Below are 48,087 nucleotides of genomic sequence, written 5' to 3'. Positions count from 1 at the left end.
GCTTCGATTCACCCAAAATAGGGTGAAGCAAAAATGCAACCACTTATCTTCTTGCATGTTATAAAAAGAGGATAAATGAAGCGACGAAGTCAGGAGATTGAAAACACAAACATGAATACAAAAAAAAGAGTTGCCTGGGGTCAGGCAACTCTTTTTTTGTATGTATTAAACGTTTCGTTTAGTCTTCGAGTACGGCTTGCGCGGCGGATACGCGTGCGATAGGCACACGGAACGGAGAACAAGACACGTAGTTCAATCCTACCTTATGGCAGAACTTCACAGAAGAGGGTTCGCCTCCGTGCTCACCACAGATACCACACTTCAGATCCGGACGTTGCGCACGTCCCTTTTCAGCTGCCATGCGTACCAACTGGCCTACACCATTCTGGTCGAGCACCTGGAACGGGTCGAACTTCAGGATCTTCTTTTCCAAGTAGATCGGAAGGAAGGAAGCGATATCGTCACGAGAATAACCAAAGGTCATCTGCGTCAAGTCGTTTGTTCCGAAAGAGAAGAACTCAGCGGCCGAAGCGATACGGTCGGCAGTCAATGCCGCGCGAGGAATCTCGATCATGGTTCCCACCTTGAACTCGATCTCGTCGCCCATCTCTTCAAACAGTTTCTTCGCTGTATCACGGATAATCTTTTCCTGTTCCAGGAATTCGTATACGATACCGGTCAGCGGCACCATGATTTCCGGATAGGTCTTCACGCCCTCTTTCTTCAGTTCCAAAGCAGCACCCAGGATAGCACGTGTCTGCATCTCAGTGATCTCCGGATAGGTATTACCCAAACGGCAACCACGGTGACCCAACATCGGGTTGAATTCCACCAAAGATTCTACACGGCGACGGATCACCTCTACCGGTAAGCCCATAGCCTGTGACATCTCAGTCTGTCCTTTTTCATCGTGCGGAACGAACTCATGCAAAGGAGGATCCAACAAACGAACCGTTACCGGACAGTCTTCCATCGCTTTGAAGATGCCTTTGAAGTCTTCTTTCTGGTAAGGAAGCAGTTTTTCGAGCGCTTTCTTGCGGTCTTCTGTAGAATCAGCCAGGATCATTTCGCGCATGGCTCTGATCTTTTCGCCTTCGAAGAACATATGTTCCGTACGGCAAAGACCGATACCACAAGCACCGAACTTACGAGCTACAGCAGCATCATGCGGCGTATCTGCATTGGTACGTACACCCATCTTGGTGTATTTGTCGGCCAGTTTCATCAATTCTTCGAAGTCGCCGGTTACCTCAGCAGCCATCGTCTGGATCTGTCCTTCGTATACATCTCCGGTTGATCCGTTCAATGAGATATAGTCACCCTCTTTAAACAGTTTACCATCGATCTCTATTGTTTTCTTTTTGTAGTCAACCTTGATAGATCCAGCACCCGACACACAGCATTTACCCATACCGCGAGCCACAACCGCCGCATGCGAAGTCATACCGCCGCGAGCCGTCAGAATACCTTCCGCCGCAGCCATACCAGCCAAGTCTTCCGGAGAGGTTTCAATACGAACCAGGATCACTTTCTTGTTGTCTTTATACCATTCGGTAGCGTCTTCCGCGAAGAACACCACCTGACCGGTAGCTGCTCCCGGAGAAGCCGGCAACCCTTTAGCCAATATCTTGCTGTTCTTCAAAGCCTCTTTATCGAATACCGGGTGAAGCAGTTCATCCAGTTTGTTCGGTTCGATACGCAAAAGCGCTGTTTTCTCATCGATCACTCCCTGACGAAGCAGATCCATTGCGATCTTAACCATCGCTGCACCGGTACGTTTTCCGTTACGAGTCTGCAAGAACCAAAGTTTGCCTTCCTGAACCGTAAATTCCATATCCTGCATATCGCGGTAGTGGTCTTCCAGTTTCTGTTGGATCGCATCCAGTTCTTTATAGATCTCCGGCATCGCCTCTTCCATAGAAGGATATTTAGCGACTCTTTCCTCTTCAGCTACTTCAGCCATTTCAGCCCACAACTGAGAGCCCGCCTTGGTGATCTGCTGCGGTGTACGGATACCGGCCACCACGTCTTCACCCTGCGCGTTGATCAGGTATTCGCCATTGAACACGTCGTCACCGTTACCGGCATCGCGCGAGAAGCAAACACCTGTTGCCGATGTCTCGCCCATATTACCGAATACCATCGCCTGTACGTTCACAGCCGTTCCCCATTCCGCGGGGATACCTTCCATCTTACGATACAGGATGGCACGTTCGTTCATCCAAGAATCGAACACAGAGCAAACGGCTCCCCACAGCTGTTCGTAAGCATCCGTCGGGAAATCATTTCCGGTCTGTGCTTTCACCGCAGCCTTAAATTTCGCTACCAATTCTTTCAGGTCAGCCACTTCCAGTTCGTTATCCAGGTGAACGCCTTTGGCTTCTTTCACCTCTTCGATAATCGCTTCGAACGGATCGATTTCTTCTTTGCTGGTCGGTTTCATACCCAACACTACGTCACCATACATCTGAACAAAACGGCGATAAGAGTCCCATGCAAAGCGTTCGTTACCTGTCTTGCGAGAAAGACCGGCTACCACTTCGTCGTTCAATCCTAAGTTAAGGATCGTGTCCATCATACCCGGCATAGAGGCACGTGCGCCGGAGCGAACAGATACCAACAACGGATTTTCGATGTCACCAAATTTAGAGTTCATCAACTCTTCTACGTTATGAATGGCTTTTTCAACGTCAGCTTTCAGTAATTCAACAACTTTTTCACGGCCAAGTTCATAGTATTCAGAGCATACCTCGGTTGTGATCGTAAATCCCGGAGGAACCGGAACTCCAATTAAATTCATTTCGGCAAGGTTTGCCCCTTTACCTCCAAGCAGATTCTTCATATCTGCCTTACCTTCGGCTTTCCCGTTACCAAAGGTGTAAACTCTTTTTTTCTCCATAAATAGACAATAGTGTAATTATTATGATACAATATGTTTGCGATTTTGCCAACTCGACATTGCAAAGCGCAAAGATATACATAATTTCAATAGCATAACACGCCATAAAGAAAGAATAAACAAACTGTTTTATAACCATTTTCAGCGTATTGTATCGATGAAATATGTACATTTGCGTGGCGAAATATTTAAAGAATACTACATTGGCTAAAAAAAAGAAGCCATTACCTCTGCTCGAGAACATCGAAATCATTGATGTAGCCGCAGAAGGAAAGGCAATTGCAAAAGAAAACGACAAAATCATATTCGTTCCCTACGTAGCTCCAGGCGACATTGTTGATATCCAATTAACCCGCAAAAAGAATAGTTACGCGGAAGGGAAAGCGGTTCACTTTCATCACTATGCAGAGAAGCGAGCCACCCCTTTTTGTGAACACTTCGGTGTGTGTGGCGGTTGCAAGTGGCAACATCTCCCCTACGAGGAGCAAATCAAATACAAACACAAACAGGTCGTCGACAACCTGACCCGCATCGGCAAGGTGGAATTGGGAGAGATATTCCCTATCATCGGCTCCGAGAAAACGGTTTATTACCGAAACAAACTGGAGTTCACCTTCTCCAATAAGAAATGGCTGACAGAAGAGGAGATCAAGTCTGACACCTCTTACGACAATATGAACGGATTGGGTTTCCATATCCCGGGTATGTTCGATAAAGTGCTCGACATCAACCAATGCTGGCTGCAAAACGATATATCCAACCGTATCCGCCTGGCCATCAAAGACTATTGCCTCACGCACGAAGGCTATTCGTTCTTCGATCTGCGCAACCAGGAGGGCTTCATGCGCACCCTGATGATACGCACCACCTCGATCGGCGACCTCATGGTCGTAGTCGTGTTCTACCAGGAGGATGCCCCGCTTCGGGAGGCACTCCTCTCCTATCTGATGGAGCAGTTCCCGGAGATCACCTCCCTGCAATATGTGATCAACGAAAAGCGTAACGACACCATTACCGACCAGGAGGTGATCGTCTACCACGGCAAAGACCATATCATTGAAGAGATGGAGGGCTTGTCCTTTAAGATCGGCCCCAAGTCGTTCTACCAGACCAACAGCGAACAGGCTTATACCCTATATAAGGTAGCCCGGGAGTTTGCCGGACTAACCGGAAAAGAACTCGTCTACGACTTGTACACCGGTACCGGCACCATCGCCAACTTCGTCAGCCGCCAGGCGCAGCAGGTGATCGGCATCGAGTATGTGCCCGAAGCCATTGAAGATGCGAAGGTAAACGCTTCTATCAACCACATTGACAACACTCTCTTCTTTGCCGGCGATATGAAAGATATCCTCAACGAAGATTTTATCCTACAATATGGCCGTCCCGATGTGATCATCACCGATCCTCCGCGTGCCGGTATGCACGATGATGTCATCAAGACCATCCTTTTCGCTGCTCCGGAACGTATTGTCTATGTGAGTTGTAACCCCGCCACCCAGGCACGCGATTTGCAATTATTGGATCCGTCCTATCGGGTAGCGAAGGTACAACCTGTCGATATGTTCCCACATACCCACCATGTGGAGAATGTGGTTTTACTGGAGAAAAGAGAATAATACAATGACCCATTTGCAGAAAACGGCTTTCGGGCTGTTTATCTCACTGTTTACATGTTTGATCCTGGGGGGATGCGTAAAAAAGAAAACCGAAGCTCCCCTCCACAAAGACCTGCCTCAACTGATCGAGGCGGGCGAACTGACTGTCGTCACCTTATACAGCTCCACCTCCTACTTCCAGTACCGTATGGAAGAGATGGGCTATGAATACGAACTAATCAAGGATTTCGCACAATCCCACAACCTGACAATCAACCTAAAGATCGCCGAGAACTCCTCTCGCCTGGTCGAGATGTTGCTTGCCGGTGAGGCCGATGTGGTGGCCTATCCCATTCAGGTCGATAACGAACTGAAAGAATCTGTCATTTACACCGGGCAGGAGCGGCAATCGGCACAGGTATTGGTTCAGCGTGCCAACCGACGCGACACGATCCTGACCGACGTTACCCAGCTGATCGGCCGGGAGGTCTACCTACAGGCAGGCACCCCTTATGCCCAACGTCTCGACAACCTGAACGACGAATTGGGCGGCGGTATCCTGATCCGATACATCGAAAAAGACACCATAAACACCGAAGACCTGATTGGCATGGTCTCCCGAGGAGAGATCCCCTATACGGTGAGCGACGAAATGACCGCGCGCCTCAACAAGACCTATCATTGGAATATCAATCTGAACCTGCCGGTTAGCTTCCCGCAGCGTGCCTCCTGGATCGTCAGCCGACAGAGCCCGTTACTGGCAGCCGCCATCGACGAATGGGCAGCTGGTCAAACAGGACAGCAGAGCTACCGTGCCGTGGTGAAGCGCTATTTCGAACTAAGCAAACAACCTTTCGACGGTATAACACCTACCGTGAAAGACGGGCAGATTTCACCCTACGATCATTTATTCAAGAAATATGCGGCCGACCTGGGCTGGGACTGGCAACTGTTGGCTTCGATTGCTTACCAGGAGTCGCACTTTAACCCACAGGCCGTATCCTGGGCCGGGGCGGAAGGACTTATGGGCATTATGCCCGGTACAGCCCGCGCCTTCGGGGTCAGTCCCCACGAGGTGAAAGATCCTGAAATAAGCATACAAACAGCTGTCAAGGTATTGAAAAGCTTCCGCCGACGATTCGAAGAGTTCGAGAAGAAAGAGGAGGTTATCAAACTCACCCTCGCCTCCTATAACGCCGGCGTCGGTCACGTCTACGACGCCCAGATCCTGGCCGAAAAAACAGGAAAAGACCCGACCATCTGGGACAACAACGTATCGGAAGGCATCCGCATGAAAAGCGATCCACAGTATTACAACGACCCCGACATCAAACACGGCTATTTGCGTGCCACGGAAACATTGAACTATGTCTACGACGTCATGAATCGCTACGCCTTCTACAAAGAAGCGACTGAAACCAGATAGCTAACAAACGTTAATTCACCCCTATTTTCCCAAAAGTTCCAACTATCATTTTGATATTTTGGCAGGAGTATTTTTCCAAAAACGTAGGGGTATTTAAAATTAGTCCCGCGAGTAACACTTTTTAACGTATCGTTTTGTACAACAAAACGGCCATTTTGCTTACACTTTGTATTTTAACATTTACCATTTCGAGAACTTCAATCGGAGGAGATTTGAAGGAGAAAGGGAGGGAGCGCTGCAAGCGTGATTCAATCCAGCCCATGGGTGACCGTAGGGAACCCTGGGTATCAGAGTATAATAATAATGGAGTTCTGAAAGAACGACTATATACACAAATACCTAATAGTCACTCTTTGGCTAAGGCCGATCTTCGATTCAGAGTTCCATTTACTTTAACCTAAACCACCCAGGGTTCCCTTCGGTCACCCATGGGCTGGGTTGAATCGCGCTTGCAGCGCTCCTTGGGAATCAAATAGGAGGAGATTGGAAGGTTTTTAAGATCTCAAAAGTGGCATAAAAGTAGTGACAAAATTTCTCCTCCTTAGCAAAGGAGGAGAAATTTTGATACTATTTTATCACTAAGAAATCTTCAATATTCCCAAATTGGAAGATTTTCTTTAATGGCTGAAGGCCACAGCGGGCCTTGCAGACCCGCTATGGCCTTCAGCCATGAATATATATTCCTACCTCCCCATCTTACAAAATCTGAGGACGCCCCTTTCTCCCTTCTCCCTTCAAATATTCTCCCGGATCATCTCCGTGAGCCATGCCGAGACCTGCGAATGGCTTAGGGGGATTCCGTCTAAAGCCTCCGTGATCTCTTTCGAAGAGATGGCGAATTCGTGGGTGGCGGTTTCGTAACAGAAACGGATATCGACATCCGGATTGCCGGTGATCAGGAGAGCTATCGTTTCGGGCAGATCACCCCAGGGGGGGCAATCGATATGATCGGATCGAAAAATGGCAGTAATGCGGGTGCCTTCTCCCGGCTTCGACCAGGCATTAAACTCACCGCCTGTCTGTTCCACATTCTGTTTCAGGAAAGGAAGCCCCAAGCCTACCTTGCGGGTGGTGCGGGTGGTATAAAAAGGGTTGGTCACCTGGTATAGGGTTTCGGCATCCATGCCGCAGCCATTGTCGGACACCGTAACGCTCCGGTTGCCCTGCTTATCAACCAGGATCAGATCGATAACCGTAGCCCCCGCGCGGATAGAGTTGGCGGTAATATCGGTGATATGGAAGCTTATATTATTCATTCTGTACCCACCTGTTCGAATATCTCTTTCAGCGACTGTTCGAAACGGGCGATATCCTCTCCCGAAGTGTCCCAAGAGGTCACCAAGCGGGCTTCATTGATTTCTTCGTTCCACATATAAAAGAAATACTCCTCCTGCAAACGTGTCAGGACTTCGGTTGGCAGGGTGAAGAAGAGCTGATTGGATTCTACCTTCTGCGTGAAGCGGATTTGCGGCCAGGCACGCAAAACCTCTTCCAGTTTCTTAGCACTGATATTCGCCTTCATAGCATTTTCCATCCAGAGGTTATCCGTCAGATAGGGAACAAATTGCGCCGAGAGATAACGCATCTTGGAAGCCAGCTGGGCCGATTGTTTCCGGTAATAGATCAGATTTTCTGCCAATTCCGGGCGGAAGGCAATCACCGCTTCGCCCATCATCATACCGTTTTTCGTTCCTCCGAAGCTCAGGATATCGACTCCGGCATCTACCGTCAGTTGCTTCATGGTGCAATTCAGCGAGGCACAGGCATTGGCCAGGCGGGCGCCGTCCATATGAAGATACATATCATGGGCGTGAAGCAATTCGGCTAAGGCGCGCACTTCGTCGATTGTATACACCGTGCCCAGTTCTGATACCTGGGAGATGTAGACCACCTTGGGTTGCGAATGATGACAAACACCAAAATTATGCAAGCGGGGCTTCACCAGTTCCGGCGTGAGCTTGCCATCGGGCGTGGGTATAGCCACCACGGCACAGCCCGACATCTTGGCCGGCGCACCACATTCATCGACGAATATATGGGCTGTTTCCGCACAGAGAATACTATGGAATGGCCGGGTAGCCGCCTGCAGAGCGACCGAATTGGCTCCGGTTCCGTTAAACACAAAGTAAGGTTCGGCCGCTGCGCCAAACAACTCTTTTATTTTTATCGTGGCCTCTATCGTCCAGGGATCATCACCATAGCCGACCGCATGATCTTTGTTAGCTTCCAATACCGCCTCCATAACCCGCGGATGCACACCCGAATTATTGTCACTTGCAAAACTTCTCATATATATTCATCGTTTTTTAGAATTCATTTTTATCATCTCCGCATAGATCTGAGCAATAGAGGTAACATGCCCTTGGGGCAGCTTCTTTGCGGGGAATACCAATAATTCCTCCCAGTCGATAGGTTGAACGGAAGAGAAATCGTATTCATCGTTCTCATTTTTTACCGAAGAGGCATCTACGCCCAGGTGTTTGGCCATGAAGTTAAACATGGCAATCTGTTTACTCGGCCCGTAGTCATGCTTCTCATCAGGCAGATGCACATTCTCCACCAACGCCTCTTTTCCATAGAATGAATAGGTTCGTTTAATGAAGGGATACTCTACCTGATCGACGGTGCGTGTCCAGTCGCCCCCATCGGAAACGACAAGCAGAGGACGGGGAGCCGCCATGGCGGTGATCTCCGCGTTGTTCGACGCCGGCTGACACATCAGATGGATCGGTCGCCCACTCTCACAGGGACATCCTCCCGGGAAGAAGCAAGATACCTGTACCACCGGAACAGCCACCGCAATGCGCGGATCGACCGCTGTAGCCAGGAAGGTTTGTGTGCCTCCGCCCGAAGCGCCTGTCATACCAATCCGCATAGGATCGACATAAGGAAGAGAGATCAGATAATCAATAATGCGCATCGAGCTAAATGTCTGTATCGCCTGTGCCATACCCGTACGGTGTGCCTCATGCCCAAAGTGCAAGCCCGATTCGCCGCTACCAAACATATCGTAATGATACACCACCGCTCCCATCTTAGCCAACAGAGCACACCTCACCTGCCCCGATGGCTCAAAGCGAGCAGCCGATGCCGAAGGCTCCAGTCGTCCATGCCCCTGCGCCGAAAGAACAGCCGGCCATTTGGCAGAGGAATCGATCTGTGTCGGACGATACAGATTACCCGTCACCCATACACCCGGCAGGATCTCCAACGCCAGGTTCTCGATCGTATAGCCCTCGTTTCGCTCGATCGTTTTTGTGCGTAAGCTCCGCGGCAAAGGCATTCCGACGGTATTCTCAGGCAATAAGAGAGCCTCCCGGATGCCGGCTTCCAACTGGTTTCGCCGAGCCTGCCAGGAGGCTTGGTCATCATAGAGTGCTTTCAAAGCCTCCAGCCGCGCGGCTCCCTCTTCCGGCTCTACGGCTTTCGTAAAGGTTGAGTCGATAGAAAAATAATGAAGATCACGCCAGGTCTTTTGTTCTTTCGACAAAGCGTGTGATAGGGAGGGAGCTGACTCTTGAGCGATCAAGCCTTTTGCAGGAAGCAACAACAGCAACAAAACAGCCCATTTTAATAAAGATTTTTTCATGGCGTCAACGTATAAAATAGTTTTCTTCGGCCTCCGGCAACACCTTGATTTAGCGGCCGTCCCGATTTACGGCTTGAAGATAGTGGCAAAAATCAAAAGAAAAAAGAAACTTTTCTCTAATTTTGCACAGAACAATAAACGCAAAACACAAATGAAAAAATTAATCACCTTACTATTGCTGGCAACATCTTCTTTGACTCTTTTCTCTCAAACGCCGGTCGATACGACCGTTACACTCCAACATATTGACGTCCGGGGAATACGGTTTGGCGGCATCAGTAGCGGGATAACAAAACGCCTGCTGGTCGAAAACAACATCTCTTCCATGCCCGTCACCGCGGCCGAAGCCATGCGCCATATCCCCTCGCTGACAACAGACATAGAGGGAGGCATCACCTTTCGCGGCTCCACCAACGCCAAGGTCCTATTACGGGGAGTACCTTACGGTTTACTGGAAGAGCAGAGCGGGGATCTGTTGATTCAGCTGCCCGCCTTTTTCTTCAACCGGATAGAGGCGACTGCCTACCCTTCCATCGACCGGATGTCTGACGGCGACGCCGGCACAATCGACCTTTCCACCGCCACCTCGACGGAGGGTTCTCCCCTTCAGCTTCATCTGGGAGGGGGCTGGCAGGAGCGCTACAATGCCGGGGCTGCTGTCCACTTAAAGAACAAAAAGCTCCATTTCACCGGCCGGTATAACTTCCGCCGGGAATTTCGTGAGCGTGCCTTTCAGAAGACGACCACCAACAAAGGTGGCACCACGGCTATGAACAACAATGCCTCTGCCCGCCCGGAGGTGCATGTGGCCGATCTCGAGGTGGGATACACCCCTACGGAATCCGATCACATCAGCCTCTACGGGCTCTATCATCGGATGGATTACAGCCGGTATGGAGCGATCAACAACACCCGAAGCAATCCGGCAGGCGAGGTGGTTAACAAGATGCTTCGCCATCGCTACAACAATCAATTGCAAGATGCTTATGCCATGGAGGCACGCTGGACACATCATTTCGCGCGTCCCAGCGACCGTTTGATGATTGTATTCAACTACAACAACTTCCTCTATGACGAAGACAACGATTACAAAAACGAAAACGCGACAAGCGGCGCGATCGTAGCACAAGATAACCTCTTTATTCGCCAGGAAAAGAGGAACTATTACGTCGCCGCCAACTACCAAAAAGAGCTCGCTACCAACCTATTATTGAAAGCCGGATACACCGGACGCTTCACAAGAGAGGAGTCGACGACGGAAGCCAACAACCTGACGAATGGGAACTGGACACCCAATCCGCAGAAATCGAACAACTTCACGTTTCATCGGAATATCCACACCGCCTTCGCTTCGCTCGAAAAACAATGGCAACAGCTGAAGGGAGAGATCGGGCTGCAATGGGAAGACGCCAAACACCTCTTTCCACGCCTGCGCCTATCCTACCAAACGCCTAATGCGAACACCCTGTCGTTTAATTATATACAACGCATCAACCGCCCACTTGGTAAAGAATTAAATCCATTTGTCGATATCAGCGACGCCACCCATATCGTCCAGGGCAATCCCGACCTGAAGAACGAACTCGTACACGTAGCCGAACTGAGCTACAGCTGGAATCATCCCCACTTTCATCTCACCCCCGCATTCTATTTCCGCCACAAAACCGACCGCATCATGGAGGTGATGTACACCCATGAGTCGCAAGATATCTGGCGAAAAGAGAACATGGGAAACAGCCGCGTCTTCGGTGCCGAAATAGCCGCCTCCTGGAGCCCTTCCCGGCTGCTATCGGTAGGCATTGCCGCCAATCTCTTCCGCGACGAGATCGATGGGCGCTCCTTGGGCTACGGCATGCGGAAGAATATGTTCTGCTGGGATACGAAAGGCAATATCAACCTGCATATCACCCCAACGACCGAATGGCAGATCGACGGATTCTACCTCTCCGACCAACTGACACCCCAGGGCGAGATCGAAAGCCGCTACACGGTCAATACCGGAATCTCACAACACCTGATGCAAAGACGGCTACGTTTGAGCCTTAGCGTAAACAACCTATTCGACAGCCTCAAAGAGGTCACCACCATCCACACCCCCGACCTACAAATGAAACAAATCCGCAACCGAGACGCGCGGGTCGCCTGGCTGATGGTCAGCTATCGGTTGTAACATAAGTCAGACATTCTCTTCATCTATCCCTGAGGCGATGTTACATCATCGCCTCATAAAAAGCTCACTAAAAGGGTTTTATGTTAAAAATGTAACATGGAACAAAATCTATGTTACATGGAAACAAAAAGATGTAACCTACTCAAAGAGGCCTGTAGCATTTTTACATAAATTATTAAAAGCCTCTTCTTATGTTTGCATGACGAAAGAAGCCACTCAAATTGGAGAACCACAGGAAACCACGAGAAAAACCACTCTCTCCCCTGTTGCTCTATGAGGGTTTGTTTTGAAGAAGTAAAAACAGAGAGTACGCATTAGAATAGTAAAATCACAAGATGAAAAGAATCGTCATAAAACCATGGTTCGCTTTATGGCTTTCGGCATGTACGATTGGCCTGTCCACCGCTTCATGCAACCCCACGAAAGAGCATAAAGAGATGCCGGCTGTCGGAAAATCGGTCGCACTCTTCGACCACTTCAGCTACATTGGGCAAGATGACATCTACACATCCAATCCGTTACCGGAAGAAAATTGCTTTTACAACCCGGTATTACCAGGCTGGTACTCTGACCCAAGCGTCTGTGCCAATGACCAAGGAGATTACTTTCTCGTCACCTCCAGTTTTTCTTATTTCCCGGGAGTGCCCCTTTTCCATAGCCGCGATTTGGTCAACTGGAAGCAGGTCGGACATGTACTAAGCCGCCCCTCTCAACTGGTCAACCTGGCAGGACAAGGCATTAGCGGTGGCATCTTTGCACCCGCCATCGAGTATAACCCGCACAACAAGACCTACTACATGGTCACCACCAATGTGGGCGCAGGCAATTTCTTTGTGAAGACACAGGATCCTTTTGGCGAATGGTCGGATCCGATCATGCTGCCAAGCATCCAGGGCATCGACCCTTCGTTTTTCTTTGACGAAGACGGGAAAGCCTATATCGTGAATAACGATGACGCCCCTAACTACAAACCGGAATACAGCGGACACCGCACGATCCGTATCCAGGAATTCGACGTAGAGAGCGACCAGACAATAGGTCCCCGCAAAATACTCGTCGACAAAGGCGCACGTCCCGAAGAAAAACCGATCTGGATCGAAGGGCCACATCTATATAAGATAGACGGACGCTATTTCCTGATGTCTGCCGAAGGAGGTACCGGTGGCTGGCATTCCGAAGTCATCTTCCGCGGTGACTCCCCGATGGGTTCGTTCATTCCTTGGGAAAACAACCCAATTCTAACCCAAAGAGCCTTAAGTGCCGACCGCCCCAACCCCATCACCTGTGCCGGTCATGCCGACCTGATTCAGACCCAAGAGGGTGATTGGTGGGCGTTCTTTCTCGCCTGCCGCCCTATCAACAATAAGTTTGAGAACCTGGGACGTGAGACCTTTGCCATGCCGGTGAAATGGCATAAAGAGGGCTTCCCGTATATAACACAAGAGAAAGATGTTATTCCGGTCATTGTAAAACGCGAAGGAGTAAAACGCGATTCCACCGTTACTTTCGGGAACTTCGCCGTATATGACACATTCGATGAGAATACATTGGATATGAGTTGGATGACCCTGAGAGGCCCTGCTACAGACCTCTATTCGTTGACCGAAACACCGGGCTACCTCACCCTGAAATGCTCTCCGGTGAGCGCAACAGAGAAAGGCACACCCGCTTTCATTTGTCGGCGCATGCAACATCATAAATTTGAATGTAACACACGTCTATTATTCTCTCCCTCCGACGAGAAAGAGAAAGCGGGTCTACTCTTATTTAAAGATGAAGCGCATCAGTATTTTCTTTTCACCGGCATGGAGGGTACGGAACGTTATGTTTCTCTTCAACGGATAGAAAAAGACGGAAACAAAACATTAATAAAACACAACATAAAGAACGACGCCACCGTCATCGATTTTAAGGTCGTATCGAAAGGCACTGTCTATGACTTTTATTACGCGATGGGGGACAACAAATGGGACTTACTAAGCAAGAACATAGACGCCGGATACCTGTCGACAGCGACAGCCGGCGGATTCACGGGAACCACGATTGGCATGTATGCCACACGTTAAGAGAAAAATCACTAAACAACAATCTATTAAACTATTAAAATGAAATGGAATGGTACAACGACACCTAAAGGCTGGCCGGACGAACAAAACAGTTCCCCGGCAACATCAATTGAACGAGAATATTATTAATATCTTAAACTAACGGTAATGGAAAATGTAAAAAAACAAATTTAAAAAATTCATTACTTCCTTTTATTCATGTTACTCAGTTGTTTGGTCGTTTCGGCACAAAACAGAGTAACCGTGAGAGGAATAATTACCGATGAAAGCGGAGAAACCGTCATCGGTGCTAATGTTATTGTGAAAGGAGATCCTTCTACCGGCACGATTACGGATATAGACGGAAACTTCGAGTTGACCGTTCCGAGTGCCAACACGATTCTTGTCATTACATACATCGGTATGACTGAAAAAGAGGTAAAGGTAACTCCAAACCAAGTAATGCGTATCACGCTGGCAGAAGACTCCCAACAGCTGGAAGAGGTGGTTGTGGTAGGTTTTGGTCAGCAAAAGAAGGCCTCTGTGGTGGGTGCGATCGCGCAAACAACCAGCAAAACACTGGAACGCACCGGGGGTGTGAGTAGCTTGGGTCAGGCCTTGACCGGTAACCTACCGGGTGTTGTCACCATGACCTCCTCTGGTAAACCCGGGGAAGAAGACCCGGAAATCACAATTCGTGGTGTCAGCTCGTGGAACGGTAGCGAACCGTTGGTACTCGTTGACGGTATCGAACGTCCGATGAACGGTGTGGATATCAACTCCGTAGCATCGATTTCCGTATTAAAAGATGCCTCGGCAACCGCTGTGTTCGGGGTTCGTGGGGCAAACGGGGTTATCCTGATCACCACCAAACGCGGAGAAGAGGGAAAAGCAACAATCAATGTCAATCTGAGCACCACGCTGAAAACCTACTCCAAATTGCCGGATATGATGGACTCATACGACGCGTTAAGCCTGCGTAACCGTGTAATCGAAAACGAATTGGGTTATTCTCCAGCTTCCTGGAGCTATTACCAGCCGCAAGAAACCATCAATAAGTATCGTTATCCGGCCAATCTGGAAGAGTTCGAACGCTATCCAAACGTAAACTGGGTGGATGAACTATTAAAAGATGTAGCAACCTCTTACAATGCCAACGTCAATCTTTCGGGTGGTACGCGCTTTGTAAAATATTTCGCCAGCGTCGACTACGCCTACGAGGGTGACATCTACAAACAATTCGATAACAACCGTGGATACAAAACGGGATATGGGTATAACCGTATCAACGTACGTAGTAACTTAGACTTCTCACTGACAAAAACTACCGATTTAAAGGTGAATCTCTCGGGATCACACGGCGTAAAACAAGCCTCCGCCGGTCAATACGAAAACCTGGTATGGGCTGCCTTCTACGGGGTATCTCCCGATGCGTTTCGCCCCAAATACAGCGACGGAACATTCGGATTCTATTACCCGAACCCAACGCAGGCATCGACCAACTCGATGGAGGACATCAGTGTAAACGGGGTGGCCTATACCACAACCGACCGGTTGAATACCGACTTTACACTGAGACAAGACCTCAGCTTCTGGTTGAAAGGTCTATCGGTGGAAGCGAAACTGGCATTCGACAATAGCTTCCAGGAATACAACCGTGGTATCGATGATGTCAACGACTGGGAAGCCAACCCGCATAAGTGGATCGACCCGGAAACAGGAAAGGAATACACCGACGTGACGGTAGACGGCAACAATAAATTCGACTACCAGAACAACATCGCCTGGACCACAGGCCCCGGTTCTGTAGACAACAGACAAACCTACCGTCGTTTGAATTATTCGGCACAGATCAATTACGCCAATACGTTTGGAAAACATACGGTAGGCGCGATGGGTAACTTCAGCCGCGAACAGTATGCGAAAGGAAGCGAGCAGCCTTATTATAGAGAGAACTGGGTAGGTCGTGTGACCTATGATTATGCCAATCGGTATATGTTTGAATACAATATCGCCTACAACGGATCAGAAAAATTCGCAAAAGAATACCGATTTGGTCTTTTCAACTCAGGAGCAATCGGCTGGATGGTTACCGAAGAACCTTTCATGAAGAACCTCGACCTGAAATGGCTTGACCTTTTCAAGTTCAGAGCTTCTTACGGGCAGATCGGTGACGACAATATCTATGGACGTTGGCTCTATATGGACACTTGGGGTTATGGTGGCCAGTTCCGTCAAGGATTGACCGGAGTTAACTCTTCCAACAGCCCATACAATTGGTATTTTGAATCACAGGTAGGTAACCCCAATCTCCAATGGGAGGTTTCCACCAAGCTGGACGTAGCAGCTGACTTCGCGCTGTTTGGCGGAGCACTTGCCGGTTCTGTCGATTATTTCCAGGACAAGAGAACAGATATTCTTACCAGAACGCGCGCGGTACCCTCCTACTATGGAACAACAGCGCCTGTAGCGAACCTGGGTAAGGTAGAGAGCAAGGGATATGAAATTGAACTTCGCTGGACAAAAGCACTGAATCAGGACTGGCGTCTGTGGGGGAACGCGGCCTATACGCACGCTGAGAATAAGATTATCGAGGCGGATGATCCCAAATTGAAACCCGAATATCAGAAGAAAGCCAATAAACCGATCAACCAGACAACGGCTTACATCGACAAAGGATATTATAATAACTGGGATGAGTTGTATGGTTCTACGGCACACGATGCCCTAGACGACTCTCGTATACCGGGTAACTACATCATCCTCGACTACGATGCCGATGGTATCATCTCTTCGTTCGACCAGGTGCCTTATGGCTACACAGGCACACCTCAGAACACACTGAACGCACAGGTAGGCGTAGATTATAAAGGATGGAGCTTCTTCGTACAGTTCTATGGGGTAAACAATGTAACCCGTTACGTAGGGCTGAGCAGTTTGGGTGGAGTGAAAAACACCGCCTTCAACGAAGGTTCATACTGGTCGAAAGACGATATCAACGCCGATGTACCATTGCCTCGTTGGGGAACACAACCCAGCACATACACATCGGGAACTCGTTATTTGTTTGATGGTTCCTATCTCCGTTTGAAGTATGCGGAGCTTTCCTACACCTTCAATATGCGATCAATCGGTTTCAACAGCATGAAACTATATGTGAACGGAAACAACCTATTCTTATGGACTAAGATGCCAGACGACCGCGAGTCGAATACGGGAGGTAACTCCGCCTATCCGACGCAAAGACGTTTTAATATTGGTTTGAGATTAACATTATAATCTAGAATATGATGAAAACAAAATTAATAATTTATGTATGCGGGATCTTATCCGTTTTGTTCGCTTTGTCATCCTGTACGGAGTACTTAGACAAAGAACCGGATTCGGTTATCTCCGCGGATGATGCTTTTAAGAACTTTACCAACTTCCAAGGGTATGTAGAAAGAATGTATCATTTGGCTCCGGATATTGCCAAAGCAAACTGGGTAAGCTCATTTAACTGGGGCGAAGACGAAGTAGTAACGATTGGTAATGGTGAATACCTGATGGGATTCAGTATCGACCGTGGTAACTACCGTAATTATATTGGAGCCGGTCACTGTTTCCTCGATCGCAATTGGGACACAGGAACCGACCGCTTTAAAAAAGCCATTTGGGGCGGTTCATGGTATGGTATCCGCGTAGCTAATATGGGGCTCGAAGCCTTGGCTGCCGGTAAAATGACTGATGCCTCTGCCGATGAACGCAAGATGGTTGAAGGACAGCTCTATTTCTTACGCGCTTGGTTCTATTTCCAACTGACTTCATACTGGGGTGGTCTGCCTTATATCGACTATGTATTGCCAAGTGATGAGCCATTGACCCTTCCGCGCGAAACCTATCGCGAGAATGCGGAAAAGATGGCAGCCGACTTCCAGAAAGCAGCCGACCTGCTTCCTATCGACTGGGATAACACCGAGATTGGTCGTCGTACGGCAGGTAACAATGCGTTGCGCGCAAACAAAATATGGGCTCTGGCCTATTTGGGAAAGACCTATTTGTATGCCGGTAGCCCGTTGATGGCCAATGGCGTGAACGGTCCGAAAACCTATGATGCCGAAATGTGTAAAAAGGCAGCTTCCGCGCTGGGACAACTCTTGAGCTTGGTAGAAGGTGGACAAACACAATATGCCTTGGTTGATTTCGAAAATTACACCTCTCTGTTCTATACCATTCAACAGAACTGGTTGATGCCCGGTGGTACCGAAGCGATCGTGCGAAGCCCGACATACGGAGCCGACTCTTACTGGCGTCAGATGAACTCGTATCAGATTGCCAATATGGCAGAAGGTGACGGTATCGTTCTTTGCCCCTCGGCCAATTATGTCAATTACTACGGAGGAGCCGACGGTCTTCCGCTCAATGATCCGGATTCCAACTTTGATCCTACACATCCGTGGAAAAACAGAGACCCGCGCTTCTATCACGACATCGTATATGACGGTGTGAAGATTGTATCGGGAACCATCACCAATGCGGAGGATGAGCAATATCGCTATGCCAACCTGTATAACGGGGGTAACTTCCGCAATGACCCGCGAAAGACTTCACGTACGGGCTATCTGAATTATAAGTTTATTCCGTTAGGAGCAAACAACTGGGATAAGACCTATGGCTATAGCTATGCGACACACCTCCATCTGTCGTGGATACGTTTAGCGGATGTTTACCTGATGTACGCGGAAGCAGCCGCGCAAGGATATGGCTCAGCCAATGCCAAGGATGCCTCTTTCTCGAAAAGCGCTGTCGAAGCGGTCAACACCATTCGTGAACGCGCCGGTGTAGCTCCCGTAGCCGATAAGTACACCGCTTCTTTAGATGGCTTTATGAGTGAAGTGCGCAGAGAACGTGCCGTAGAATTGGCTTTCGAAGGCCATCGTTTCCATGACCTGCGTCGTTGGTTGTTATTGACGGAATATCCTTATAACATCAAAACGGAACAATTATTCGATCGCGCGGCTCCGCTCGATCCGAAGGCTGATCCGAAAGAGAATGCGGTAGTAAACTGGGACGAAGAGGTCGTTATTCAGCGTAATCTCTCAAGCAAGCACTATTGGTTACCGTTCAAAACGGAGGATGTCACTATATATCCCGAATTTGCACAAAATCCGGGTTGGTAAGAATTTGATAACTCTAATAAAAGATAGCAATGAAACATATATATAAAGGACTCGTATTTTGCGCTATGTTCACCTTCTGTTCCGTGTATGCCGTTTCTCAGGAGCCACTACAGGAGATATCAGGTGATACGGAAGAGAGCAAAGTACAAGTAGCGTTTCGAGACATCGACCAGGAAGACCTTTTAGGAGGTGTTTCCACAATCGACGTGAAGGAACTAACAAACAAAGCCTATACCACATACAGTCTGGATTTTTTGGAGAACGTGGTAGGGGGTATGAATGGTAATTTATGGGGCTTGGGCTCTTACCTGGTTGTTGTCGACGGGATGGTACGTGATGCAAACAACGTGATTCCTACCGAAATCGATCAAATCACCCTGTTGAAAGGACCGGCGGCCGTCGTTCTCTACGGTAGCCGTGCTGCCAATGGCGTGCTTCAGATCACCACCAAACGTGGGAGACTGGGCGATATACGCATCGATGTACGTGCCAATACTGGTATGGCTACTCCGAAAGCATACCCTAAATATCTCGGATCTGCCGAATACATGACACTGTATAATGAAGCGCGTGTAAACGACGGGTTGACTCCCAGCTACAGTGTAGAGGATATCTATCATCACGCATCAGGCGAGAACCCTTACCGCTATCCGGACTTGGATATGTATTCTTCCGATTACCTGCGGAAGATGTACAACCGCTCGGAAGGTATCGCGGAAATCTATGGTGGTAATGAAAGAGTAAAATACTACACAACGACCGGTTATTACAGAGAATCTTCGTTATTGAAGGTCGGTAATGCAAAAGATAATTATATCAGCCGCTTCTTTGTGCGTGGTAACTTGGACATAAAACTGCACGAACTGATCACGGCTCAAGCCGATGCGAACGTAACGTTCTACGACTCATTCTCTGCTGCCGGTAACTGGTGGTCGAATGCTGCCACCTTAAGACCGAACCGTGTGTCTCCGCTTATCCCGCTTAGTTTCCTGGAAGAAAACGATATTCCTTCTTGGAATACAATCAATGCCAGTAATAACATCATCGGTGGTAAGTATTTCTTAGGAGGTACACAGCTTGACCCGACTAACCCGATTGCCGACGCTTATGCAGCCGGTGACAGCAAGTTTGTAAGTCGTCAGTTCCAGTTCAATACCCGGTTCGACGTAAACCTAAAGCCATTGCTTGAAGGTTTGTTCTTCCGTGCCAAATATGGTATCGACTATGCTTCGACCTACAACCAGGGTTATTCAAACGACTATGCTACCTTCGAGCCGGTATGGTCAAACTACGCAGGAACAGATATGATCGCCAGCGTGACACAGTATGGTAACGACAGTAAGTCAGGTAATGAAAACATCGACAACTCGGCTTACCGTTATACCTATAATGTGTCGGCACAGTTTGATTATTCAAAGACCATTAATGCGGATCATAACCTGTTTGCTATGTTTATTGGAAATATCTGGCAAACACAGCGGAACGGCGAATACCATCGTTTGAGTAATGCCAACTTAGGCTTGCAGGCTTCGTATAACTACCAGCAGAAATACTATGTTGATTTCAGCGCGGCCATGCCCTATTCGGCTAAGTTACCCGAAGGCAATCGCGCCGGCTTCTCACCGACATTGACATTGGGATGGCGTCCGGTGAAGGAAAGCTTCTTCGACAATACGCCTTTCGACGATTTGATGGTGAATGTATCCGCGGGTATCATCAGTCAGGACATTGACATTACAGGTGGAGACTCACAAGGTTATTACCTCTATAAATCCATTATGCAACGTGGTGGCTGGTACTCTTGGGGAGACCTGGGTGGCGAATCAGCTACGGAATTCCAACGTGGTGACAATATGAAGATGACCTTTGTGAAACGCAAAGAGATCACTGCCGGTCTGCGCGGTTCGCTTTGGAACAAGCTGATCAGCTTCGATTTCAACTATTTCACCGGTAAGATAGATGGTGGCCTTGCGCGTCCGACTTCGCTCTATCCTATTTACTTTACGCAAACAGGCTATCCGACCTCTTCTATTATTCCGTATGTAAACTATAACATCGACAAACGTTCCGGTTTCGACTTCAGCGTTTACGCGAATAAGAAGGTAAGCGAAGTGGATCTGACATTAGGCGTGAGCGGTATGTATTACACCGATGAAGCTGAGCGTCGCGATGAAAACTATGCGTATGATTATCAAACACGCATCGGCCAGCCGTTGAATGCTATCTGGGGATTAGAAAACTTAGGTTTCTTTAATAGCCCGGAAGAAATCGCCAATTCACCGAAACAGTTCGGCGAATTGAAACCGGGTGATATTAAGTACAAAGACCAGAATGGTGACGGTGTTATCGACTCGAACGATGAGGTCTTCTTGGAACGCGCAGGCACTCCTTTCCGTATGGGTGTTAACCTCACTGCGAAATGGCGCAACTTCACCCTGTTTGCGATGGGTAACGGTTATTTCGGCGGACATGGACTCAAAAGTAGTTCTTACTACTGGGTACATAGCTCGCGCAAATACTCAGAGATCGTACGCGACCGTTGGACAGAAGAGACCAAAGCGACAGCTACGTATCCTCGTCTGACCACAACAAACGGAGAAAACAATTTCCGTAGCTCTGACTTCTGGTTATACGACAGCAGCCGCTTCACGCTGGCACAAGTACAACTCACGTACGACCTTCCGGAGCACCTCTTGCAAAACGGTGTTGTTAAAGGGTTAAGCATCTATTTGAGCGGTCATAACCTATTGACTATTGCGAAAGAGCGCAAACATCTGGAGATGAATGTAGGAAGCGCGCCTCAGACACGCTTTTATAACCTGGGTGTTACCTGTAGTTTTTAATGATACAATCAGCTAAAATGAATACAGTTATGAAGAATATAAAGAAAGTAGCTATACTTGTATTAATAGTACCCTTGATCTCTATGCTGGCCAGCTGCGACGACCTGTTCGAACCGGCTATAGAAAACCATAAGGATCAAGACGCTTTGTATGACATGCCTCTGTGGGCTGTTGGACTTATCGGTCATGCCTATATCAGTAATCCGTTGGGATCTTGGTCTTTCAACGATGTAGCAACCGACGACGCCGTATCGAATGACCCGAATAATGGTTACCGTACGATGGCTACCGGTTCCTGGCGTGCCAACAACAATCCGATGGATCGCTGGCAGTACCTGCGTGCCTCTTGGCAATATCTGAATCAGTTCCTTGCCATTGCCGATGATGTGAAATGGGCGCAAGACGAAGTAGTAGCCGAATTGTTCAAAGAACGTATGAAGGGTGATGCCTACGGTATGCGCGCGCTCTATATGTATCACCTTCTGTTGAACCACGGTGGATGGGCTACCGACGGACAATTACTGGGTATACCCATTCTGACCGAACCGGAAGACCTTACTTCGGAGTTCAATCTGCCGCGTAATACCTTCCAGGAATGTATCAACCAGTTGAATGCCGACGTAGAGATGGCTCTCTCCTTATTGCCGGAAGATTACGGCGCGATAGAAGATGATATCGACGTGCCCGCCAAGTATCGTTCACGTGGCGTGACAGCCGGTCAGTACACCCGTGTGTTTGGTGACAATGCCCGTAGCCGTATGAGCGGACGTATCGCCAAAGCGGTTCGTGCCCAGGCAGCTTTATTAGCAGCCAGCCCGGCTTATACCGAAGGAACGACTGTTTCCTGGGAAGAGGCAGCCAACCAGATGGCTATCGTATTAAACGGTCTGGGAAGCAACCCGATCGCGGAAATCGATCCGTTAGGAAACCAATGGTATGTCGATGGAAAAGCCATCGAGAACCTGCAAGCCGGTGTGAATCCGAAAGAGATCCTGTGGCGTTCAAACAAAGAAAGCTCCAGTTCTTTGGAAGAGACACATTATCCCCCTACCCTGTTCGGTAGCGGACGTCTCAACCCGACACAGAACCTGGTAGACGCCTTCCCGATGGCTAATGGCTATCCTATTTCGGAAAGCGAAAGCGGATATAGTGCAAACGATCCGTATGCCAACCGTGACCCGCGTCTCGACCTGTATATCCTCCGCAACGGAAGCAAGGCAGGCCCACAGAGCAGCACAATCACGACAGCATCTGATGGTACAGACAACAACGCGCTCAACAAAACGGAAACCTCCACGCGTACCGGATACTACATGAAGAAATTGTTGTGTCAGACCGTGAATGCCAATCCAAGTTCCAAGACTCCCGCTTACCATTACAAGCCGTTCATCCGCTACACGGAGATCTTCCTGGGTTACGCCGAAGCGGCTAATGAGGCATGGGGACCTACAGGCACAGGTGCTCATGGTTATTCTGCCTATGACGTGATCAAAGCGATCCGCGCTAGAGCAGGTGTTGGAAAAGACAATGGAGATGCCTACCTGGAATCTATCAAGGGCAATAAAGACAAAATGCGTGAGTTGATTCGCAACGAACGTCGTTTGGAACTTTGCTTTGAAGGCTTCCGCTTCTGGGATCTTCGCCGTTGGAAAGCAGACCTGAAGACTTCTGCGAAAGGTATGGATATCAACGGAGGTAGATATAATATTCTTCCCGAAGTTGAAACCCGTTCCTATCAAGATCATATGTATCATGGCCCAATCCCCTACGGTGAAGTGATCAAGTTTAGCAACCTGCTTCAGAACAAGGGTTGGTAATCATGTCGAACGATTTAAAAATAAAGAAAATGAAAAGAGCAATATTTCTATTATTAGCCATAACAGGCTGCCTATTCACTTCTTGCGAAAATGGCGATTGGGAATTTCCTGACTACGAATATACCGCTGTGTATTTTGCGTATCAGAGTCCCATCCGGACCATTTGCTTAGGCGAGGATGTGTTTGACACCACGCTGGACAATGCGCATAAGTGTCAGATCATGGCTACCATGGGTGGTGTTTATGAAAACAAAAAGAACATCGAAATCGGTATCCGTGTCGACAATTCATTATGCGACGGACTCATCTATAAAGATCTGAATACGGAAGTTGTGGCTATGCCATCCAATTATTATACGCTTTCTTCCGATAAGATTGTGATTGAGAAGGGTAAGTTACTGGGCGGTGTAACCGTGCAACTGACTGACGCTTTCTTCAATGATCCGAAATCATTAGAAACAACCTATGTGATTCCGGTTGTGATGACAAGCGTAAACAATGCCGACAGTATTCTTTCCGGAACGCCGCTGGTGGCTAACCCCCGACGCGCCGTTGCTTCCGATTGGGATGTGCTTCCGAAAGATTACATCTTGTATGCCGTGAAGTATATCAACACATGGGACGGTTATTACCTGAGACGCGGAACAGACGTGGTGACCATAAACGGAGTAACCACCAATGTGACACGCCAGCAACAGTATGTTGAAAAAGATGAGGTTTTCAAACTGAACACCTACTCCTTGTCCGACTGTGAGTTTCCGGCTGTTTATGAGAATGCTGCAGGGGTAAATCTTCCTGTTTCATCCAGACTCAGCTTTGACAGAAACGACGAATGTACAATCACGCCAAGCGCGACCAGTGTTCAGGTGAATGACAGTGTAAGGATTTACAACATCACCTCGTCTGGAAGCGGTAAATTTGTCAAATTAGGCGAGAAAAACAGTTGGGGTAATAAAGACAGAGACGGCATGTATCTGAAATATGAAACGGGCTTTGAGGTCGAAATGACCTTCCCCAATACACCGGGCGGAAAAGAGCCTGTTTATGAAAAGCACCATTATAAAACAGATGATATATTGGTAGCAAGAGACAGAGGTATGAAAGCCGAGTGGTTTACTCCGGCAGAGAAGTAACAAGTAGTTTCTTACGATAAATTAAAAAGATATGAAACATACAAAATATATTTTAGGAGCTTTCGTTCTGGCAAGTATGGCGATCACATCCTGTGTGGATGATTCCGCATTGGAATATGATGTAGCGAAGCCGGCTTCCATTGCTGGAATGGAATACCTCAATGAGTATGAGGCATTGAAAACCTATGTCAACCGGAGTACGGATCCCAACTTTAAGTTGGGTTCCGGGGTTGGCGTGAGTGATTACGTGAAAGAGGGATTGGTGTACCGTCTATCCAATTCCAACTTCGACGAACTGACCGCAGGCAATGCGATGAAGTACGCCTCGAACGTGAAAGACGATGGTTCGATGGACTTCTCGAATGTGATTGCTTTTGTGCAGGCAGCAAAAGCCGGTGGCGTATCTATCTATGGACATACCCTGGCCTGGCATGCACAGCAGAATAATAAGTATCTGAATAGTCTGCTTGCGGATAAAGAGATCGAGGTAGATCCGGACGATGCGAACCCGGCATTACGTATGGTTGTTCCTACGAAGGGAGCCAACGTATGGGATAGTGAGATTTATTATGATCCGGTTGCCCCATTGGTTGCCGGTCAAGAATACACTATCAGCATGCGCATCAAAGCGACCCAAGCGACCAATGTCAATTTCTGGCCGGGCATGAAAAGTGGTGCCGAGACACATTATTTGCCTGGCTTTGCAGCCGGCGAACAATGGGGAGATGCTTCTGTTACATTTACTCCCCGAGTAGGCATTGACAGACTTCGCTTCTGCTTTGGTACATTTGAAGGAGAACTCTTCTTCGACGATTTATCGTTGAAAGCCACAGGAAGTGATGAGAATTTGATCGCCAATCCTTCTTTTGACGAAGAGAGTCTGACAGGTTGGAGCAAGCCAGGATGGCATAGTTACACCTTTGGTATCGCTGATGTGGCTGCAGGACCAAGCACCTATTGGGTGAACCTGGTAAGCAATAGCAACTGCGAAAGCGACGATGTATCTAGTTTCTATGCAACAGAAAAGACGAATGGTCCGAAAGCGGCTACCTTTGGCGCGGCAGGTACGGGTGCTGACGGTGTCGGACGCGCGATTGTGGTTCAATCAGGCGACAATCCGACCAATGCATGGGATACCCAATTCTTTGTCAAGGTACCTCATACCTTTGTAACTGGCGAAGCGTATAACTTCAGCATGAAGGTTAGAGCCAGCAAGCCTGCGACAATCAGCTCACAGGCACATAGATCTCCCGGTGATTATATACACTGGTCTATGGTAGGATCACCCAATGTAACGACCGAATGGCAAGAATATAAGAACTCCGGAGTTATTACGGATCAGAACGGCATGACTACGATTGCTTTCAACCTGTCGGAGTCTAAGGAAGCTACAACCTATTATTTTGATGATATCGTCTTCGAAAAACAAGAGTCTGGCAATACCATCCCACTCACCGACGAAGAGAAAGCCGAAGCATTGAACGGTGCTATGGACAGATGGATCGCCGGTATGATGACCGCCTGTGAGGGTTACGTAACCGCTTGGGATGTGGTGAATGAGGCTATATCGGGAGCCGATGGTAATGGCGATGGCAAGTACGACCTGCAATCGGCATCCAACAGCAGCGATCCTGACAACAACTTCTACTGGCAAGATTACCTGGGTGATAACGAGTATGTTCGCACCACGGTAAGACTGGCGCGCAAGTATTTTGCTGAAAGCGGAGGTAATCCTTCGGATCTGAAACTATTTATCAATGACTATAACCTCGAATCCTGGTGGGACGGCAACGGTAAAGCCAAGAGTATGGTGAAATGGATTGAGCAATGGGAATCGGATGGCGTAACGAAGATCGACGGTATCGGTACACAGATGCACGTAAGCTACATCATGGACGCGGCCGCTCAAAAGAGCCAGGAAGAGGCGATTGTGAATATGTTCAAATTGTTGGCAGCAACCGGCAAACTGATCAAGATCACCGAATTGGATATGGGTATCACGGAGAAAGCCTTTGGCACAGGTATCAAAACAGAGGATATGACAGAAGAACACCACCTGGCGATGGCGGGTTTCTACAAGTTCATCATCCAGAAATATTTTGAGCTTGTTCCGGCTGCCCAACGCTATGGTATCACGCAATGGGCTGCTACCGATAGCCCTGCCAGCTCCAGCTGGCGAGGCGGCGAACCTGTCGGCCTATGGGATTTGAATTATAGCCGTAAGCATACCTATGCCGGCTTTGCGGATGCTTTATCCGGGAAATAATAATATAATAACACTTAATAAACAGAGGGTTTTCGGATCCTCTGTTTATTTTTGGATATCAATCAATAAGCAATCGTACATTATGAAAAGAATCATTTATTTCATAGCCCTATGCCTCTGTGTATTATCCGTAAAGGCGCAGTCTCCTTATCAAAGCCGGGTGGTGACCGATACGATCTACAGCCAGGTGTTGAATGCCAAGCGGGCATACAATGTATTACTCCCTCAGGGGTTTGATCTGAACAAAGGCAAGACCTATCCGGTGCTTTACCTTTTACATGGCATGTGGGGTAACAATACCGATTGGACCGGTCCCGGACGTGTCAAAGATGTGATGGATCGATTAATCGCCAGCGGAGAAGCCTGCGAAATGATCGTTATCACACCCGACGCCGGCGGTGGTGATCCCAATGTGGTACAGAATGGCTATTACAATATGCCGGACTGGGATTACGAAACCTTCTTTTTCACCGAGTTTCTGCCTCACGTAGAAAAGAAATACCGGGTGATTGGCGATAAACAACATCGTGCCGTAGCAGGTCTTTCGATGGGTGGCGGTGGTGCAGCCGGATATGGACAGCTCCATGCCGATAAGTTCAGCGCCGTTTATGCGATGAGCGCCCTGATGGACATTCCCGAAGTGGGAGCTGCTCCTGTGAACCAGGCTGACGGACCGATGGCGAAACTGACTCGCTCGGTGATCGACAACAGCTGTGTAAAATATATACAAAAGGCCGACGAGGCACGCAAAGCGCTACTTCGTTCGGTTTCCTGGTTTGTTGACTGTGGCGACGACGACTTCCTGCTCGACCGAAACATCGAATTTTTCCGTGCGATGCGCCAGGCGGGTATCCCCTGCCAGTTCCGTATCCGCGACGGAGGACACGATTGGGAATACTGGCATTCGGCTCTCTACACCTGTTTGCCGTTTGTTTCGCGTGAGTTCCAGAAGCCTGCGAAAGAAGAGTTTCATGTCTATCTTTGCCTGGGACAGTCGAATATGGAAGGAAATGCCCGGATCGAAGCGCAGGACACCATTGGCGTCAATAAACGTTTCCAGGTGATGCAAGCCGTAGACTGTTCGGATCGTGGACGCGTGAAAGGAGAATGGTATAAAGCTGTGCCTCCGCTGGCACGCTGTCGCACCGGACTTACCCCTGTTGATTATTTCGGAAGAACCCTCGTGGCGGAATTGCCTGAGCATATCAAAGTGGGCGTTATCAACGTAGCCGTAGGGGGCTGTAAGATCGAACTGTTCGATAAGGAGAATTACCAGGCCTATGTAAACGAATCGCCCGACTGGCTGAAGAATATGGTCAATGAATACGACGGGAACCCCTACGCTCGCCTGATAGAGTTAGCCCAGAAGGCGCAACAAGAGGGTGGCGTGATCAAAGGCATCCTGTTGCATCAGGGCGAATCGAATACCGGCGACCAGGAATGGCCTAAAAAGGTGAAAGCGGTGTACGACAGCCTGCTCCAGGATCTCAAACTGGATCCCAACTCTGTTCCGCTGCTTGCCGGCGAAGTGGTGCATGAAAAGCAGGGAGGCGTTTGCGCTTCGATGAATGAGATTATCAACACCTTGCCGGAGGTTCACCCCAACAGCTACGTGATCTCTTCGGCTGATTGCGACGTAGCACGAGACAACCTGCATTTCAATGCTGCCGGTTACAGAGAACTGGGAAGACGCTATGCGAAACAGATGCTTACAATCTTAGGCTATTAATCTTACGTAAAACGTAACATAGATACCTTTTTGAGATCTCAGCTTGGGGCACTCCCAAGCTGAGATCTTTTCTTTTAGTGCTTTTTGAAAACGGACAAAGTGTTCATTTTCGGACAATACACAAAGCAACATCCTACGCATTATCAAACACTTAGCCTTTTGGCATAGGTTTTGCCCATAGCCGGGTAAAAGAGAGAAAAGATGAAGAAAACAGGCATATTAATAGGATTACTGCTCTTGGGTTGTTCGCTTATCGCGCAAGAGCCGGAGAACAGGATGCAGCTTACGCTGAAAGAGGCGATTCTATTGGCGCAAGTGCAGTCGGTCGATGCGGCTGTAGCATTGAATGAATTGAAAACCTCCTACTGGGAATACCGCACGCATAAGGCCGATCAGTTGCCGGAAGTCACCTTCACCGGTAGTTTGCCCAGCTATTACCAGCGATTCAATAAATACCAGCAACCGGACGGGTCATACACCTTTGTGCGCGACAATTCCATGGGCTTGTTTGGCGAGCTCTCTGTGACGCAGAATATCGCGCTGACCGGAGGACAGATCTCCCTGAACTCCTCCCTGGACTTCACCCGGCAACTGGGGGCAGGTGCCTACAATGAGTATATGAGTGTACCCGTCGGGCTGACCCTGAAACAGCCACTCTTTGGGGTGAACGACCAGAAATGGAAACGAAAAATCGAGCCCGTACGCTACCAGGAAGCCAAAGCCGCTTATATCGAAAGCGTCGAGATGGTTACGCTTTATACAATTGACTATTTCTTCACTCTGTTGAAAGCACGCGAAAGCCTGCGCAATGCACAGCAAAACCTGGAGAATGCCGAGAAACTGTATGATATAGCCCTGGCGCGCCGTGAGATCGGCCATATTTCGGAAACGGAGCTTATGCGCTTGCAGCAGGCCGCGCTTCAGGCAAAAGCCAACCGTACCGACGCGCAGTCGAGGTGGAACGCGGCGATGTTTCAGTTGCGCGCTTTCCTGGGCTTGAGCGAACAGGATATGATAGAGCCGCTGTTGCCGGAGACGGCACCTGCCGTACATATAGAATATCAGAAGGTATTAGAAAAGGCACAGGAGAACAACAAACTGGCGAAAAAAATCCTGCGGCAACACCTGGAAGCGGATTATGCTGTGGCGGCTGCGAAAGGCAACCAGCGAAATATCAGCCTGTTTGCCTCTATCGGATATACCGGGAAAGATAAGATGATGGCCGACGCCTACCGGGGGCTCACCGACAACCAGATCCTGGAGGTAGGTGTCTCTATTCCGCTATTGGATTGGGGAAAACGCAAAGGAAAGGTGAAGGTTGCCGAGTCAAACCGGGAGGTCGTCCTGTCGCGCACACGTCAGCAACAAATGAATTTCAATCAGGATATATTCCTGTTAGTAGAAAACTTCAACAACCAGGCAACCCAGTTGGAGATTGCCGCCCAGGTGGATATCCTGGCGGAAAAGCGTTATAACACATCGATCGAGACTTTCCTGATCGGGCAGATCAATATCCTGGATCTGAACGACGCGCAAAACTCCAAAGACAATGCGCGGTTGAATCATATTCAGGAGCTCTATGCCTATTGGAGTTATTACTATAATCTCCGGAGCGTTACCCTGTATGACTTCCTGAACGACAGGACGCTGGATGCCGACTTTGAAGAGATTATTTTGCACTAATGCCGTCGGGTAGAAAGAATTCTCTATCTTTGAATCACTTATTTCAATCTATGATACTAATTGTTGACGATGATACAGTAGTCCGCTCCTCGCTGGCTTTTTTATTGAAACGCGCCGGATATCAACCGGAGGCGGTGCCAGGTCCGCGGGAGGCGTTGGAAGCCATTCGCGCCTATAAGCCGGAACTTATTCTCCTGGATATGAATTTCACGCTGACCACCACAGGGGCAGAGGGCATTCAACTGTTGCGACAAATCAAGATATTCCATCCGGATGTGCCCGTTATCCTGATGACGGCCTGGGGCTCGATCACGCTGGCCGTGCAGGGCATGCGAGCGGGCGCCTTTGATTTTATTACCAAACCATGGAACAACCTGGTGCTTCTCAATACCATTCGTACGGCATTGGAATTGAGTGCGCAGAAAGATGCCCGGCCGACCTCTTCCGAAGAGATGGAAAACGAGGCGTCGGTCTCTTTTGAGAAGATTATCGGGAAAAGTCCCGTGCTGCAAGAGATATTAGGCACTGTTTCCCGGATAGCCCCTACCAACGCGTCGGTTCTGATCACTGGTGAAAGCGGTACGGGCAAAGAACTGATTGCCGAAGCGATCCATACCCATAGCCTCCGCAAAGAGAATCCTTTCGTGAAGGTCAACCTGGGAGGACTCTCCCATAGCCTGTTCGAAAGCGAAATGTTCGGTCATAAGAAAGGAGCCTTTACCGATGCCTATATGGACAGGAAGGGACGCTTTGAAATGGCCGACAATGGCACGATCTTTCTGGATGAGATAGGCGACCTGGAGCTGTCGAGCCAAGTGAAGCTGCTCCGGGTATTGCAGGATCAGACCTTCGAAGTATTGGGCGACAGCCGGCCACGGAAAGTGGATATACGGGTGGTGAGCGCAACAAACCGGGACTTGCGGGAGATGGTCTCCGCGCGTAGCTTCCGCGAAGATCTCTTCTACCGCATCAATCTGATTACGATTCATCTTCCGCCTCTTCGCGAGCGGAAGGAGGATATCCCGCTGTTGGCTCGCTATTTTGCCGAACAGCAAGCCGCCCTAAATGGTCTTCCACCGGTGGAGTTCTCGTCGGAAGCCTTGTCATGGCTACAACAACAACCCTATCCGGGTAATATCCGTGAACTAAAAAACCTGGTCGAGCGTACGATTCTTGTTTCGGGAAAGCCTTTGTTGCAGGCAAGCGATTTGAAAGCGCAGACAGGGGCAGGTAGCGAGAAAACGCAGCAGGCCGCCAATACCTTAAGCGGCATGACCCTGGATGAGATAGAGAAACAGACCATTCTCCAGGCATTAGACGATTACAAAGGGAATCTTTCGCATGTGGCCTCTGCCTTGGGTATCAGCCGGGCTGCCTTATATCGACGCATGGAGAAATATGGCCTGTCGCCCGACAAGCCCTAACAAAAACAAAGCGCATGAGGATAAAAGGACTATTCTGGATATTGACCGGGCTATTATTGGCGGTGTTGGGCGTATTGGCCTACTTCTCCTTTTATTCCTCCACCCGTTGGCTCTTCTTTGTGGTTGAGGGCGCTATCCTGGTCACCGTCGTTTATCTGATCGTTTTCTATCGGAGAATCATCAAGCCTTTACATATCATCGGCAACGGGATGGAATTGTTGCGCGAGCAGGACTTCAGCTCGCGGCTTAGCCTCGTGGGGCAGGCCGAAGCCGACAGGGTGGTAGAGGTATTCAATAAAATGATGGAGCAGCTCAAAAACGAGCGGTTGCACCTTCGCGAACAGAACCATTTTCTGGATCTCCTGATCAATGCCTCGCCTTTGGGGGTCGTGATCTTCGATCTGGATGGGAAGATACAATCGGTTAATCCGGCGGCAGGGGTTATATTGCATAATACGCAAGAGGAGACGCTTGTCGGGAAAAGCCTGACGGATCTAGACTCCCCGTTGGCGGCAGAACTGATGGAACTACCCCTGTATGGAGCGGAAACCATCCGATTGAATGATGCCAATATCTACCGGTGTACCCATTCTTCCTTTATAGACCGGGGATTTCACCGCTCTTTCTATTTGATAGAGCCGCTTACCCAGGAGGTGTTTAAGGCGGAAAAGAAGGCATATGAAAAGGTGATCCGCATGATCGCGCACGAGGTGAACAACACCACCGCCGGCATTACCTCCACATTGGATACGCTCGCCAGTACGTTTCGTGAGATGAATGATATGGAGGATATAAACGAGGTATTACGCATTTCTATCGAGCGTTGCTACCGGATGAGCGACTTCATTACCAATTTTGCGGATGTCGTTCGCATACCTGAGCCGCAATGCCTCGCGTATAATCTGAACGAAGTGGTGATGAGTAGCAAACGTTTTATGGAGACCATCTGCCGTAATACCAACATTGATATCCGGATGAATCTGGCAGAAGATTCTCCCATGGTCTTTTTAGATAAAACCCTGTTCGACCAGGTGTTATTGAATATCATTAAAAATGCGGCGGAATCGATCGAAGCGGACGGAATGATCGAGATACGAACCACCGCTTCTCCGGTCAGCCTGGAGGTAATCGATAATGGCAAAGGAATCGATAAAGAGACGGAAGCGAAACTATTCACCCCGTTTTTCTCATCCAAGCCGCATGGACAGGGTATCGGCCTGACTGTTATCCGCGAGATTCTACAAAAATTGAATTGCACCTTCTCCTTGCGTACCTATCCCGATGGCTTGACACGTTTCCGTATTCTTTTCACTTGAGGGCGACCCTATAGAAAATAAAAAGGGAGATGACTTTGTATCGGTCATCTCCCTTTTTGGTTTTATCGTATAGCTTACAAGCCTATCTTTTCTTAGCCGGAGCCGCGATTTCGTAGAATACCTTCTTGTCCTTATCGTACATAAATGAAACGATATTCCAGCCGGCTCTGTTGCCTCTGTACACATTATAGGAAACATCATAGCTCAATTCCGGGTTAGGATCGGAATAAAGAGCCGGCAATACATGAGAGGCAAAGCCTTCGGATATTCTTTTATCCATCAGCGCCTGAAGCTGATCGTCCGACAAGGAGGTATATTCTTTGTTCGGATCTTTGTCTCTCCAGTTGGAATAGTTATTATTCACCTCACCCCATTTAGCAGCAGATCCGTAATAGAACTCATTCAGATCGTCTATCCAGTAGGCATATTTGTTGTTCTTTACCCACTCGATCAGGTAGAGCAGTTCATTTTTTTTGATGGTCACCTCTACGCTGCCGCCGATCAACAGGTTCAGACTCCAATTGGATCCGTCGTATTTCATATCGGCGATTTTGGTCGTAACCGTCATAACCGGCGCGTATGGGTCGTAACTGTTCCAGTTCGTTCCGTCGAATTCATACACAGATGTTTTGGTAATCACCGCACCCTTCTCTAAATAATTATAGACAACGACTGCCGTTTTTTCAGCAATCGCATACGGATACTGCATACGCAGGAAGGAGCCCAGGTAGCCATCGATATTCATAGCCGATGTGAAATAGCCCTTTTCGCCCGGTTCATTCGCGCCATTACCCATCTCTTTGTAATCATCCGCAATAAGGGTATAGTAGTAATTAGCCGTAAAGCTGTTCAATTCTGTTTTGTCCCAACCATAGTTCTCTTTCTTAAAGCTTTCGGAAAGGGTTTCTTTCTTGCCGTCCGCCTCGTTGAAGAGGTAATAGATAGTCACGATATCGCCTACAGCTAAACCGGCATATTTCTTGGTAACAAAGTCAATCAGGTAACCGTTTACGTCCATCGATGCATCGAAGTAATCGTGTTCACCGGGTTGTCCCGCCTCTTTCCCCATCGAATCATAGTCTTCAGCTTTCAGGCTATAGTCCTCTTTAGGCAATGAGTAACCGGGAGTGCTTTCTCCATAGAGAATAGAGACTTTCGCTGTCGAATTCTTATCGTTGTAGAGGTAAATGCTTTTCAGCATTTTGTCTACCGCCGTCGTTAAGGAGGTGCGGTCGGTGAAATAGCCCGCGTCGGGGTATTCGCCGGTATATTCGCCGGTATACGCTATCACATCTGTCACCAGATTGTTGTCGTAACCGCTGAAATGTTCTTCGTTATAGTCACATCCGGCCAGCAAAAGGATGGCCAGTAAGCTTATATATAGATTGATCTTTTTCATAATCCTGTTTTCTTTTTGAGGGGGTTAGAAATTAACTCTGAACTTGACTGACATCTCACGTCCCAAGCCGTAGAATACACGCGTTGCCGACGTCCAGCTATGTGACGATCCGTCGTAAGCGCTTTCGATGTATTCCTGGTTGAACAGGTTCGATATATTTCCGCTGACAGAGGATGACAAACCTCCCAGTTGGAAAGAATAGCTGGCATAGAGGTCGAACACATGAGCCGATGGAATCTTCCAGGGTTTTTCATACGTTGTTTCGCCACCAAGCTTCAGGTCGTTATTGATCGGTGTCCAGTCAGCATAATTGCGATCGGTGAAGAACCAATCGGCACCGAAGCTGATGTCTTTGGTCGGTTTAATCTTGATTCCGGCAGAGAGAGAGGTCTGTGCCGAGCCACCAACCTTCACGCCATCCATTTTAAAGGTCGATTTGGCATGATCGGAAGCGCCAACACCGGAGGCTACCTTATAATCAGTCGTGATCGGCTGACCGGCTGAATTATAGAAATAACCGGTAGCAGTTCCGTTCCATCGCCAGTTGCCCATAGAGAAGCTACCGGTAATGTCTAACCAGGTGAAAGGATGAGCAGCCAGGTCGATCTCCAATCCTTGGTGGATGGCATCGACACCCTGCATATTCACCGTGTAGCGGTCAGTCTTATCGCTGAAATCACCCATGCGAGCCATGGTCTTATCGTTCCAGTTCGTATGATAGAGGTTCAGGTTGGCCGACAGGAAAGAGGTGCGGACACCATACCCCAATTCCACGCTGAATATCTTTTCGTTCAAAGCATCTTTGTTGATGACATTGCTCGTGGTCGATTGCAGGAACACGCCACCATTAAACTGCGGAGCGCGGCTGATATAACCGATATTCATAAATATATTATGATAGTCGTTCAAGTTGTAGTTGGCACCCCCTTTGATGTTGAAGCCCCAATTGGTCACGGTTCCCGATTTGGCATGGTTCTCGTCATAATAGAAACGGTCGTAACGCCACTGGGTTGATTCGTTTACCGAAGCGGAAGCAAACGCGCTAAGGCCACCCAAGGTGTATTCCGCCTGTCCGAACAGACCGCTCTGGATGATATGACTGTCGTAATCGCGGTACACCACGTCGCCTACCGTTAGTTTCTCTTTCAGGAAAGAGGTGTTTTTGGCCGCGCTATTGTTTTCCGGCAATACATTGGAGCGATTGCGCGCATCCACATAGTAGGCACCATTCATCAGGTCGCTGATCTCTGCCGTATGCATCCCTTTATAATAACGGGCATCGATACCTCCGGAGATATTCAGGTTCTCGTTCAATTCGCGTTCATAGGTCGAGAGAAGTCCATACCAACGATGTTGGTTCTTGTTCAACGCCAGAATCATTTGTGAGCCATTCGTGCTGTTTTCGTTCATCTCCTGGATCTGATCGTAGGCAAAGGTACCGTCAGCATTTCTGTATTTTGTATTCAACACGCCGTTGCTTACGCCATACCAACCGTTGGCCATCGAAGAGTCAGACCCTTCACCACGCAGTCCCCATCCGTCGCCGATCGACATATACAACGCCGTACTCAACGATGATTTCATGTCTATCTGCCACATATGGTTGAGGGATAATTGCGGTTTGTGGTATTTATTCTTTGCCGAAGTGATGCGTTCGCCATTCTTTCCGAAGCCGTAGGTCGCGTTGTATCTGTACAGGTCGCCATTCGGCATATATTGCTGCATCTGCTGCCATCCTTTGATGGTCAAACCATCGTAGCTACCCCGTTGGTTGTGAACCTGAGGTGCGCCAAATCCGGTGAATGAGATCTGATGAGAATCGTTAATCATTTTGGCGATACTCAGGAAGTAGTTATATGATTCAAACTCTGTTCCCTGCACATAACCGTCGCCCCATGTTTTGCCACCCATCAGGGTAAGCGCCCAACCTGTTTTGCTCAAGCCGGTAGATACAGAGAACAATAGTTTGTTATAACCGTCCGTGCCCATCGTATAACTGGCGAAACCGCCTTTTTTGGCATCGATCGTACGGGTCACGATATTGATTGATCCGCCCACGGAAGGCGAAGAAACCTTGGAAGAACCCAGTCCGCGTTGCACCTGCATATAGCGGGTCACGTCGGCCAGTCCGGCCCAGTTACTCCAGTAAACACCGCCCCATTCCATATCGTTCATGGGCACTCCGTTTACCATCACCGCTACGTTCTCCGATTTGAAGCCGCGGAGGTTTACCTTCGCGTCGCCAAAAGCGCCACCATCGCGGGTGACATGTACGCCCGGCGTGAGTTTCAATATTTCCGGAAACTCTTTTACACCCAGTCGTTCGTCGATGATCTGCGGTGTTACAGTAGCCATAGCTACCGGTGTTTTCCTATCGATAGCGATAGAAGAAGTGATTGTCACGTCGGCCAACCCGATCGCATCGATTTCCAACGCGATGGTGCCTAAGTCAATACTGGCAGATCCGGCAATCGTGCGGGCAATATCTTTGTACCCAAGAGAACGGAAGATTAAGGTAGCTCCGGGAGCCACCGTGATTTCAAATTTTCCATCCACATCGGCAACCGCCCCCTTGGCTGTTCCCTTTTCCAAAATCGTAGCGCCCACTAAAGGCTCATTACTCTCCGCATCGATCACCATCCCATTAACTACGGTTTGTGCCTGGAGACCATTCGCACAAAATATAGTTAAAATAGCTACTAAAAAGAAATGGATTACATGTTTTCTCATACCATGTCTACTGTTTTATAGTTAATATTTTGCAAAATAACGGTTTTGTTTTTTAGCAATGCAAATATAGCGAGTATTTTAATTCTTTCAGTGGTAGAGGCTGTTAAAATGTAAATTATTCACCCTTTCTGAGAGAGGGCTGAGGCGCTTTCATTATCTTTGCATAAGATAGGATGCGCCTTAGCAATATTCAAGCAAGCTTGACATTGCGTTCGGCTTTCACTATCTTTGCACAACTTTGCCTCTCTTTAAGTAAAAAGGTGTGTATGAAAAATATAATCATTTTTGTATGTTTGGCTTTTTGCGCCATTTTTCATTTTTCCTGTGCGAATTCACCCAAAAATGCTAAAGCCGACCGTTATGTCGTAGTACTCTCGCTGGATGGTTTCCGTTCCGATTATCCGGAGATGGCACACACCCCTACCCTGGATTCACTTGCCCGGGTTGGAGTACGCGCTGATTTCCGTCCCTGCTTTCCCAGTGTCACCTTTTCCAACCATTACGCGATGGCAACCGGGCTGCATCCGGATCATCATGGCTTGATCAATAATTATTTTTATGCCGAAGACCTCGATAAGATCTATACGATCGGTAACCGGGAAGCGGTGTCTAATCCCGACTTCTACGGCGGAGAGCCCATTTGGAACACCGCCGAGCGACAAGGGGTGAAAGCGGCTAATTTCTATTGGGTAGGCAGTGAAACCCCTGTCAACGGCCGTCAGCCCTCTATCTGGAAGCCCTTCGCCAGCAGCGTATCCTTCCGGAACCGCGCCGATTCGGTCTTGGCGTGGCTGCGGTTACCCCTGGAGGAGCGCCCACGTCTCTTGATGTGGTACATCGAAGAGCCTGACGCGATCGGCCATAGCGCGACACCCGACTCAAGCGCCACGATACGTATGGTAGAAGAATTGGATCAGCTATTGAATTACTTTTTCACCGAAGCGCGACAGCTGGATATTTTCGACCGCATCGATTTTATGGTGCTTTCCGACCATGGCATGGGCACCTACTACCCGGAGAACTATGTCAACCTGAACGACTACCTGCCCCGGGATAGTTTCGATTATGTGTTCGACGGCGTGCCGACCCTGTTGTACACCAAAGAGAGCTATCGCGAAACAGCTTACGAGATATTGCAGCATGTGCCTAATATTGAGGTTTATAAAAAAGAGGAAATCCCCGCGAAATACCATTACGGCACCCATCCGCGGATAAGCAACCTGGTGGTGATTCCGAAGATCGGCACCTATGTGCAGTTTCGCGCCAACAGCTCCCCCCGTCTTGGTGGCGCCCATGGCTATGACAACTACGTGCCCACGATGCAAGCCATCTTCTATGCCGCCGGTCCCTCTTTCAAGAGCGGGGAACGCCTGCCGGCTATTGCCAATGTCAATCTATATCTGTTGATTTGTAAACTACTCGATTTACAACCCGCCCCCAACGACGGCACGGAAGAGGAGGTCGCCGGCTTACTGAAATAGGATCGAACAAACCCATTTTGTCTCACGTTTTTTTTGCCCTTGAGGATTTTTTCTCAGCCCTTAAAAAACCGTGAAAAAAAATTCTCACCCGCGTGAGAAAAAATTCTCATGCGGGTGAGAATAAAAAAAATGGGGCTACGGCCGAAATGCTCCGCTATTAATTTATAGTATCTTTGCTTCGCTAAAAAAACGATATTCACATGGATCAGATTATTCATCAGCTTATTTCAAAAAACACACAGATACCTGTTCGCCAGATAGAGAAAACCATCCAGTTATTGCAGGAGGGAGCTACCATCCCTTTTATCAGCCGCTACCGCAAAGAGGTGACCGGCGGATTGGATGAGGTACAGATCGGGCAGATCAAAGACAGCCTGGACAAACTAACCGAACTGCAAAAACGCAAAGAGGCGATTCTCAAATCGATCGAAGAACAGGAGAAACTGACGCCGGAACTCCGCAAACGCATCGAAGACTCCTGGGACAGTACGGAAATCGAAGACATCTACCTCCCCTACAAACCCAAACGGGTGACCCGGGCGGAGATTGCCCGCAAAAAAGGGTTGGAGCCACTCGCCAAGATCATTATGTTGCAAAACGAACCGGATCCGGAGAACCGCGCCTACGCGTTTGTCCGGGGTGAGGTGAAAGACGCGGAAGAGGCGCTACAAGGTGCGCGGGATATTATCGCGGAATGGGTCAATGAAAACGAAGCAGCCCGTAACACGATCCGTAACACCTTCACCCACACGGCAGCCATCTCCTCCAAGGTGGTCAAAGGAAAAGAGGAGGAAGGCGCGAAATACCGCGACTACTTCGACTTTAGCGAACCGTTGAAGCGTTGCACCTCGCATCGCCTGTTGGCGCTGCGCCGGGGCGAAGCGGAAGGGATCCTGCGGGTCGCTATCTCACCGGATGCCGAAGAGGCATGCGAACGCCTATACAAACGGTTTGTGAAAGGCAAAGGTGCCTCATCCGATCAAGTAGAGAAGGCGGTCGATGATGCCTATAAAAGACTATTGAAACCCTCTATAGAAACCGAATTTGCCAACCTCAGCAAAGCGAAGGCCGACGAAGAGGCGATCCGTGTGTTCGCGGAAAACCTGCGACAGTTATTGTTAGCCGCACCGTTGGGACAGAAACGGGTGCTCGGGATCGATCCGGGATATCGCACGGGATGTAAGGTGGTTTGCTTAGACGCGCAGGGCAATCTGTTGCACAACGAAACCATCTATCCCCATCCGCCGCAGAACGAAAAGAGTAAAGCGGCCTCGAAGATCTCGCATCTGGTGGAGACCTACGCCATAGAAGCCATGGCAATCGGCAACGGAACGGCCAGCCGCGAAACGGAACAGTTTATCACCGGCATACGCTACGACCGGAAAGTGCAGGTGTTTGTAGTGAGCGAAAACGGTGCCTCCATCTATTCGGCATCGAAAACGGCGCGCGAGGAGTTCCCCGAATACGATGTAACGGTGAGAGGGGCGGTGAGTATCGGTCGCCGGTTGATGGATCCGCTGGCGGAACTGGTGAAGATCGATCCGAAAAGCATCGGCGTCGGGCAATACCAGCACGATGTGGATCAGACAGCGCTGAAGAAAAGCCTGGATCAGACGGTCGAAAGCTGCGTCAACCTGGTGGGCGTAAATGTGAATACGGCTAGCAAACACCTATTGACCTATATATCGGGACTGGGGCCGACCTTGGCACAGAATATCGTAAACTACCGCGCAGAACATGGTCCTTTCCGCACACGAAAAGAGATCCGCAACGTAGCCCGCATGGGAGAAAAGGCGTTTGAACAATGCGCCGGCTTCCTGCGCATTCAGGGAGGGGATAATCCGTTGGACAACTCCGCCGTGCATCCGGAGAGCTACGCGATCGTTGAACGAATGGCTAAAGACCTGAAATGTACGGTTTCGGAACTGATTGCCAACAAAGAACTGAAGAAACAATTGAAATTGGAAAACTATATCACAGAGAAAACCGGCATGCCGACCCTGCAAGACATTATGGAGGAGCTGGACAAACCGGGGCGTGACCCCCGCCAGGCAATCCAAGTGTTTGCCTTCGACCCGACGATCCGTACGATTGAAGACCTGCGGGAGGGAATGCGCCTGCCGGGTATCGTGACCAATATCACCAATTTCGGTTGCTTTGTCGATGTGGGCATCAAGGAAAACGGGCTGGTGCATATCTCGGAACTGGCCGACCGTTTCGTGAGCGACCCAACAGAGGTAGTATCGATCCATCAGCATGTCGAGGTAAGGGTGCTTAGTGTCGACCTGGGACGCAAGCGTGTGCAACTATCGATGAAGGGAATCTAACGCGATGGCAAAGGAGAAGATACAAAAGACCAACGCGGCGCGCCTATTGGATAAGGCAAACATCCGATACGAACTGATCCCCTACGAGGTGGACGAAAACGACCTGAGCGCCGTGCATGTAGCCGCGCAATTAGGCGAGAATGTCGATCAGGTATTCAAAACGCTGGTACTTCACGGCGATAAATCGGGCTACTTTGTCTGCATCATTCCCGGTGCGGCCGAATTGGATCTGAAGAAAGCGGCCAAGGTATCGGGCAACAAAAAATGCGATCTGATCCCGATGAAGGAACTACTTCCCCTGACCGGCTATATCCGGGGTGCCTGTTCGCCGATCGGTATGAAAAAGCATTTCCCGACCTATATCCACGAAACGGCCATGGACTACAGCCATATCTACGTCAGCGCCGGGCAACGGGGCTTGCAGATCATGATACAGCCCGGAGATTTAACAAAAGAAGCCCGAGCTACCATAGCCGGGCTTATTCTGTAATAGCAGATATTTAATGAGGATTATTCAAACATCCGGTCGATTCCCCCTGAATCGGGCACAAAGATAGGCTGTTCGCCGGACTCTCTTTGGGTATTACACGGATCCTGATATTGCTCAGGAATCTCGAACTTCTCGTCCTGGCTATATCCAAGTGTTTTGTCGGCATATACCTTCTGCATAAAGAGACCATAAATCGGCAAGGCCATATTGGCTCCCTGCCCTTCGCTCATCCGGTCGAAGCGGATGGATCGTTCCTCCCCTCCTACCCAGACACCACCGACCAGGCTCGGCGTAAAGCCCATAAACCAACCGTCGGAGTGGTTCTGTGTCGTACCGGTTTTCCCACCCATATCGGCCTGAATGCCGTAGCGGAAACGAACACGGCTACCCGTACCGGCGTTTATCACATTACGCAACAAATGAATCATCTTATAAGAGGCATCTTCGGTCAACACATCGCTCATCTTGGGCGTGAAATTAGCCACTGTATTCCCATAACTATCTTCGATACGCGTCACATAAAGCGGATCAACCCGCAATCCCCGGTTGGCAAAAACGGAATAACCGGTCACCATTTCACCCACCGACGCATCAGGAGTTCCCAAACAAATAGAGACAACCGGATCCATCTCGTCCTGCAATCCGAACGAATGAAGCAAGCGCACAAAAGCGTATGGCGACAGGCGCTTCATCAGATAAGCGCTTACCCAGTTGGATGACTTCTGCAATCCCCACTGAATCGACACCATCTCTCCAACATTCTCTTTGCTTGAATTCTTTGGTGTCCAGGGATTTCCGTTCTCATCGAGCAGGGTTTGTTCGACATGCAGCATCTGCTCACAGGGACTGATGCCTTCGAGCATGGCCAAAGAGTATAAATAGGGCTTAATGGTCGAGCCGACCTGGCGGCGTCCTCCATTAATCATATCATACTGGAAGTAGTTATAATCAATCCCTCCCACATAGGCTTTCACATGACCGGTACGGGCCTCCATCGACATAAAGGCGGTACGCAGGAAGCTCTTATGGTAACGGATGGAATCAAGGGGCGACATTAGCGTATCGACAGGACCTGCCCAGCTATACACACGCATCTCAACAGGCTCTTCGAAGTTCTTTGCGATCTCTTTCTCGCTCAAGCCCGCCTTCTTCAGCACCCGGTAACGCTCCGATTGCTTCATTGCGCGGCTCATAATATTATTGATCTCCTCCTTCTTCAGGTCGCTGGAGAACGGCGCGTACGAACGTCCTTTCTTCTCTTTGAAAAAGGCACCTTGCAAATAGTCACCGATATGTTCTTTCACCGCCTCTTCGGCATATTGCTGCATACGGGAGTCGATGGTTGAATAGATTTTCAGACCGTCTGTGTAGATGTTATAATTAGAGCCATCGGCTTTTTTGTTCTTATTACACCAGCCATACATCGGATCATTGACCCAAGCGGTGGAGTCTTCTTTGAACTTCTGAGCCTGCCAGGCCATATAGTTCTTACGATCGGGCTTCTTGGCCGTTAGCTTCATGCGCAGATATTCCCGATAATAAGGCGCCAATCCCTCTTTATGATCCCCACGGGTAAAATAGGTCGTCAGCGGCAATTCCTTCAGGGAATCGCATTCGGCGCGAGTGAGGTAGTCAGCTTTATACATCTGCTCCAACACCACATTACGACGTCCGCGGGTGCGTTCTACCTGGCGCACCGGATTGTAATAAGAAGGATTCTTACACATCCCCACCAGGGTAGCCGCTTCTTCGGTTTTCAGCGTGCCTGGCGTTTTACTGAAATAGACGCGCGAGGCCGACTGAATCCCGACGGCATTATAGAGAAAGTCGAACTTATTCAGATACAGATTGATGATCTCCTCCTTCGTATAGAAACGCTCCAGCTGGACGGCAATCACCCACTCGATCGGCTTCTGAAACACACGCTCCAACTTATTGCCGGCTGTCGGCGAATAGAGCTGCTTGGCGAGCTGCTGGGTGATGGTGCTACCTCCTCCTCCACTCTTCTGAAACAACAGGCCGCGCTTCACGATCGCACGGAAAAGTCCGATGGCATCGATCCCACTATGTTCTGCGTAACGGATATCTTCCGTTGCTATCAACGCTTTAACCAAATCCGGGGAGAGGTCTTCGTAGTTGACATGAATGCGGTTGTCATCGCTAAGCGCATAACTACCCAACAGTTTTCCGTCTGCCGCAATGATCTGAGAGGCATATTTATCAATCGGATTTTCCAACTGCTCCACCGGAGGCATATAGCCTATCGAGCCTTTGGCTATGGCGGAAAACAGGATTACTACAACGAGAACTGCGAGAAAAAACAACGCCCATGCAGAGCCTATTATGATCTTTGTTGTCTTTGATGCCATTTGTTTATTGAATAATGAAGAAGCAAAGGTATGGAATGCTTTTTTATTTTTTCACCTGATTAATGGTTATTTTCAACCCTTTTTCAAGGCTGTCGCCCACCAGACCTTCCAACATACCCCCGATTTCCGGATAGGCTTCCTGAATAGTCAACATAAGAATGGCCAGCATCTGAGGCGAGATTGTCGTTTCCAGTTTCATTGTTTTCTCGGTGATAGAAACAACATCTAACGTCAGCGGATAAGCCTCTACCTGCAGCGTCAGTTTTTTATCGCCCAAGGCATACGTCGCCGCATAGTCCGACGCCTCACCATTAGCAGGCACCAGATGGATATTCAGTTTGCCATCTGCCGTATAGGTGAAGGTGGTCTGATCCAGATTAATAAAGGTGGACACCATCGGGCACAACGCGTTTAACGCTTCATTATCCGTCGGAAAACTTTCTACAATCCATGTTCCCTGGAGCAAAGCCTGCTCGTTATTTTTATCGTCGTCGCCGTCGCACGCGCTAAAAGACACTACCATACACAAAGCGGCAAAAAGCACTTTCCAATTCAATCTTTTCATACTCATCTTCTTTTTTTAATTAATAATTAATCGTTGGCTTTATACATCTGTTCGTAATAACGCATATATTCTCCGCCGGTAATATTTTCCACCCATGCCTGATGGTCTAAATACCAACGGATCGTTTTCACTATCCCTTCCGAGAAAGAGGTTTCAGGCGTCCAGCCCAGTTCACGGGTGATCTTCGCCGGATCGATGGCATAACGCTGGTCATGCCCCAGGCGATCTCTGACAAACGAGATCAGATCGTCATTGATCCAGTCGATAGCGATCTCTCCGTTCGGTTCGAGCTCCTTCTTTTTCAATACCTGACGGTAATGAGGCTCTACCAGCATAATCTGCCGTATGGTGGAGATAATCTCTTTGACTATTTCGATATTTTGCTTTTCATTATGACCGCCTACATTATAGACCTCACCCTCCCGACCGTGGCGGATCACCAGATCGATCGCTTTACAATGGTCTTCTACATACAGCCAGTCGCGCACATTCGTGCCGTCACCATACACCGGTAATTGCTTTCCTTCCAGAATATTCTTGATAATCAACGGAATCAGCTTTTCCGGGAAATGGTAAGGCCCGTAGTTATTCGAGCAACGGCTGATCGTTACAGGCATCTTATAAGTATCGTGATAGGCCTTCACAAAAAGGTCAGCACTTGTTTTCGAAGCGCTGTAGGGGCTATGCGGATCCAGCGGCGTCTCTTCCGTGAAATAGCCTTCCGCCCCCAGGCTGCCATAGACCTCATCGGTCGACACCTGATGAAAACGAACCTCTTCGCGCCAGGTTGGATAGCCTCCGGTATCCTTTCCGGTCACCCAGTAAGCCCGCGCCGTATCCAATAGGTTTTGCGTTCCCAGGATATTCGTTACAAGGAAAAGCTGCGGATCTTCAATGCTGCGATCCACATGGCTCTCGGCGGCAAAATTGACCACATAATCGATCGCGTATTGCTCAAAAAGGCTATTGGTCAGCTTTCGGTCGCCGATATCCCCTTTCACAAAGAGGCAGCGCTCGCCGTCGACATCATCGGCTATCGTCGCCAGATTGCCCGCATAGGTCAATAGATCCAATACGATCAAACGAATGTCGTCGTAAGTCGACAGCATATATTTCACGAAGTTCGCGCCGATAAAACCGGCAGCTCCGGTAACGAGGTACGTTTTCATACAATTTCTTTTTGATAAATCAATAGTTGATATTTAGTTTTGCCTCACGCAACAGGGGCAATAAGCGGTCTTTTTCCGAAAGAATAACCTCCTCCTCAACCAGACCCCAATCGATACCGATCGCCGGATCTGAAAAAAGAATACCCCCTTCCTGATCTGGTCGGTAGGGATTATCCACTTTATACTGAAAAAGAGCTGTTTCGCTCAACACCTTAAAGCCATGGGCAAATCCCTGCGGAATAAAAAACTGCTTCTTATTATCGCCCGACAGAACGACAGCCACATGTTTTCCAAACGTTGGAGAACCGACACGGATATCTACCGCCACGTCCAACACCTCGCCCTGTATCACACGCACTAATTTCGCCTGCGCATAGGGAGCCAGTTGATAATGCAAGCCGCGCAATACCCCTTTCGTGGAATACGATTCATTTTCCTGGATAAAATCGACCCGCCCGACATGCGCCTCGAAGTCCGATTTTTTAAAGCTTTCCATAAAATAACCCCGCGCATCCGCAAACACCTTCGGTTCCATAATCCACACGCCGGGTATATCCGTCTCTGTATATTTCATATAATCATCTCAATAGAAAAGCAAAGTAACGTCTTTTTCCCGAAATGAACAACAAATCCGCCGGAAAGCCCCCGAATTCCCCCTTTCAGAATAAGTCAAAGCAATTTCAGGATAAGTCACCCCTCCTCCCACAAATCGTTTCAAATATTTGCGCATTCCAAATTTATTCCCTTACTTTGCACTCGCAAAAGCAAAAAGGTTCCTTGGCCGAGTGGCTAGGCACCGGTCTGCAAAACCGTCTACGGCGGTTCGAATCCGCCAGGAACCTCAATCGCAAACCGCCAAGCATCAACAAATCAGATGTTTGGCGGTTTTTCTTTTGGAGTAATTTCGCAAATTCTTCCCACTTTGTTCCCACTTTTTTGGATTCTGTAAGTGAGTTAATCCAGTAGCCTTTACTACGAAAGCCCCAGCTACTTGTATGAATCATATAAGTTATGGAGATGTGTTATTATAACCCAAATGTATTTATTATATTTGCACTGCGTAGAAATACGCACCCCACTGCGTAAAATGTAAGACCATGTACAAAAGGGCAGAATATCAAACAATTAAGAATAGGATTGAAGAGCAGCGAAGGTTTATTCAGGTCGTAATGGGTGCTCGACAGATAGGTAAATCGACAGTAGTCAAGCAAGTATTAAAAGATTTGGATGCTCCTTATCAGTTCTTTTCTGCCGACAATGTTCCGGCTACGAATAGTGCTTGGATTTCCAATTGTTGGGCAGCGGTTCGCAGCTTGAAAGAGAGTAAAGGACAGGACAGCATCATTCTTGTCATCGATGAGATACAAAAAATTGCGAACTGGAGTGAAGTCGTAAAAAAAGAGTGGGACGATGATACATTCTATGACCGCAACATCAAAGTGTTGCTTCTTGGTAGCAGTCGCGTACTATTAGAAAAGGGATTGTCAGAATCATTGGCTGGACGATTCGAAGAAATCCGCATGAGCCACTGGAGCTATCAAGAAATGAAAGAATGTTTCGGTTTCTCGCTTGACCAATATCTGTTCTACGGTGGTTATCCCGGTGCTGCCTCTTTAATTGATGATAATGACCGTTTTCAGCAATATATCCAATCATCCATTATTGACGCAACTATCAATAAAGACATTTTGATGGATACTCCCATAAGCAAACCTGCTTTGCTTCGTCAAACATTCGAGTTAGGAGCAGCTTACTCAGGGAGCTTGCTTTCTTTGAATAAGATGCTTGGTTCGTTACAAGATGCGGGTAATACGGCAACTTTGGCAGGGTACATCAATTTGCTGGATGAGAGCGGACTACTTTGCGGACTTCAGAAATTCAGTATGGATATGGCAAGGCGAAAAGCAAGTATTCCCAAATTGCAAGTTTACAATAACGCATTGAAAATGGTGTATAGTTCATTCACTTTTCAACAAGCTATTCTTGACCGTAAAATATGGGGACATATTTTTGAATCGGGTATCGGTGCCTATCTCGTCAGCCAAGCATTTATTCATCGTTTTGAGGTATTCTACTGGCGTGAACGCAATGATGAAGTAGATTTCATTCTGCGGAAGAAGGGTTCCGTAGTAGCTATTGAAGTCAAGAGCAATGCGGAGAAAAAAACAGAAGGATTGGATAAATTCAGACAACTATTTAATCCTCAATCCTCATTTATTGTCGGTGATGGTGGTATAGCTGTTGAAGATTTCTTCTTGATGGATATAAGGAAGTTGTTCTAAATTTTTCAGTTATGGAAGATAATTTAGTTAAAATGATGTTGCCGTTTAAAGTCCAGCAACTACTTGAAACGATTATTGAAAAGCACTACTAACCGACTAAAATCGAAGAATCACATCGTTCAGATTGTAAAATCCTTGTGTTCAGTCTGTTTTATTTTCGACTCTCTTATTTGCTAAA

The 48,087-nt window shown here is 48.5% G+C and carries 28 protein-coding genes and 1 tRNA gene; 19 read left to right on the top strand and 10 right to left on the bottom strand.

Annotated features, from left to right (window positions below; all coding sequences use genetic code 11):
• Positions 1–178 precede the first annotated feature (178 nt).
• Positions 179–2,899, bottom strand: a complete 2,721-nt coding sequence (ppdK, locus tag M2134_RS14885; RefSeq protein ID WP_280752324.1) for a pyruvate, phosphate dikinase — start codon at positions 2,897–2,899, stop codon at positions 179–181.
• Positions 2,900–3,102: 203 nt separating this feature from the next.
• Between ppdK and rlmD the strand changes: the two genes are divergently transcribed.
• Positions 3,103–4,518 carry a 23S rRNA (uracil(1939)-C(5))-methyltransferase RlmD gene (gene rlmD, locus M2134_RS14880; RefSeq protein ID WP_280752325.1) on the top strand — a complete coding sequence of 472 codons (1,416 nt, stop codon included), beginning with the start codon at positions 3,103–3,105 and terminating at the stop codon, positions 4,516–4,518.
• Between the two features lie 4 nt (positions 4,519–4,522).
• Positions 4,523–5,923 carry a transglycosylase SLT domain-containing protein gene (locus tag M2134_RS14875; protein WP_280752326.1) on the top strand — a complete coding sequence of 467 codons (1,401 nt, stop codon included), beginning with the start codon at positions 4,523–4,525 and terminating at the stop codon, positions 5,921–5,923.
• A gap of 734 nt (positions 5,924–6,657) precedes the next feature.
• Here the strand turns inward: M2134_RS14875 and M2134_RS14870 are convergent.
• Genes M2134_RS14870 through M2134_RS14860 form a run of 3 tightly spaced genes read right to left on the bottom strand, consistent with a single transcriptional unit; the run spans position 6,658 to position 9,512 of the window.
• Positions 6,658–7,179 (bottom strand): ATP-binding protein, encoded by a 522-nt coding sequence (locus tag M2134_RS14870; protein WP_280752327.1) that lies wholly within the window; start codon positions 7,177–7,179, stop codon positions 6,658–6,660.
• Entirely contained in the window at positions 7,176–8,213 is a 1,038-nt protein-coding gene (locus M2134_RS14865; protein ID WP_280752328.1) for a low specificity L-threonine aldolase, read from the bottom strand. The genes M2134_RS14870 and M2134_RS14865 overlap by 4 nt, the downstream gene beginning before the upstream one ends.
• 6 nt (positions 8,214–8,219) lie before the next feature.
• Entirely contained in the window at positions 8,220–9,512 is a 1,293-nt protein-coding gene (locus tag M2134_RS14860) for a prolyl oligopeptidase family serine peptidase (RefSeq protein WP_280752329.1), read from the bottom strand.
• A gap of 151 nt (positions 9,513–9,663) precedes the next feature.
• Between M2134_RS14860 and M2134_RS14855 the strand changes: the two genes are divergently transcribed.
• From M2134_RS14855 to M2134_RS14800, 12 genes are all read left to right on the top strand, one after another.
• Positions 9,664–11,682, top strand: a complete 2,019-nt coding sequence (locus M2134_RS14855) for an outer membrane beta-barrel family protein (protein WP_280752330.1) — start codon at positions 9,664–9,666, stop codon at positions 11,680–11,682.
• Positions 11,683–12,017: 335 nt separating this feature from the next.
• Positions 12,018–13,748, top strand: coding sequence for a glycoside hydrolase family 43 protein (locus tag M2134_RS14850; RefSeq protein ID WP_280752331.1), 1,731 nt, complete (start codon positions 12,018–12,020; stop codon positions 13,746–13,748).
• Positions 13,749–13,946: 198 nt separating this feature from the next.
• Positions 13,947–17,006 (top strand): TonB-dependent receptor, encoded by a 3,060-nt coding sequence (locus M2134_RS14845; protein WP_280752332.1) that lies wholly within the window; start codon positions 13,947–13,949, stop codon positions 17,004–17,006.
• A gap of 11 nt (positions 17,007–17,017) precedes the next feature.
• The gene (locus M2134_RS14840) at positions 17,018–18,886 is read left to right on the top strand and encodes a RagB/SusD family nutrient uptake outer membrane protein (RefSeq protein WP_280752333.1); all 1,869 of its coding nucleotides are present in this window, start codon (positions 17,018–17,020) and stop codon (positions 18,884–18,886) included.
• A gap of 29 nt (positions 18,887–18,915) precedes the next feature.
• Positions 18,916–21,729 (top strand): SusC/RagA family TonB-linked outer membrane protein, encoded by a 2,814-nt coding sequence (locus M2134_RS14835; RefSeq protein ID WP_280752334.1) that lies wholly within the window; start codon positions 18,916–18,918, stop codon positions 21,727–21,729.
• A 29-nt stretch (positions 21,730–21,758) separates the two neighbouring features.
• Positions 21,759–23,546 (top strand): RagB/SusD family nutrient uptake outer membrane protein, encoded by a 1,788-nt coding sequence (locus M2134_RS14830; RefSeq protein WP_280752335.1) that lies wholly within the window; start codon positions 21,759–21,761, stop codon positions 23,544–23,546.
• Between the two features lie 29 nt (positions 23,547–23,575).
• The gene (locus M2134_RS14825; RefSeq protein WP_280752336.1) at positions 23,576–24,679 is read left to right on the top strand and encodes a DUF5627 domain-containing protein; all 1,104 of its coding nucleotides are present in this window, start codon (positions 23,576–23,578) and stop codon (positions 24,677–24,679) included.
• A gap of 31 nt (positions 24,680–24,710) precedes the next feature.
• On the top strand, positions 24,711–26,945 hold the full coding sequence (locus tag M2134_RS14820) for an endo-1,4-beta-xylanase (RefSeq protein WP_280752337.1): 2,235 nt from the start codon (positions 24,711–24,713) through the stop codon (positions 26,943–26,945).
• 82 nt (positions 26,946–27,027) lie between these two features.
• Complete coding sequence (locus M2134_RS14815; RefSeq protein WP_280752338.1) at positions 27,028–28,674, top strand: sialate O-acetylesterase; 1,647 nt, start codon at positions 27,028–27,030, stop codon at positions 28,672–28,674.
• Positions 28,675–28,875: 201 nt separating this feature from the next.
• Positions 28,876–30,357 carry a TolC family protein gene (locus M2134_RS14810; RefSeq protein ID WP_280752339.1) on the top strand — a complete coding sequence of 494 codons (1,482 nt, stop codon included), beginning with the start codon at positions 28,876–28,878 and terminating at the stop codon, positions 30,355–30,357.
• 50 nt (positions 30,358–30,407) lie between these two features.
• The gene (locus M2134_RS14805; RefSeq protein WP_280752340.1) at positions 30,408–31,781 is read left to right on the top strand and encodes a sigma-54 dependent transcriptional regulator; all 1,374 of its coding nucleotides are present in this window, start codon (positions 30,408–30,410) and stop codon (positions 31,779–31,781) included.
• A 14-nt stretch (positions 31,782–31,795) separates the two neighbouring features.
• A complete protein-coding gene (locus tag M2134_RS14800) occupies positions 31,796–33,097 on the top strand; it encodes an ATP-binding protein (protein WP_280752341.1) in 1,302 nt (433 codons plus the stop codon).
• Between the two features lie 82 nt (positions 33,098–33,179).
• Here M2134_RS14800 and M2134_RS14795 read toward each other — a convergent pair whose 3' ends face one another.
• Positions 33,180–34,496, bottom strand: coding sequence for a hypothetical protein (locus M2134_RS14795; protein WP_280752342.1), 1,317 nt, complete (start codon positions 34,494–34,496; stop codon positions 33,180–33,182).
• Between the two features lie 24 nt (positions 34,497–34,520).
• Positions 34,521–37,226 carry a carboxypeptidase-like regulatory domain-containing protein gene (locus tag M2134_RS14790; RefSeq protein ID WP_280752343.1) on the bottom strand — a complete coding sequence of 902 codons (2,706 nt, stop codon included), beginning with the start codon at positions 37,224–37,226 and terminating at the stop codon, positions 34,521–34,523.
• 266 nt (positions 37,227–37,492) lie between these two features.
• Here M2134_RS14790 and M2134_RS14785 point away from each other — a divergent pair, with 266 nt between their 5' ends.
• From M2134_RS14785 to ybaK, 3 genes are all read left to right on the top strand, one after another.
• A complete protein-coding gene (locus M2134_RS14785) occupies positions 37,493–38,707 on the top strand; it encodes an ectonucleotide pyrophosphatase/phosphodiesterase (protein WP_280752344.1) in 1,215 nt (404 codons plus the stop codon).
• Positions 38,708–38,907: 200 nt separating this feature from the next.
• Entirely contained in the window at positions 38,908–41,034 is a 2,127-nt protein-coding gene (locus M2134_RS14780) for a Tex family protein (protein ID WP_280752345.1), read from the top strand.
• A gap of 4 nt (positions 41,035–41,038) precedes the next feature.
• Complete coding sequence (ybaK, locus tag M2134_RS14775; protein WP_280752346.1) at positions 41,039–41,524, top strand: Cys-tRNA(Pro) deacylase; 486 nt, start codon at positions 41,039–41,041, stop codon at positions 41,522–41,524.
• Positions 41,525–41,544: 20 nt separating this feature from the next.
• On the opposite strand, the gene M2134_RS14770 is transcribed toward ybaK, so the two are convergent.
• Genes M2134_RS14770 through rfbC form a run of 4 tightly spaced genes read right to left on the bottom strand, consistent with a single transcriptional unit; the run spans position 41,545 to position 46,201 of the window.
• Positions 41,545–43,893 (bottom strand): transglycosylase domain-containing protein, encoded by a 2,349-nt coding sequence (locus M2134_RS14770; protein ID WP_280752347.1) that lies wholly within the window; start codon positions 43,891–43,893, stop codon positions 41,545–41,547.
• 43 nt (positions 43,894–43,936) lie between these two features.
• Complete coding sequence (locus tag M2134_RS14765; RefSeq protein ID WP_280752348.1) at positions 43,937–44,458, bottom strand: hypothetical protein; 522 nt, start codon at positions 44,456–44,458, stop codon at positions 43,937–43,939.
• Positions 44,459–44,484: 26 nt separating this feature from the next.
• On the bottom strand, positions 44,485–45,627 hold the full coding sequence (rfbB, locus tag M2134_RS14760; RefSeq protein WP_280752349.1) for a dTDP-glucose 4,6-dehydratase: 1,143 nt from the start codon (positions 45,625–45,627) through the stop codon (positions 44,485–44,487).
• Between the two features lie 19 nt (positions 45,628–45,646).
• On the bottom strand, positions 45,647–46,201 hold the full coding sequence (rfbC, locus tag M2134_RS14755) for a dTDP-4-dehydrorhamnose 3,5-epimerase (RefSeq protein WP_280752350.1): 555 nt from the start codon (positions 46,199–46,201) through the stop codon (positions 45,647–45,649).
• Between the two features lie 197 nt (positions 46,202–46,398).
• On the opposite strand from rfbC, the gene M2134_RS14750 reads away from it, so the two are divergent.
• Positions 46,399–46,469 (top strand) — tRNA-Cys (locus M2134_RS14750).
• A 255-nt stretch (positions 46,470–46,724) separates the two neighbouring features.
• The gene (locus tag M2134_RS14745) at positions 46,725–47,909 is read left to right on the top strand and encodes an ATP-binding protein (RefSeq protein WP_280752351.1); all 1,185 of its coding nucleotides are present in this window, start codon (positions 46,725–46,727) and stop codon (positions 47,907–47,909) included.
• Positions 47,910–48,087 lie beyond the last annotated feature (178 nt).

Origin of the sequence: Parabacteroides sp. PM6-13 (assembly GCF_029892605.1) — a bacterium.
Classification (GTDB): Bacteria; Bacteroidota; Bacteroidia; order Bacteroidales; family Tannerellaceae; genus QVMG01.
Note: the sequence above shows the minus strand (reverse complement) of the source record. Positions and strands in the feature narration are given on the sequence as shown.

Coding starts and splice junctions, on each gene's coding strand:
- rfbC (WP_280752350.1), bottom strand. CDS start 46,201: ATGAAATATACAGAGACGGATATACCCGGCGTGTGGATTATGGAACCG.
- M2134_RS14865 (WP_280752328.1), bottom strand. CDS start 8,213: ATGAGAAGTTTTGCAAGTGACAATAATTCGGGTGTGCATCCGCGGGTT.
- M2134_RS14820 (WP_280752337.1), top strand. CDS start 24,711: ATGAAACATACAAAATATATTTTAGGAGCTTTCGTTCTGGCAAGTATG.
- M2134_RS14860 (WP_280752329.1), bottom strand. CDS start 9,512: ATGAAAAAATCTTTATTAAAATGGGCTGTTTTGTTGCTGTTGTTGCTT.
- rfbB (WP_280752349.1), bottom strand. CDS start 45,627: ATGAAAACGTACCTCGTTACCGGAGCTGCCGGTTTTATCGGCGCGAAC.
- M2134_RS14790 (WP_280752343.1), bottom strand. CDS start 37,226: ATGAGAAAACATGTAATCCATTTCTTTTTAGTAGCTATTTTAACTATA.
- M2134_RS14850 (WP_280752331.1), top strand. CDS start 12,018: ATGAAAAGAATCGTCATAAAACCATGGTTCGCTTTATGGCTTTCGGCA.
- M2134_RS14765 (WP_280752348.1), bottom strand. CDS start 44,458: ATGAAAAGATTGAATTGGAAAGTGCTTTTTGCCGCTTTGTGTATGGTA.
- M2134_RS14770 (WP_280752347.1), bottom strand. CDS start 43,893: ATGGCATCAAAGACAACAAAGATCATAATAGGCTCTGCATGGGCGTTG.
- M2134_RS14800 (WP_280752341.1), top strand. CDS start 31,796: ATGAGGATAAAAGGACTATTCTGGATATTGACCGGGCTATTATTGGCG.
- M2134_RS14855 (WP_280752330.1), top strand. CDS start 9,664: ATGAAAAAATTAATCACCTTACTATTGCTGGCAACATCTTCTTTGACT.
- M2134_RS14845 (WP_280752332.1), top strand. CDS start 13,947: ATGTTACTCAGTTGTTTGGTCGTTTCGGCACAAAACAGAGTAACCGTG.
- M2134_RS14810 (WP_280752339.1), top strand. CDS start 28,876: ATGAAGAAAACAGGCATATTAATAGGATTACTGCTCTTGGGTTGTTCG.
- M2134_RS14830 (WP_280752335.1), top strand. CDS start 21,759: ATGAAGAATATAAAGAAAGTAGCTATACTTGTATTAATAGTACCCTTG.
- M2134_RS14795 (WP_280752342.1), bottom strand. CDS start 34,496: ATGAAAAAGATCAATCTATATATAAGCTTACTGGCCATCCTTTTGCTG.
- M2134_RS14785 (WP_280752344.1), top strand. CDS start 37,493: ATGAAAAATATAATCATTTTTGTATGTTTGGCTTTTTGCGCCATTTTT.
- M2134_RS14840 (WP_280752333.1), top strand. CDS start 17,018: ATGAAAACAAAATTAATAATTTATGTATGCGGGATCTTATCCGTTTTG.
- M2134_RS14875 (WP_280752326.1), top strand. CDS start 4,523: ATGACCCATTTGCAGAAAACGGCTTTCGGGCTGTTTATCTCACTGTTT.
- M2134_RS14745 (WP_280752351.1), top strand. CDS start 46,725: ATGTACAAAAGGGCAGAATATCAAACAATTAAGAATAGGATTGAAGAG.
- M2134_RS14815 (WP_280752338.1), top strand. CDS start 27,028: ATGAAAAGAATCATTTATTTCATAGCCCTATGCCTCTGTGTATTATCC.
- M2134_RS14835 (WP_280752334.1), top strand. CDS start 18,916: ATGAAACATATATATAAAGGACTCGTATTTTGCGCTATGTTCACCTTC.
- ybaK (WP_280752346.1), top strand. CDS start 41,039: ATGGCAAAGGAGAAGATACAAAAGACCAACGCGGCGCGCCTATTGGAT.
- ppdK (WP_280752324.1), bottom strand. CDS start 2,899: ATGGAGAAAAAAAGAGTTTACACCTTTGGTAACGGGAAAGCCGAAGGT.
- M2134_RS14870 (WP_280752327.1), bottom strand. CDS start 7,179: ATGAATAATATAAGCTTCCATATCACCGATATTACCGCCAACTCTATC.
- M2134_RS14780 (WP_280752345.1), top strand. CDS start 38,908: ATGGATCAGATTATTCATCAGCTTATTTCAAAAAACACACAGATACCT.
- M2134_RS14805 (WP_280752340.1), top strand. CDS start 30,408: ATGATACTAATTGTTGACGATGATACAGTAGTCCGCTCCTCGCTGGCT.
- M2134_RS14825 (WP_280752336.1), top strand. CDS start 23,576: ATGAAAAGAGCAATATTTCTATTATTAGCCATAACAGGCTGCCTATTC.